Origin of the sequence: Sphingosinicella sp. (genome assembly GCF_041916975.1) — a bacterium.
GTDB lineage: Bacteria > Pseudomonadota > Alphaproteobacteria > Sphingomonadales > Sphingomonadaceae > Sphingosinicella.
In genome coordinates, this window is sequence record NZ_JAYRYK010000001.1 from 280,564 (window position 1) to 337,355 (window position 56,792).

The following is a 56,792-nucleotide window of genomic DNA, read 5'->3' on the forward strand; positions in this document are numbered from 1 at the left end:
TGAAAGACACTGCCAAGAAGCTGATGAAGACCGCGGGCGTGCCCGTCACCCCCGGCTATCAGGGCGACGACCAGAGCCTCGCGCGGCTGGAAGCAGCCTCGAAGGCGGTCGGCTATCCGCTGCTGATCAAGGCGGTTGCGGGCGGCGGCGGCAAGGGGATGCGGCGCGTGGACGACGCGTCCGAATTCGCGGACGCGCTTATCGCAGCGAAGCGCGAGGGCGAGAAGTCGTTCGGCAACGACGGTGTGATGATCGAGAAGCTGATCCTGCGCCCCCGCCACGTCGAGGTGCAGGTGTTCGCGGACCGGCACGGCAATGCCGTACACCTGTTCGAGCGCGACTGTTCGCTGCAGCGCCGCCATCAGAAGGTGATCGAGGAGGCCCCTGCCCCCGGGCTTTCCGCCGCGCTCCGCAAGGCGCTCGGCGCGGCAGCGGTGAAGGCCGCGACCGCGATCGGCTACGAGGGCGCAGGCACGATCGAGTTCATTCTCGATTGCGACGACGTCGACACCACCGGTGATCCGAAGTTCTACTTCATGGAGATGAACACCCGGCTGCAGGTCGAGCACCCGGTGACGGAGTTCATCACCGGCACCGATCTCGTCGAGTGGCAGATCCGGGTGGCGCGCGGCGAGAATCTGCCGCTGACGCAGGATCAGCTGCGTATCGAGGGCCATGCGGTCGAGGCACGGCTTTACGCTGAAGACCCCGAGAGCGGCTTCCTGCCTTCCACGGGGCGGCTGCGCCAGCTCGTCTATCCCGAAGGCCGTCCGGGCGTGCGCATCGACAGCGGCGTCGTGGAAGGCGGCGAGATCAGCATCCACTACGACCCGATGATCGCCAAGGTGATTGCTCACGGGGCCGACCGCCAGAGCGCCATCGACCGGCTGGTCGGCGCGCTCGACGCCACGATCGTGGAGGGTGTGCGAACGAACCGCGCCTTCCTTGCGCGGCTCGTCGATCATCCGTCGTTCCGCGACGGCGATGTGGACACCGGTTTCATCGCGCGCCACGCGGAGAGTCTGAAACCGCCGACAGACATTCCGGACCGTGTGCTGGCGCTGGCGGCGCTGAGCCGTGTCGGCGGTTATAATCCGCCGTCGGCACAGACGATGTTCGAGCGCGCGGGCGCGTGGCGGATGAACCTGCCGAGTCGTCGCCATGTCGATCTGTTCCCCGAGGGCGGCGAGAAGCGCACGCTGACGCTGACCCCGGAGGGTGCCGGATACCGTATCGAAGGCCTCGATGCGCCGGTGAGCGGCGCCGCGGCGTGGACCGGGCCGCAGAGCATCGAGGGCGATCTTGGCGGTGAGCTGCTGCGCGCGACGATCGTGGAACGCGAGCACGGCTTCGAGCTTCGCGTCGGCGGCCGCGTTTTCACGGTGCGCACAGCGGCGCCGGATGCCGACGCGCCCGAGGGCGGCAGCGGACGCATCACTGCGCCGATGCCGGGCCGTGTGCTCGCCGTGTTCGTGAAGCCGGGCGACAAGGTGGAAGCCGGTGCGCGTCTGCTCGTGCTGGAAGCGATGAAAATGGAAAACCGCATGACCGCACCGGTTTCGGGCACGGTCGCGAAGGTCGGCGTGGCGGAGGGCGACCAGGTCGCCGAAGGCACGCTGCTGGTTGAAATCGAAAGCGAGGACCAATGAGCCTGTCCCTTCTCAATTTCGCCCACGGCGAAACCATCGACATGCTGCGTGAAACCGTGCGTGCGTTCGCGCAGGACAAAATCGCGCCGCGCGCCGCGCAGATCGACGCGGAGAACAAGTTCCCGCGCGATCTTTGGCCGGAGCTTGGCGCGCTCGGCCTTCACGGCATCACCGTTTCGGAGGAGGACGGCGGCTCTGGGCTCGGCTACCTCGCGCACGTGGTGGCGATGGAAGAGATCAGCCGCGCTTCGGCCTCGGTGGGCCTCAGCTATGGCGCGCATTCCAACCTCTGCATCAACCAGCTGAAGCGCTGGGGCACGGCCGAGCAGAAGGCGAAGTATCTGCCGAAGCTGATTTCCGGCGAGCATGTGGGCAGCCTTGCCATGTCAGAGCCCGGTTCCGGGTCGGACGTCGTCTCGATGCGCCTCAAGGCCGAGCGCAAGAACGACTGCTATGTGCTCAACGGCAACAAGATGTGGATCACCAACGGGCCGGAGGCGGACACGCTGATCGTCTACGCCAAGACTGACCCCGAGGCCGGCCCGCGCGGCATCACCGCGTTTCTCATCGAGCGCGGCTTCAAGGGCTTCTCGACGGCGCAGAAGCTCGACAAGCTCGGGATGCGTGGTTCGGACACGTGCGAGCTGGTGTTCGAGGATTGCGAAGTGCCTTACGAGAACATCGTCGGCGAAGAGGGCAAGGGCGTGAACGTGCTCATGTCCGGGCTCGACTACGAGCGTGTGGTGCTTTCGGGCGGCCCGCTCGGCATCATGGCCGCGGCGCTCGACGTCGTCGTGCCCTATGTCCACGAGCGCAAGCAGTTCGGAAAGGCCATCGGCACCTTCCAGCTCATGCAGGGCAAGATCGCCGACATGTACGTGACCTTCTCCACGGCGCGCTCCTACGTTTACGCCGTGGCGCAGGCGTGCGACCGGGGCGAGACGACGCGCAAGGACGCGGCGGGCTGCATCCTCTATTCCGCCGAGAAGGCGACATGGATGGCACTCGAAGCGATTCAGACACTTGGCGGCAACGGCTACATCAACGAGTATCCGACCGGACGCCTGCTGCGCGACGCCAAGCTCTACGAGATCGGCGCGGGCACGAGCGAAATTCGCCGCTACCTCATCGGCCGCGAGCTGTTCGAGGAAACTGCCTGACCTGAAAGGACCGCCCATGCGCCGACTGCTGCCGTTTCTCCTGATGATGATCGCGGCACCGGCGCTGGCGGCGACGCCTGAGGAACGGCTTGCGGCAGCGGGGCACACCCTGCCGCCTGCGCCGAAGCCTGCGGCGACCTATGTGACATCGGTCGAAACCGGGAACCTGCTGTTTCTCTCCGGCCATATCGACTGCATCGGTGGGGGCAAGCGCGGCAAGGTGGGTGCCGACGTCACGCTCGATGAGGGCAAGGCCGAAGCGCAGCGCGTCGGTCTCTGTATGCTGGCGACGATCAAGGACGCGCTCGGCGGCGACCTTTCGCGCGTGAAGCGCTTTGTGCGCATCCTCGGCATGGTGAACAGCGCGCCGGATTTCGTCCAGCACCCACAGGTCATCAACGGCTTTTCGGAATTGATGAAAACGGCGTTCGGCGACGCTGGGCTCGCCGCGCGCTCGGCCGTGGGTGTGGCTTCGCTACCCGCGGGCTATGCGGTCGAGATCGAGGCGACGATCGAAATCGCGCGCTGATGCGCATTCTCGGTGCCGTGCTCGCAGGTGGGGAAAGCCGCCGCTTCGGGAGCGACAAGGCTGAGGCCCTGCTGGATGGCAAACGCCTGATCGACCACGCCGCCGCCAGCATCGCGGCCTTCTGTGAAACCGTGGTGATCGTGGGGCGTACCGGGGGTGTCCCGGATCGCCCTGCCCCCGGCCTTGGTCCGCTCGGAGGCTTGTGCGGTGCGCTCACTTACGGGGCGGAAGCGGGCTTCGAGGCCGTGTTGACGACAGCCTGTGATGTGCCGGACCTGTCCGAGCTGCTGCTGTCGGCACTGGCGGCGTCGCCGCCCGCCGTGGTCGCTAGCCTGCCGGTCGTCGGCGTGTGGCCCACATCGTTCGCGGGCCCGCTCGCGGATTATCTCGAAAGCGGATCGCCGCGCGCCATGCGGGCGTGGTGCGAGACGGCGAGCGCAACGATGGTGGCGTGGCCGGAGCCGATCCGGAACATCAATCGGCCAGAGGACCTACGCTGAGGGCGGGTCCGCGATCATTGCGGTGAAACTGCATTCCGCCGCGACCTTGCCGCCAACGATGCTGGCCACGCCGTTGAACTTGCAGACCCGCGAGCGGCGCTGCGCGAATTCGACGTCGAGGTTCAGGAGAACGCCCGGCTCGACTGGCTGGCGGAATTTGGCGTTTTCGATCGCCATGAACAGCACCAGCTTGCCGAGCGCCTCGTCGCCGAGCGACTTCATCGCGAGCACGCCCGCGGTCTGCGCGAGCGCCTCGACGATCAGCACGCCCGGCATGATCGGGCGCTGGGGGAAGTGGCCCTGGAAGAACGGCTCATTGATCGTCACCGCCTTGATGCCGCGCGCGCGCTCGTTCGGCACGAAATCGACCACGCGGTCGACGAGCAGCATGGGATAGCGGTGCGGGAGCAGTGCCATCACTGCTCCCACCTCGATCGCGTCGAAGCTTTCCGACAAGGCCCTGGCCGTTACTTCTGCGCCGGGGCGGCCGGCGGGTTCACGTTGACGCGCGGCAGCGCCGAGTTGAGGCGCGTCATCACCTCGTTCGTCACGTCGAGCGACTGCGCGGTGGCGAGCGTCACGTCACGGTCGAGCGCGAGGCTCGCGCCCTTCTCACGCATCACGGCGGTGATGATCGGGTTCACGGCTTCGAGAATCTGCTGGCGCACGTACTGCACGGAACGGGCATAATCCTGCTCCTTGCCGCGCACTTCGTTCTCGGCGGTCACCTGGCGCTGCTGAAGCTCCTTGGCCTTCGCCTGGAACGCTTCCTTCGCCATCGACGGCTGCGCCTTCTGCAGGCTCTCGTACTCGCCGCGGAACTGGTCGCCGAGCGTCTTGGCGCGCGCCTGCACGCTTTCGAATTTCGCCTTCAGCTGCGGCTCGGCGCTCTTCGAAGCCGCCGACTCCGCCGCGATGCGGCCCATGTCGACGACGACGATCGGCGGTGCTGCCTGTGCCAGCGCAACAGTCGGAAGCGCCGTGAACGCGAGAGCGCCGGCAATGACGGCGCGAGTAAGCATTTTCATCAGAATTGGGTCCCTACGTTGAATTGGAACAATTTGGTATCATCGCCGTCCTGTTTGACGAGCGCCTTGGCGACGTCAATACGGAACGGGCCGAATGGAGAGTTCCAGTTGACGCCGAAGCCGACGGCGACACGCGGCTTCCAAGTGTCGCCCAGGTAGAACTCCTTGAAGCCGGCTTGATATGTCGGATCGCCGTTGGCGTCGACGCCGGTCTGAATTTGCCGGATATCCTGCAGGTCCGTGGACGGATCGAAATCCGTGTTCCACAGCGCACCGACATCGACGAATACCGACGGCCGGAGGCCCATCTCGGCGGCGCCTGCGCTCAGCGGAATCTGCACCTCGGCGCGCACCTGATAATAGGTCTCGCCGCCGATCGAGTCGTCCTGCGCCCCGCTGTTGTCGGTCAGCAGCGTGTAGTCCGCCGGATCGGAAGCGCTTGCGCTGTCATAGTAGCGGCGGATCACGCGCGGGCCGATGCCGCGGATGTCGAAGCCGCGCATACGCGGTTCGCCGAGGAAGAAGCGGTCGGTGAGGCGAATGTTGTCGCCGCCCCAGCCGAATATATAGCCCGCTTCAAGCCCGAGGTTCAGGATGAAGCCGCTGCCGAACAGGTTCCAGTACTTGTCGGCGTTGAGGCGCGAGCGCACGTACTGCACACTGCCCCCGACACCCGCGATGTCCTGGCTGACCATGAAGCGATGGCCTGCGCTCGGACGGATCGCATTGTTGCGCGTGTCGTAGGCGATCGAATAGCCGAGCGAGGAGGTCGTGCGCTTGCCGACCGCATCGCAAAGGAAGCGGCCCGCGAGCAGCGGATTGCAGACGCCGTTCGTGTAGAAGGTGCTCTGGTCGAGCGACACATCGTCGTAGCTGAGGCCGTAGCGGAAGGATGCCGACCAGAATTCAGTGATCGGGAAGCCCGTGCGAATCTGGAAACCGGTGGTCGACTGCTCGTAAGTGGTATCGCGGTCGCCGTTCCCGAGGAAGCGGAAGCTATTGTAATCGCGCCGGAAGATGTCGCCCCCGAGCGCGAGGTTGCGCCCGAATAGATACGGCTCGGTGAAGCCCAGCTCGACCGACTGCGAATATTTCGACCAGTTGACCGAGGCCCGGAGTTCCTGGCCCATGCCGCGGAAGTTGCGCTGCCGGATCGACAGGTTGACGAGGAAGTTCTCGAGGCTGGAATAGCCTGCCGAGACCTGAAGCTCGCCGGTCGCCTGCTCCTCGAGGTTGGCTTCGAGGATCACCTTGTCCGGCCCCGAGCCCTGCTTTTGCTGGATTTCGAGGTTTTCCTGGAAGTAGCCGAGGCTCTGGATGCGGTCGCGCGAGCGCTTGACGCGGAAGCTGTTGAAGGCGTCGCCCTCCGCGAGGCGGAACTCGCGGCGGATCACATGATCCTTGGTGATCGTGTTGCCGTTGATCTCGACACGCTCCACGTAAACGCGCGGCGTTTCGTTGATGACGAACGTCACCCCCATCTCGCGCTTTTCCTTGTCGCGGTTGAAGCGGGGGTTGATGTCGGCAAATGCGTAGCCGAGGAGACCGACCGATTCCGACAGGCTCGTCACCGTGTCCTCGATCTCCTTGGCATTGTACCAGTCGCCCTGCTTCATCGGAAGCATGCGCTTGAAGTTCTCTTCCTTGATGTCGCGGATCTGGCTTTCGAGATCGACCTCGCCGAACTTGTAGCGCTCGCCTTCCTCCACCACGTAGGTGATGATGAAGTCCTTGCGGTCCGGCGTCAGCTCGGCGACCGACGACACCACGCGGAAGTCCGCATAGCCCTGCGTCAGGTAATATTGGCGCAGCTTCTGCTGGTCATAGGCCGAGCGATCGGGATCGTACGTGTCGTTCGAGGTGAAGAACTTGTACCACTTGGCTTCCTTGGTGGCCATTTCGCCGCGCAGGTCGCCATCCGAGAACTTGGTGTTGCCGACGATGTTGATGCGGCGGACCTTGGACTTGGGCCCCTCGTCGATCTCGAACACCACATCGACGCGGTTCTGGTCGAGCTGGACGATCTTGGGCTCGACGGCAGCGGCGAAGCGGCCCTGGCGCCGATACAGCTCCAGGATGCGGGCGACGTCCGCGCGCGCCTTGGAGCGCGTGAAGATCTGGCGCGGCGCGAGCTTGATCTCGTCCTTGAACTTCTCGTCCTTCACGCGCTTGTTGCCTTCAAGCACGATGCGGTTGACGACGGGGTTCTCGCGCACGTCGACGATCAGCTCGCCGTCTCGGTCGCGGATCGTCACGTCCGCGAAGAGCTCGGTCGCGTAGAGGTCCTTCAGCGCGCGGTCGAGTCGGTTGCGATCGTAGCTGTCGCCGGCCGACAGACCCACGTACGAGCGCACCGTCTCCGGCTCCAGACGCTCCGCACCGCGGATCGTGATCGAACGCACAACACCAGACTGCTGGGCGGCGGCAGTGGGCGCGGGCGTGGCTTCCGGGGCCGCTGGCGCAGGCTGCGCGTCTTGCGCCAGCGCGGGCTGCGACAGGCCGAGCGCACTGCCGAGGAGCAGTGCAGAGACCCAGTTACGATGCATGGCGGCCGGCATCAGCGTCTGTTGGCCCACAGGTTCCCCACTCTCGTTCAAATCTTATGGCCGCATCTCAGCCGATTAGCCCGGCGACATGCTTGAACACGCCAAAAGATGCAAGGTCGTTCCAGGTTACGATCAGCATGAAGGAGATGAGAAGTGCAAAGCCGGTCATGAAAGCCCACTCCTGCACCTGCGGCGGAATCGGCTTCCGGCGCACAGCCTCCGCTGCGTAGATCGCGAGGTGCCCCCCATCCAGCATCGGGATGGGAAGCAGGTTGATGAAGCCAAGGTTGATCGAGACGAGCGCCATCAGGTTCACGAAGGCCTCGATGCCCATCGTACCCGCCTGCCCCGAGACCTCCGCGATCTTGAGCGGTCCGCCGAGTTCCTTCACGGAACGCCTGCCGGTGACGATCTGAACGAGGCCTTCCACCATCATGCCCGTGGTGTCGAACACCGCCTCGGTTCCGTACCAGAGCGATTCCACGGGGCCGCGCTCGATAACGCCGCGCTCTTCACCGATGAGGCCGATGCGCGGGATCTTGAAGGTCTTGCCGAAGCGATCCTTCTCCTCGATGAGGTCGGGTGTCAGCACGATGTTGCGCACCGAGCCCCCACGCTCGAAATCGACCGAAACGGGCGTACCGGGGTTGATCATCACGATGCCGATGATGTCCTCGAACCGCTCGATCGCCTTGCCATCCACCTTGAGGATACGGTCGCCGGGGGCGAGCCCTGCCCTGTCCGCCGCCGATTCCGTCACGATGTTGGAAACGACGGGCGAAGTGTAGCTCTGGCCGTAAATCGCGATGAACGTCGCGAAGATCAGGATCGCCGCCGCGAAGTTTACGAACGGCCCCGCCGCGACGATGATCGCGCGCTGCCACAGCGGCTTGAAGGCGAACAGGAATGGCTTTTCGGCCGGATTCACGCGCGCAGCCTCCTGCGGCAGGCTCGCAGCGTTGGCATCGCCGGTAAACTTCACATAGCCGCCGAGCGGCAACCAGCCGACCTTCCAGCGCTCGCCGCGCCGATTCGTCCAGCCGAAGATCTCCCGGCCGAAACCGATCGAGAAGCTGTCCACCGCCGTGTTGAACATGCGCCCGGCGAGGTAATGGCCCATCTCGTGGATGAACACGAGCGGGCTGATCATCGCCACGAACATCAGGATCGTGAACAGGATCCCCGGAGACGGCAGGATTTCCATCAGTGTGCGCGACCTCTTATGTGCGTCTCGCCGACACGCCGCGCCTCGCTGTCGCAGACCAGCACGTCATCGAGCGATTCGACGGCGTGACCGCCGACGACTTCCATCGTTTGCTCCACAATCGCGGCAATATCGAGGAAGCCGATTCTCCCTTCCAAAAATGCCGCGACCGCCACTTCGTTGGCGGCGTTTAACACTGTGGGAGATGAACCCCCGCTGACGAGCGCCTCTCGGGCGAGGCGGAGCGCAGGAAAACGTGCGGGATCGGGCGCCTCGAAATCGAGCCGCGCGACCTGCGCGAGATCGAGCCGCGCGCAGGGTGTCGCCATCCGGTCCGGCCACGAAAGCGCATAGGCGATGGGAATCCGCATATCGGGCGACCCCAGCTGCGCGAGCATCGAGCCGTCGATATACTCGACAAAGCTGTGAACCACCGATTGCGGGTGCACAATGACGTCCAGCTGCCTCTCCTCCACCGGGAACAGGTGATACGCCTCGATAAGCTCCAATCCCTTGTTCATCAGCGTGGCGGAATCGACGGAAATCTTGGCGCCCATCGACCAGACCGGGTGCGCGACCGCCTCGGATGGCGTCACCGCCGCCATTTCAGGGAGGCTGCGCGTGCGGAACGGGCCGCCGCTCGCCGTGAGGATGATGCGGGAAACGCGCTCCGGGTTCTCGAAATCGAAGACCTGGTGGATGGCATTGTGCTCGGAATCGACCGGGAGCAGATGCGCTCCGCTGCGCTTTGCCCGCGCATTCACGAGCTCGCCCGCGCAGACGAGCGTTTCCTTGTTGGCGAACGCCACGCGCGCGCCGCGCTCGACGGCGCGGAGCGTCGGCGGCAGGCCCGCGGCGCCAACGATGGCCGCCATAACGATGTCGCTCGGCACGTCGGCGGCGTCACTGAGCGCCTGCACGCCTGCCGCCGCTTCGATGCCGGACCCTGCGAGAGCGTCCTTCAGGTCGCCGTAAGCGCTGTCGTCCGCGACGACTGCCATGCGGGCGCCGAGGCGGCGCGCTTCGGCGGCAAGGCTGCGCACATCGCGGTTCGCGGTGAGCACGTCGACGGACCAGCGTTCGGGCTCGCGCGCGACGAGGTCGATCGTCGAGCGGCCGACCGAGCCGGTGGCGCCGAAGATGCTGATCGTGCGCGCCGTCATCGGGCAAGGCCGATCGCGACGGCGACGAGGACGCTGACGGGTACTACACCGTCCAGCCTGTCCATCATGCCACCGTGCCCCGGAAGGAGGCTGCCGGAATCCTTTACGCCCGCGCGGCGCTTCAGGTGGCTTTCGAAGAAGTCGCCTACCTGCGCCGCGACCGCGAGGCTAGCGCCGAGCGCCGCCGCGAAGGCAGGTTCGAGGCCGAGACCGAACTGGCGGGAGAGCAGCCACGCTGTCAGCGCCGCCGCGACCATGCCGCCGCCGAGACCCGCCCACGTCTTCGAAGGGCTGATGCGCGGCGCGATCTTGGGACCGCCGATGGTGCGGCCGGAGAAATAGGCGGCGATGTCGGTCGCCCAGACGATCGCGAGCGCCCAGATCACAAGCTGCGCGCCGAGCGGTTCCGCACGCAGCCAGACGAGTGCGATCCCCGGAAACGCGGCATATAGCACGCCCCATGCCGCGATGCGGGCGAGGAAGAACAGGCTCGCTGCGGTCACACCAACCAGCACCAGTGCATAGGCGAGGTATCCGAGATGCGTGAACAGCACCGCCCCGGCGAGCGCGAACATGCCGGCCAGCCGCACCGAGCGGCCGACGCGGTGCATCGCGCACCACTCTCCGTAGATGAGCAGGATGACGACGGCGACGAGGAGCGCGAAGGCGATGCCGCCAAGCCATACCGCGCCGAGCGCGAGCGCGATCAGTGCGATACCGACAACGATGCGCGGCAAGAGGTCGCCGTAGCGCGACCCCGGCTTCACGGCAGGCTCAGAGCCCGCCATAGCGCCGTTCGCGCACACCGAACGCTTCGACGGCGCGGCGCAGCGACTCGCCGTCGAAATCCGGCCAGTATTGCTCGGTGAACACCAGCTCCGCGTAAGCCGCCTGCCACATCAGAAAGTTCGACAGGCGCTGCTCGCCCGAAGTGCGGATCACGAGATCGAGCTGCGGCAACTCGGCGGTGTCGAGGCGCGCCGTGATGTCCGCGGGGGTCACGGCATCGGGCGCCATGCGTCCGGCCGCGACATCCCTTGCGATGCTGCGCACGGCGCGCGTGATCTCGTCCTGCGAGCCGTAGTTGAGCGCGATGACAAGACGCAGGCGCGTGTTGCCTGCCGTGCGCGCTTTCGCGCCTTCAAGCAGTGCGAGAATATCCGGCGACAAGCGGCTGTAATCACCGATGAAGCTGAGGCGTACGCCGTTCCGGTCCAGCTCCGCGATCTCGCTAAGGAGATACTGCTTGAGCAGACCCATCAGATAGCCGACCTCGTCCTCCGGGCGTTTCCAGTTTTCGGAGGAAAAGGCATAAAGCGTCAGCACCTCGATGCCGAGATCGGGCGCGGCCTCGACGACCTTGCGCACGGCCTCGACGCCGGATTTGTGCCCTGCGATGCGCGGCAGACGGCGCGCCTTCGCCCAGCGACCGTTGCCGTCCATGATGATGCCGACATGGCGCGGCCCGGCGGACTCCTGCCCGCTACCGGTGCGCGCGGCTGGCGGAACGGCAGGCGACGTCACTGGCCGAGGATTTCCTTTTCCTTGGCGGCGCAGACCGCGTCGACATCGGCGATCGCCTTGTCGGTGAGCTTCTGCACTTCGGTTTCGAGGCGCTTTTCCTCGTCCTTGCCGATCTCGCCCTTCTTCTCGGACGCCTTCAGCGCGTCCATGCCGTCGCGGCGGACGTTGCGAACGGCGATCTTCGCCTTTTCGCCATACTGCGAGGCGAGCTTGGCGAGTTCCTTGCGGCGCTCCTCGGTAAGGTCGGGGATGGGCAAGCGCAGCGTCTGGCCGTCGACGATCGGGTTGAGGCCGAGCCCGGCCGCGCGGATCGCCTTTTCGACCGGCTGCACGTTGCTGCGGTCCCACACCTGCACGGAGAGCATACGCGGTTCCGGCGCCGTGACCGTCGCGACCTGGTTCAGCGGCATGTGCGCGCCATAAACCTCGACATTGACCGGATCGAGCAGCGACGTGGAAGCGCGGCCCGTGCGCAGGCCGCCAAGGTCGTGCTTTAGCGCGTCGAGCGCGCCGGTCATGCGGCGTTCGATATCAGCCTTGTTGTAGCTCATGCTCGGTCCCTTCGGGTTCTATTGGTTGCGCACGATCGTGGAGACGCCTTCGCCCGCAAGAACCCGCGCAAGGTTGCCGTGTTCCCGGATATTGAAGACGACGATCGGAATGGAATTTTCGCGGCAGATCGCGACGGCGGACGCGTCCATCACCTTGAGATTGTCGGCGAGCACCTTGTCGTAGCCGAGGGACTCGTAGCGCGTCGCGCTTTTGTCCTTCTTCGGATCGGCGTTGTAGACGCCGTCGACGCTGGTGCCCTTGAAGAGCGCGTCGCACTGCATTTCCGCCGCGCGCAGCGCAGCGGCGGTGTCGGTCGTGAAATAGGGATTGCCGGTGCCCGCCGCGAAGATAACGATCCGGCCCTTTTCCATGTGCCGCACGGCTTTGCGGCGGATGTAGGGCTCGCAGACGCTCGACATCGGGATCGCGGACTGGACGCGTGTGTCGACGCCCATGCGCTCGAGGCTGTTCTGCACGGCGAGCGCGTTCATCACGGTCGCCAGCATCCCCATGTAATCGGCGCTCGCGCGGTCGAAACCCTGCTCTGCCGCCGCGAGGCCGCGGAAGATGTTGCCACCGCCAACGACGAGGCAAAGCTCGAAGCCTGCTTCCTTGGCGATGCGGACTTCATCGGCGACGCGGTTGACGGTGGAGGTATCGATGCCGAACGACTGGTCGCCCATCAGCGCCTCGCCCGACAGTTTCAGAAGAATGCGCTTGAACGGCTTAGATGACATACTTTTTGTCGCGCCTCCCAATACGCGGGGCGCACCTTAGTTGGCCGGCGGGGGGCGGACAAGCGCCGCCACCCCGCTTTCGGCTGAATTTTAACGACCGACGGCGGCGGCGACTTCAGCCGCGAAATCGGTCTCTTCCTTCTCGATGCCCTCGCCGAGCTGGAAGCGCACGAACTCGGCAATTTTCACCGGCGTGCCAAGGTCTTTCGCGGCCTTGGCGACCACGTCCGACACCTTGCTCTTGCCGTCGATCACGAAGATCTGGCCGAGCAGCGTCGATTCGCCGAGGAACTTGCGGACGCCGCCTTCCACCATCTTCTCGACGATGTCGGCGGGCTTGCCCGACTGCGCGGCCTTCTCACGCGCGATCGAGCGCTCACGCTCGACAACGGCCGGGTCGACACCCGTCTCGTCGAGCGCCAGCGGGTTCGCGGCAGCAATGTGCATGGCGAGCTGCTTGCCGAGCGCTTCGAGCTGGGCGGTATCGCCCGTCGATTCGATCGCCACGAGCACGCCGATCTTGCCGAGGCCCGGCGCAGCGGCGTTGTGCACGTAGGACGATACGACGCCCGCCGAGACCGAAACCTGCGCGATGCGGCGCAGTGACTGGTTCTCGCCGATCTTCGCGATGTTGTCGGTCAGCGCTTCCGAGACCGGCTTGCCGGCCGCAGTGGTCTGCGCGCCGAGCGCGGCGACGTCCGTGGTGCCGCTCGCGAGCGCGAGGTCGGTCACTTCGCGCACGAAGCCCTGGAAGATGTCGTTCTTCGCCACGAAGTCGGTTTCCGAGTTCACCTCGACCGCCGTGCCCTTCGTGCCGCTGGTGGCGACGCCGACGAGGCCTTCGGCTGCCGTACGGCCCGCCTTCTTGGCGGCGGTGGCGAGGCCCTTGGCGCGCAGCCAGTCGACCGCGGCCTCGAAGTCGCCGCCGGTTTCGATGAGCGCCTTCTTGCTGTCCATCATGCCGGCGCCAGTGCTCTCGCGCAGATCCTTCACAAGCTGTGCCGTGATCTCGGCCATGTGCTTAATCCCTTCTGTCTTTGAATGAGGCGGGGCGGCTGCCCGTTACGGCGCCGCCCCTTCCGTTTTGTGACACACCGCTCGAAAAGCGGCGCGTGGGGCGTCAGGCGGCGACTTCGGCCTGCGGCTCGGCCGCTGCACCGAGGTCCGCACCCAGATCGCGCTGACGGTTCTGGTTGCCGCCGAGAACCGCGTCCGCGATCGCATCGCAGTAAAGGCGGATCGCGCGCGAGGCGTCGTCGTTGCCCGGGATCGGGAACGCGATGCCGCTCGGGTCGCTGTTCGTGTCGAGGATCGCGATCACCGGGATGCCGAGCACGTTGGCTTCCTTGACGGCGAGGTCTTCCTTGTTCGTGTCGATGACGAACATGACGTCGGGCAGGCCGCCCATGTCGCGGATACCGCCGAGCGAGGCTTCGAACTTGTCGCGCTCGCGCGTCATCTTCAGCACTTCCTTCTTGGTGAGGCCGTGCGTGTCGCCGGCAAGCTGCTCTTCGAGCTGCTTGAACTTGCGGATCGACTGCGAGATCGTCTTCCAGTTGGTGAGCATACCGCCCAGCCAGCGGTGGTTCACGAAGTGCTGACGCGAACGGCGCGCGGCCTCCGCGATCGGCTCCTGCGCCTGGCGCTTGGTGCCGACGAACAGCACCTTGCCGCCGGCAGCAACCGTGGCGCGGACGAATTCGAGCGCGCGCGCGAACTGCGGCACGGACTGCGACAGATCAATGATGTGCACGCCATTGCGATCGCCGAAGATGTAAGGCTTCATCTTCGGGTTCCAACGGTGCGTCTGGTGACCAAAGTGGGCGCCGGCTTCCAAAAGCTGCGCCATCGTGACGACGGGTGCCGCCATAATCGTTTCTCCTTCCGGTTTTACCTCGATGCAGGAGGAAGGCAGCGGACCGCCCACCGGATATGTTCCCGCATCTGTGGAATGCGGCGGCCTTTAGCCCCGCGCGGCGGTAAATGCAAGGGGTGAGCGCGGCCTGCCGATTGTCCCGGCGATTGTCCGGGGGACGAAAGCCGTGTACTGCGTATCAAGCGCAAAGATCGTCTTGGGAGGACGACATGCTCAAATCCGCGCTTATTCTCGGCATGGCCGCTACGGCGGCGGGGTCGGCTGCTCCCGATACTGGGCGGGCCGACCGAAACAGTGTGTTCGTTCTGTTTAGCGGCGGCGCACCTACGATCCAGATCAACACCGGCACGCGCGCCTGCCCCTTTGAAGCGCCGAAAGCATCCTCCGCACGCCGCAGCAAACCGGTGTTCACTATCTACTGAGCCGTCGGAAGCCCGTGCACGGCGAGCGCCGCGTTGTAATAGCGCGGATCGCTCGTCACTTCGCGGCCCAGCCACGCCGGCCGGATCACGGCTTCATCCTCGCGCTCCAGCTCGCATTCCGCGATGACGAGGCCCGCGAACTCCCCTTCGAAAACATCGACTTCCCAAAGCCTTCCGTCCTCGATGACGTCATATCGCCGCTTGGCGAGCAGCCGCCCGCTCCGCAGCGCGATCAGCGCGCGCGCATCTTCGAGCGGCACATCGTATTCGAACTCGTCGCGGGAAAGGCCGGAGACGCGGCCCTTGATGGTGAGCCTGCCGGCGTTGTCGTCGATGACCCGAACGCGCACCGAGGCGTGCTCGCCGCGCGCGATATAGGCCTGCGCCATCGCCCGGCTGCGCACGACGCTCGCGCGCCAGCCGTCACCCGCCACCAGGAACTTGCGTTCGATTTCCTTTCCCATCACGCAGCGTCGCGCCAGCGATCCCATGCGCGTTCCCAGCGGCGCAGGCGCGCCTTGCAGGGCTCCTCGAAAAGCACGGCGCCAAGCTTCAGCGCCTCTTTTTCAAGCGCGTGCCGCCGTTCGGCCGCCGCCTTTTCAAGACGCCTGAGCGCCTTCTCCTTGCGATCGTGGAGCCGCGCCTCGAGCGCGCAGAGGTCGTGCTGCTCGCCGAGAAGATTGCCGAGCCGCCCCAGCATCTCGCCGCGCGCACCAAGCCCGGGATCGATGTCGTGGAGCAGGCGCACCTGAAAGCCGTGGTCCTTGATGTGCTTGCGCCACTCGTGGAAGGCCTCGATATCGCCGCCCCCCGCCTCGTCCATCAGCGCTGTTGCCTTGCGGCAGGTCCGTCGCAGCCCCTTGCGAAGCGCTCCGAACCCGTCGCGTTCGAGCCGCCACTCTCCGGCCGCAGCCCGCAGCGCGAGAAGCCGTGCGCGTGTCTCATCAAGCACAGCGCCGCGCACGCGCAGAGCCGCCGCCTGCTCGTCAGCCTCCAGTTCTGTGCGGAAGGTCGCGAGCGTCTTGCCGGCGCTTTCGCCCGCAACGCTGTCGAACGTCGCGAGCAGCACCTGCGCCTCACGCACGTCGGCAAGCCTTGCCGCGAGCGTGCGCAGCGCCGCGTTCGCCTCGGAATAGCCCGGAAAGACCGCACGCAGCAGCCGCAACAGCGCGCGTATCCGCTTGGTTGCCGTGCGGACGCCGTGGACGCTGCGTTCAAGATCGGCGTCCGCGCTCGCCAGCGCCGCAAGCGCGCCGTCAAGCTGCTCGGTCGCGATCCGGCGCAGCGCGGCCTCGATGCCAGCGTCGCCCGGCGCGAAACGATAGGCCATAGGTCGATGTCGCTCCGCCTTGTTTCAGCAAGCCGCTATAGGCGCTTGGCGCACAAAAAAAAACGGCGGACGCAAACTCAATGCGTTCCGCCGTCAGTTTCTCGGTGTGGGTCAGCTCAGGCAATCGACCCAGACCGAAAGCTGCGGGGCCTGTCCATACAGACATCCTCGCGCTGCCAGCCTTGCTTCAGCAAGGGCAGTGCCAGAACATCAATTGTTTTAAATCAATGGCTTGTGAATGACGTCATTTTGGCGATTCTGTGCCGCCCGCCCCGTTTCGGGACAGTCAGCGCAGTCTGCCCGCTGCCGTCCACCAGTCAGGATACGCGGCCGCGATGGCGGCGCGGGCCGCTTCGGCATCCGTATCCGTATCAAACAGCGCGAAGCATGTGGCGCCCGAGCCCGACATGCGCGCGAGCGTCGCGCCCGGCCGAGCCGCGAGCGCGGCGATCACCGTGCCGATCACGGGGCAGAGCGAAATCGCAGGCGCTTCCAGATCATTTCGCCCCTCGTGCGCGGCGGCAAGCGACGGGCCGCTTGCAAGCGCGCCCCGGTCGATGCCGTCCCATGCCGCGAACACGCGGCCAGTCGCAAGCGGTACGCCTGGATTGACGAGCAGTACGGCTTTGTCGCGCACATCGTCGTCGGCGAGCGTGCGAAGCTGCTCTCCCACCCCGTCGCCGCGCTGTGTGCGGCTGCCGACACAGGCGGGCACGTCCGCGCCAAGCGACGCGGCGATTCCGCACAGCGCCGCTTCATCGGTGTCGATTCCCCAGAAGCAGTTCAGGAGACGCAGCGCTGCTGCCGCGTCCGCTGAACCGCCGCCGATGCCCGAGGCGACCGGCAGGCGCTTGTCGAGCGTGAGCGCCGCACCAGCTCTGACCCCGTGAGCGCCGGCAAGCGCGCGTGCCGCACGCATCACGAGATTGCTCTCGTCCGCGGGCAAGCCATCGCCGAACGGGCCGCGGATGGTCAGCGTGACGTCATCGGCCGCACGCACGGATAGACGATCGCCGAAATCCGCGAATGCGAAGATCGTTTCGATGTCGTGGTAACCGTCCGCGCGGCGGCGGCGCACGTGGAGCGCGAGGTTGATCTTCGCCCAGCCGGTTTCGGCGGCGGCTTCGCCGGTCACTTCTTCGCCGTATCCCTCAGCGCGAGATCGAGGCCGTAGTCGTACTTGGCCTCGAGCGTCCCCTTGCGCTCGGGCGTCGGCCCGGCGTCGAGTGCGGCCTTCCAGCGGTGGCGCGCCTCGATACGGCGGCCGATCATCCAGTAGGCATCGCCGAGGTGCTCGGTGATGACGGGATCGTCGGCAACTGCCGCGACTGCCTGCTCCAGCGTTGCGGCGGCGGCCGCATATTCGCCCGCCTGATACTGAGCCCAGCCGAGCGAATCGGTGATGTAGCCGTCCTCCGGCGCGAGCCCGTGCGCCTTCTCGATCAGGAGGCGTGCCTCCGGTTTCGAAAGCCCGCGATCGAGGAGGGCGTATCCGAGATAATTGAGCAGCGTCGCGTCGCCCGGCTGCTGCCGGATCGCCTCGCGCAGCGACGCTTCCGCCTCGGGCCACTTGCCGGCCTGCTCGAGCGCAGAGCCTTTCAGGAAATGCAGCCGCCAGACGATCGACGCGTCTGCCGGGCCGAGCGCAAGCGCCTTGTCGTAGGCAGCGGCGGCATCGAGGAAGCGCTTCGCCGATTGCAGCGCATCGCCGTAGCGCGCCAGATCCTCGGCGCGGGCACCTGGTGCGTTTGCGGCATTTTCCAGAAGCTGCATCGCTTCGGGTTCGCGGTCGAGGCGCGCGAGGATCGCCGCCTCCTGCCCCAGCGCCATCGCCTTCTCGTCGTCGCTGCCGCGCACCTTGCGAACCGCATCGAGTGCCGCCTCGTAACGCTCTGAAGATGCAAGAAGTTCGGTCGTCAGCAGCCAGCCCGAAGCCTGATCGGGCGCGAGCATCGTCGCGATGCGCGCCAGCGTGAGTGCAACCGGGATCGGCCGTTCGCGTGAGAGATCGGCCGCCATGCGCAGCGCGAGCAGCGCGACGCCCTCGCTGGCGTTCGCGGGAATGCCGACGATCGGCGTGCCCGCGGCAAGCGCGGCCTTCGCCGTCTCCACATCGGTGTGCCCTGCCGACTCCGTCAGCCGCTTCAGCGCTTCTTCGGGCTGCTTTTCCGCTTGCAACGCGCGTGCAGCAGCGATGCGCATACGCACATTGCGGCCGCCGTCGTCCTTGGTCAGCTCGTCATAGATTTCAGCTGCTTCCGCATAGCGCTTCGCACGGAACAGCAGGTGCGCACGGTGCTCCAGCACATAGGTGCGCGCGAAGCCATCGAGCTTTTCAGCGTCGAGCTTGCGGATACCCTCGGCAGTTTTGCCGCGCGCCTCGGCGATCCAGGCGTCGATGATCGGCACGATGAAGCTGCCGAAGCCCGCATCGGTGAGCCGCGCCGTCGCCTCGCGCGCCTCGGTCCATTTCCGCGTCTTGATGGCGTTCGCGACGAGCAGCAGCGTGACGCCACTGTCGAAGCGGTCCTGCCGCGCCAGCCGCTCGCCGACACCCACGGCAAGCGCCTCGTCGCCCGCCGCGATGGCAAGGTCGAAGGTCTGCCGCAGCAGTTGCGGATCGTCGGGCGCATAGGTGAGCGCGCCCGCGAAATAGTCCGCCGCGCGCCCGAGTTCGCCGTTCGCGAGCGCAAGGTGCCCCTGCACGTAGCTGCCGTAGTCCGCTTCTTTCACCGGCATCATGGTCGCCTTCGCCGCCGGCGCCGCAAGCGCGGATGCGAGTAGGAAGGCTACGGCTGCACGCATGGGACTCTCGCTACATGTTGGGATAGTTCGGACCGCCGCCGCCTTCGGGCGTGACCCAGTTGATATTCTGCGTCGGATCCTTGATGTCGCACGTCTTGCAGTGGACGCAGTTCTGCGCATTGATCTGGAAGCGCGGATTGCCTTCCTCCTCGCCGATCACCTCGTAGACACCGGCCGGGCAATAGCGCTGGGCAGGCTCGTCGTAGAGCGGCAGGTTGTACGAAATCGGGATCGACGGGTCTTTCAGCTGCAGGTGGACCGGCTGGTCCTCCTCGTGGTTCGTGTTCGACAAGAATACCGAGGAGAGGCGATCGAACGTCAGCACGCCGTCGGGCTTCGGATAGTCCGGCTTCTTGCAGTGCTCCTTGCGCCACAGCTGTTCGTTGTCCGGGTGATGCTTCATCGTGAATGGCAGACGAATGCCGTACTGTTCGAGCCACATGCTCGCCCCGGCAAGCAGCGTCCCGACGAAATTGCCGAATTTTTCGACAAGCGGGAGCGTGTTACGGACGATGAAGAGTTCCTTCTTCACCCAGCTTTCATCGTAAGCGGTGGTGTAAGCGGAAAGTTCATCCTGCGCGCGTCCGGCGGTCACCGCTTCAAACGCCGCGTCCGCCGCCATGATTCCGGTCTTGATCGCGGTGTGGGAGCCCTTGATGCGCGGCACGTTGACGAAACCCGCCGCGCAGCCGACGAGCGCGCCGCCGGGGAACACCAGCTTCGGCACGGCCTGATAACCGCCATCGTTGATCGCGCGCGCGCCGTAAGAGACGCGGCGGGCGCCTTTCAGCATTTTCGCGATCGCCGGATGCGTCTTCCAGCGCTGCATTTCGTGGAACGGCGAGAGATGCGGGTTGCGGTAATTGAGCCACGTGACGAAGCCGAGAGCGATCTGGTTGTTCGCCTGATGATAGATGAAACCGCCGCCGTTGGCATCGTCGAGCGGCCAGCCCTGCGTATGGATGACAGCGCCCTCGTCGTGATTGTCGGGATCGACATCCCACAGCTCTTTAATCCCGATTCCATAGACTTGCGGCTCACTGTTCGCATCAAGTGAGAACCGCTTCTTGAGCTGCTTGGTCAGATGGCCGCGCACCCCTTCGGCAAAGAACGTATATTTCGCATGAAGTTCGAGGCCCGGCTGATACGATGGCTTGCGGCTTCCGTCGCGCGCGATCCCGAAGTCACCGGTGGCCACCCCGCGCACGGCGCCATTCTCGTCGAACAGAACCTCGGAGGCCGGAAAGCCGGGGAAGATTTCGACGCCGAGCGCTTCCGCCTGGGAACCCAGCCAGCGGCAGAGGTTGCCGAGGCTGCCCGTGTAGCAGCCGTCATTGTCCATGAACGGCGGCAGCAGGATATGCGGGAAGTCGAACTTCCGGTTCTTCGTCAGAATCCAGTGGTGGTTTGACGACACCTCGACCGTCATCGGGTGACCGTCCATCTCGCGCCAGTCCGGCAGCAGTTCATCGAGCCCGCGCGGATCGAACACCGCGCCCGAAAGGATATGCGCGCCGATCTCCGAGCCCTTTTCGAGCACGCAGACCGAAATCTCCTGCCCTGCCTTCTGTGCGCGCTGCTTCAGCCGGATCGCCGACGCGAGACCCGCCGGTCCGCCGCCGACAATGACGACGTCATAGGCCATCGATTCGCGTTCGCTCATGGCTTCCTTTCCTTTCCCCCGTTTGCAACTCTAGCCGCGCGCCTTATGGCATACGACACAATAATGGTTTTGGCGGGTTTGATAGGTCGCAAGGCCGGGCTTGGCCAGAGCGGATTGAAGAGTTGAGGGACATGCGAGTGTTGGAGGGGAGCGAGCGCGACGAACTGCTGGCCACGCTCGGCTGGTGGGTCGAGGCGGGCGTCGATACGCTCGTCGAAGCGACCCCGCGCGACTGGCGCACGCCTCCAATGCGCGTCGAGACGCGGGAGATCCCGGAAGCCGCGCCCGAGCCGGAGCTTGTGCTGCGGGCCAGCACTGCCACCCTGCCGGCCGCCGCCGCCGCGACCACGATCGCCGAGCTGCGCCACGCCGTCGAGGTGTTCGAAGGCTGTCCGCTTCGCGCCGGCAACGTCAGTACCGTGTTCGCGGACGGCAACCCTGAGGCCGACCTCATGCTGATCGGCGAAGCCCCCGGCGCGCAGGAGGACCGCATGGGCCTGCCGTTCGTCGGCCCCGCGGGCCAGCTTCTCGACCGTATGCTCGCGGCGATCGGCCGCAACCGCACCAGCACCTACATCACCAACGTCACCTTCTGGCGTCCGCCCGGCAACCGCACGCCGACCCCGGCGGAGGTGGAGACGACGATGCCGTTCGTCCGCCGCCACATTGCTCTGGTGCGCCCAAAGGCGATCGTCGCGCTCGGCGCCTGCGCCGCGCGCGCGCTGACAGGTGACGTCACCGGCATCATGCGGCTGCGCGGCCAGTGGCGTACGCTTGCCGTGGAAGGCGCGGATTACCCCCTTATGCCGACGTTACACCCGGCGTTCCTGCTCCGCCAGCCCGACGCGAAGCGCCTCGCGTGGGCCGATCTTCTCGCCGTGAAAGCGAAACTCGATGCCGATTGACGAAAGCCTGCCGTTCATTCCCGTCCGCATCGCCGTGCTCGCTGTTTCCGACACGCGCACCCTCGCCGACGACCGCTCGGGGAACACGCTTGTCGAGCGGCTGGAGGGTGCAGGGCATATGCTTGCAGCACGGGAGATCGTGAAGGACGACGTTGGCACCATCGTCGAGCAGCTCGCGGCGTGGATCGACGACCCGGAGATCGACTGTGTGATCACCACCGGCGGCACCGGCGTCACAGGCCGTGACGTCACGCCCGAAGCGCTTGCCGAGGTCTGCGAGAAGGAAATTCCGGGCTTCGGCGAACTTTTTCGCTGGCTGAGCTTCCAGTCGATCGGCACGTCCACCGTGCAGTCCCGCGCCACGGCGGGAGTGGCGCGCGGCACCTACATTTTCGCCCTGCCCGGCTCCACGGGCGCAGTGAAGGACGGCTGGGACGGCATTCTCGCTACCCAGCTCGACAGCCGCCACCGCCCCTGCAACTTCGTAGAACTGATGCCGAGGCTGCAGGAGCGCTAGGGCGTATCGCCATTCAGCTCTGACGGCCTGCAAATGGTGGCTCTCCGCGCTTCCGGTGCTCACGTACCTTTAGTACGCTCCGCTCCGGGTCACAGAAATCCACCATTTTCGGCACCTCATCTTCTGAATGGCGATCCGCCCTAGTCGCTCTTCACGGCCGCAAGCTCGTGCCCTTCGAGATCCAAGAAGTGGAAGCGACGGCCTCCCGGAAACGGGAAGATGTCCAGGCTGATCGTACCGCCTGCCGCGATCACTGCCTTCCGCACGGCCTCAAGGTCATCGACCTCGATCACCGGCAGCAGATGCGCGGTCACGTGCTCGCCCGTGGCGTTGAAGCCGATGTCCGTATCGCCCGTCACCGTCGCGGCATAATCCGGTCCGAAGTCGTTGATCTTGAACCCGAATGCGTCCGCATAGAAGCGTTTGGCCTTCGCGATATCGCGCGTCGGCAGTTCCACATAGTTGAAGCGCGCCATCGTCGTTCCCCTAATTGTTCTTGATTTGTTCTTAAACGACGCGCATGATTTGTCAATGTCGAGACGCGTCAACGCCGCGCGCGGCGCAACCCTGAACACGATCAGCACCCGCTTCGACGATATGGCGCGCGAGGCGGACGGCGACTGGCTGGACTCCGTAGCCGAGGACGACTTGCCGCCGTTCCGCACGGAGATCAGCTACGAAACGCCTCGCACCGCGATCACGCGCAACACCTCGCCCGACCTTCCCTTCGACCGTTCCATAAATGCCTATCGCGGCTGCGAGCACGGCTGCGTCTATTGTTTCGCCAGGCCCTCACACGCGTACCTCGGCCTCTCGCCGGGCCTCGACTTCGAGCGCAGGCTGACGGTGAAGAAAAACATACCCGAGCTGCTGAGGAAGGAACTGGAGAATCCGCGCTACCAATGCCGCCCCATGGCGCTCGGCACCAACACTGACCCCTACCAGCCCGTAGAAGGAAAATACAGCACCACACGGAAAATCCTCGAAATTCTGTCCGAGACCAATCACCCGGTAATGATCACCACCAAATCCGCGCGGGTGATGCGCGACATCGATATCCTCGCCCCGATGGCGGAGCGCGGTCTTGCCGCCGTGATGGTGTCCGTCACCACGCTCGATCCCGAAACCGCGAAGACGCTGGAGCCGCGCGCGACTGCCCCGCACCGACGCATCGCGGCGGTGAAGGCGCTCGCCGAAGTGCGCGTGCCCGTTTCCGTATCGCTCGCCCCGCTGATCCCGGCGATCAACGACCACGAGATCGAGGCGATCCTCGAAGCCGCGGCGAAGGCGGGCGCGGACATGGCCTCGATGATCCTCATCCGCTTGCCGCACGAGGTCTCGCCGATCTTCCGTGCCTGGCTCGATGCCCACATGCCGGACCGCGCCGCACGCGTGCTGGCGCACATCCGCGAGATGCGCGGCGGCAAGGACAACGAGGGCGACTTCCACGCGCGCTTCAGGCCGCAGGGCGCCTATGCCGCGATGATCCGCGCTCGGTTTCAAGCCGGACTCCGCCGATTCGGCCTCACCCGCCGCGACGTCCCGCTCCGCACCGACCTGTTCAGCCCGCGCGGCAAGCAGTTCTCGCTATTCTAGGCTGCGTCCGGGAAGCGGTAGTCCTTGAACTGCTGGCGCAGTGTCAGCTTCTGGATCTTGCCCGTTGCCGTGTGGGGAATTTCCTCCACGAAGACGACGTCGTTCGGCATCCACCACTTGGCGACGCGGCCTTCGAGGTGATCGAGAAGCTCCTGCTTGCTCGGGTTTGTTCCCGCCTTTGGCACGATGATGAGCAGCGGCCGCTCGTCCCACTTCGGGTGCGGCAGGCCGATCACCGCCGCTTCCGCCACTGCGGCATGGCCGACAGCCTCGTTTTCGAGCTCGATGGAGCTGATCCACTCGCCACCGGACTTGATCACGTCCTTCGCGCGGTCGGTGATCTGCATGTAGCCGGAAGCATCGATTGTGGCGACGTCGCCTGTATCGAACCAGCCGTCGGCGTCGAGCACGTGACCGCCATCGCCCGCATAATATTCGCGCACGATCCAGGGCCCGCGCACCATCAGGTGGCCGAACGCCTTGCCGTCGCGCAGCATCTCGTTGCCGTTGTCGTCCACGATCTTCATCTCGACGCCGAAGATCGAGCGGCCCTGCTTGGTCTGGATATCGAACTGCTCTTCCTGCGGCTTTTCAAGCGCCTCGGCGGAAAGCGAGCCGAGCGTGCCGAGCGGCGACATCTCTGTCATGCCCCAGGCGTGGCAGACGGTGACGTCGTACTTCTGCTTGAAATCGACGATCATCGAGCGCGGCACGGCCGAGCCGCCGATGACCACGCGCTTAAGTTCGCCGAGTCCTTCGCCGGTCTTTTCGAGGTGCTGGAGCATCGCGAGCCACACCGTGGGCACCGCGGCGGTGAGCGTCACCTTCTCGCGCAGGATGAGGCCATGCAGCGTCGGCGCATCAAAATGCGCGCCGCCCATCACCAGCTTGGCGCCTGCGGCGGCGGCGGCATAGGGCACGCCCCACGCGTTCGCATGATACATCGGCACCACCGGCAGGATCGATGTCGAAGACGTGAGGCCGAGGGCATCCGCCGAATTGGCGCCGAGCGTGTGGAGCACGTTCGAACGGTGCGTGTAGAGAACGCCCTTGGGATTGCCGGTCGTCCCCGAGGTGTAGCAGAGCCCGGCGGGCGTCTGTTCGTCGATATTCGCCCATTCGAAATCGCCGTCGCTCGCCGCGATCAGGTCCTCATAGACGAGAAGATTCGGGATGCTCGTTTCGGGCAGATGCGCACGCCCCGTCATCAGCACATAGTGCTCGACCGTGTTCAGCTTCGGCGCGATGCGCTCGACGAGCGGCGCGAAGGTGAGATCGAAGAACAGCACGCGGTCGCCCGCGTGGTTGATGATGTAAACGATCTGCTCTTCGAACAGGCGCGGGTTCACGGTGTGCGCGACCGCGCCCATGCCCGAGATGCCGTACCAGCACTCCACGTGGCGCTGCGTGTTCCACGCGAGCGTCGCCGCGCGGTCGCCGAGCCGGATGCCGAGACGGCTTAGGGACTGCGCGACCTTGAGCGCGCGTTCGCGCACCTCGCGCCAGTTCGAACGGGCTTCGCCGCCTTCCACAAGCGCGGTGACAATCTCGCGCGAGCCGTGATTGAGCGCCGCATGATCAATGAGTTTCCAGACCAGCAGCGGCCAGTCCTGCATTCCGCCTAACATGATGACTCCTCCCAAAGAGCGGCGGGAGGCTAGCCGGAGCCCTGCCGCCGATCAATCCAGCGCTGACAAGAGGCCCTCTTGACAACGAGAGAACAAATATGGAACAAGCGAACATGAGAAGAACAAAAGGGGTTCAAACATGGCCTTCATGCTCTCTGCCACGCTTTCAAGCCTGTTGCTTTTCGTAAGCCTCGCCGTGGTTGCTCACATGTTCGCGGATGCACGCGTCGCCATTGCGCGTGCGCTTCGCGGCGAAATCGATGTCGTGATTACGGAACGTCTGGTGACGGCGGTTGAGCCGACGCCGCGTCCGTGCTCGGCTCCGCGGTATCGGGAATGGCAGCCGCTGCCGCTTGCCGCCTGACCTTGCGGTACGACAGGATCGCCATCGGGATCGTGGCGGCGTAGACCACGGAGATCAGCGAGAGCGTCATGTACGGCGCGGAAAGCAGCGCACCTGCGAACAATGCCACGCCAACGAGTGCCATGATCCGGTATTCGGGGCGGATGCGCACCGATTTCCACGAATAGGTCGGCAGGTTCGAGACCATCAGGAACGCGACCGTGCCGACGACGACGGCGGTCACGGCAGTGCCGACCTCCGAATAATGCGCGAAACGGGTCGGCTCCAGCCAGTAGTAGAGGAACATCGGGCTCAGAGTCAGCCCCGCACCTACCGGCGCGGGAATACCGGTGAGGAAGCCGTGCTTCTTGTGCGGCTGGTCGCTGACGTCGAGGTTGGCGTTGAAACGCGCGAGCCGCAGCGCACAGCAGACGGCATGGGCGAGCGCGACGATCCAGCCCGCGCCTGGAAGCTGCTCCAGCGTCCACAAATAGATGACGAGCGCAGGCGCGACGCCGAAGGCGGTGACGTCGGACAGCGAATCAAGTTCGGCGCCGAAGCGGCTCGCGCCCTTCAGCAAGCGCGCGACGCGCCCGTCGATACCGTCGAGCACACCCGCTACGACGATCGCGAGGATCGCGCGGTCGAAATCCCCGGCGATGGCAAGACGAACGGAGGTGAGCCCCGCGCAGAGCGCGGCAATGGTGATGGCGTTCGGGATCAGCACCCGAATCGGGATCACCCGCTTCAGCCTGCGCGGCGGCTCGTGATCGACCTTCACTGGCTGACGCCGCGTAGCCGCTCACCTGGGGCGCCGGGACGGCCGATCACGGTTTCGCCGGCAACGGCGCGCTGGCCGACCGCGACAGTGGGGACGGTGCCTGCGGGCAGGAACACGTCGACACGGCTGCCGAAGCGGATGAGACCGACGCGCTGGCCTGCACCGACGCTCTCGCCCGTGTTCACGAACTTAATGATCCGCCGCGCGACGAGGCCGGCGATCTGCGTGAAGCCGATGCGGCGCCCATCGGCGCCCTCAACGACGAAATACTGACGTTCGTTGTGCTCGCTCGCCTTGTCGAGCTCGGCGTTCAGGAACTTGCCGGGCACGTAGACGATGTCGCGGAGCGTACCCGCGATCGGAGAGCGGTTCACATGGACATCGAACACGCTCATAAAAATCGAAACGCGCGTGAAGGTTCCCTCGCCGATGCCGCGTTCGCTACCGGAAATCTCGCGCGGCGCCGGAACCTCCATGATCTGCGACACAAGTCCGTCGGCAGGCGAAACAACGAGCCCCGCCCCCTCGGGCGTGACACGCGCGGGATCACGGAAGAAAGCAAACGTCCAGACGGTGAGCCCCGCCGAGAGCCAGCCGAGGATGTTCCAGTCCGCGATAAACCAGAAGAATCCGGTGAGCACCGCCGCGAGCACCACGAACTTGTTGCCGTCCGGGTGAATCGAGGGCGGAAACTTGTAGGTCGCCGCCGGTTCAGCGGGCGCAGGCGCGGGCGCCGCAGCGGCGGGCGCAGGCTGCGTTACGGGTGGCGTCACTGGCGGCTCGGGGGGTGTCGTGTCGTTCATGCACCTATCTTTAGCCCCTGCGCGCGGGCGATGACAACGCGCAGGTTGAGAGAAAGCGGGCGGAGAGCGCCTTTGCCGCCCCCGCGCCTGTTGATCTTGGCCTTCGTTTCCGCCAAGAGCGTGCGCGAGTAAAAAACCCATACACGAACCAAGAGGTATCGATGGCGAAGATCAAGGTGCAGAACCCCATCGTCGAGATCGACGGCGATGAGATGACGCGGATCATCTGGCAGTGGATTCGCGAGCGCCTGATCCTCCCCTACCTCGACGTCGACCTGAAGTATTACGATCTCAGCATCGAAAACCGCGACGCCACCGACGACAAGGTGACCGTGCAGTCCGCGAACGCCATCAAGGAGTTTGGCGTCGGCGTGAAGTGCGCGACGATCACACCCGACGAGGCGCGTGTCGAAGAGTTCAACCTCAAGAAGATGTGGAAGTCGCCGAACGGCACGATCCGCAACATTCTGGGCGGCGTCGTGTTCCGCGAGCCGATCGTCATCAAGTCCGTGCCGCGACTCGTGCCGGGCTGGACGGACCCCATCGTCATCGGTCGCCACGCATTCGGCGATCAGTACAAGGCCACCGACTTCCTGGTGCCGGGTGCCGGCAAACTCACCATGAAGTGGACGGGCGAGAACGGCGAGACGATCGAGCACGAAGTGTTCGAGTTCCCCACCGCGGGCGTCGCCATGGGCATGTACAACCTCGACGATTCGATCCGCGATTTCGCGCGTGCGTCACTCAACTATGGCCTCGCGCGCCAATGGCCGGTGTACCTTTCCACCAAGAACACGATCCTCAAGGCCTATGACGGCCGCTTCAAGGACCTGTTCCAGGAGGTTTTTGACAAGGAATTCAAGGCACAGTTCGACAAGCTTGGCATTGTCTACGAACACCGCCTGATCGACGACATGGTCGCCTCGGCGCTGAAGTGGAGCGGCAAGTTCGTCTGGGCCTGCAAGAACTACGACGGCGACGTGCAGTCCGACACCGTCGCGCAGGGCTTCGGTTCGCTCGGCCTGATGACCTCGGTGCTGATGACGCCGGACGGCAAGACCGTGGAAGCGGAGGCTGCGCACGGCACCGTGACGCGCCACTACCGTATGCACCAGCAGGGCAAGGCGACCTCGACGAACCCGATCGCATCGATCTTCGCCTGGACGGGCGGCCTCAAGCACCGCGGCAAGCTCGACAACACGCCGGATGTCACCAAATTCGGCGAACTGCTCGAGCGCGTCTGCGTCGAGACGGTCGAAGAGGGCCACATGACGAAGGATCTCGCGCTCCTCATCGGCCCCGATCAGGCGTGGATGACGACCGAACAGTTCTTCGAGAAGATCGTGGAGAACCTCGACGCCGCGATGAGCAAGGAATTCTAGCGCCTTACGCGCTTTTCTGCTGACGCCGTGGCGGCGGCCCCATTAGGATGCCGCCGTGGCCACAGATCCGCTCTTTTCGCCCGCGTTCCGTGATGCGCTCGTCATCCTCGGCGCGACCGGGCTCGTTATACCCGCATTCCACCGGCTGCGGGTCAATCCAGTCATCGGTTTTATCATCGTAGGCTTGCTGCTCGGGCCGTCCGGCCTCGGGCGGTTCGCGGGCATTGCGCCGTGGATCAATTACGTTTCGATCAGCAGCCGCGATATCATCGAGCCCTTCGCCGAATTCGGCATCATCCTGTTGCTGTTCTCCATCGGCCTCGAACTGTCTTTCCGAAGACTCTGGGATTTGCGGCGGCTGGTGTTCCTGCTCGGTCCCGCCGAGCTCGTGATCTCCGGCATGGTGATCGGCCTGTTGCTTTTCGAGTTCACGCCGATGGGCATGAGCGTGGCGCTGACGCTCGGCTTCGCACTTGCGCTATCATCGACTGCGCTTGTGCTGCCGATGACAGGCACACGCAGCGCGATCGGCAAACCCGCGTTCTCGATGCTGCTGTTCGAAGATCTGGCAATCGTACCGATCATCTTCATGCTTGGCGTCATCAGCCCGCTTCCCGGCAGCGATAATCCCGGCAACCTATTGAAAACCGTGGCACTCGGCGGCTTTGTGGTGGCCGTCATCCTCGTCCTCGGCAAGTTCCTGCTGCCGCGCCTGCTGCGGCAAGCGGCGCGCACCAAGAGTCCGGAGCTGTTCCTCGCTGTCGCGCTCGTCGTGGTGATGGCCGCCAGCCTTGCCACGAGCGCTGCAGGGCTGTCTCCTATCGTTGGTGCGCTCGTCGCCGGCCTTGCCATCGCCGAGACGGAATACCGAATGCAGGTGGACGTCACGATCGAGCCGTTCAAGAACCTCGCACTCGGCATCTTCCTGATGACGATCGGCATGAGCATCGATTTCGAGATCATCGTTCAGTACTGGATGCTGCTTATCATAGCCATCGTTGGCGTGGTTCTGGTCAAGTCACTGGTAACGGGCGGCCTGCTCCGTCTTTGGGGTGCGCCGCGCGGCCTCGCCGCGAACATCGGCCTGCTCATGGCCTCACCGTCCGAAACGACATTGATCGTGCTTGCGGCCGCCCTTCAGGCCCGTGTTATCGACGCTGATACGGCTGCATTTTGGCAGATCGTTACCGCTGTCGGCCTCACCGCGACCCCGCTCCTTGCCCGGATCGGCAGCGATACCGCGCGGCGCGTGGAAGCGCCCCCGCCCGAAATCACACGTGAAGCTTCAGGGAGCGGCGGGCGCACGATCATCGCTGGCTACGGGCGCGTCGGACAGATGGTCGCCGACATGCTGACCCGCCATGAGCAGCCTTTCGTCATTGTCGATGCGGACATCGACATGGTCGAAATCGGTCGCGAACGCGGACACGAGATCGTTTTCGGCGACGTTGCGCGCCCCGGCCTTCTCGATCACCTCGGCCTCGCGCAGGCCCGATCGATCGTGCTCACGATGGACGACCCCGTCCAGCTTGTGGCTACAACCCGCAGCGTACGCGCCGCACATCCCGATCTCTGTATCATTGCACGCGCCAAGGACGCGGAGCACGCGGCTCAGCTCTACAAGGCCGGTGCAACCGATGCTGTGCCGGAAACGCTTGAGTCCTCCTTGCAGCTTGCCGAAGCGGTGCTGGTCGATATCGGCCGCCCGATGGGTCTCGTGATCGCCTCTATCCACGAAATGCGCGAGATCAAACGCAACAAGATCAAGGCGATGGTACCGGACCTTATGCGCGAACCGCTGAAGGCCGCATCACGATTGCGCCGGGGCGAGGAAACGGCTGAGTAGCCGGTAGACACACAACCGGAAGTCGGCGTTACGCCGCGAGCGCACCCTTCACCGCCGCGATGGCATCCGCCGCCTTGTCGCCATCAGGGCCACCGCCCTGCGCCATGTCCGGGCGCCCGCCGCCGCCCTTGCCGCCGAGCGCCGCGACGCCCGCCTGCACGAGCGAGACCGCGTTGAAGCGTGCAATCAGATCATCCGTGACGCCGACGGCGATGCTCGCACGGCCCTCGTTCACCGCCACGATCGCGGCAACGCCCGAGCCGACCTGCTTCTTCGCCTCATCGACAGCGCCGCGCAGATCCTTCGGGTCCAGCCCATCGGCGACGCGCGCCACAAACTTCGTGCCCGCCACGTCTTCGGCTTCCGCGGCGGGAGCGGCACCCGCGCCACCACCAAGCGCCAACGCCTTCTTGGCGTCGGCGAGCTCACGCTCGAGCCGGCGGCGTTCCTCGACGAGCGCCTGCACACGTGTCGGAAGCTCGGCGGGCGCCACTTTCAACATCGCGGCGGCCTCGCGCAGCCGGTCTTCCTGCCCTTGCAGATAAAGCCGAGCAGCCTCGCCAGTCAGTGCCTCGACACGGCGCACGCCGGAAGACACCGCGCTTTCGCTGATGATCTTGACGAGGCCGATGTCGCCGAGCGCGCGCACATGCGTGCCGCCACACAGCTCCACCGAATAATCCGCTTCCACATTGCGGCCCATCGAAAGCACGCGCACCTCGTCGCCGTACTTCTCGCCGAACAGCGCCATCGCGCCGGCTTCGATCGCGTCGGCATGGCTCATCAGGCGCGTGTTCACCGCCGCATTGCCGCGCACCTGCGCGTTGACGTCCGCCTCGACGAGCGCGATTTCTTCGGGCGTCAGCGCCTTCGGGTGACTGAAATCGAAACGGAAGCGATCTTCCGCGACGAGCGACCCCTTCTGCGTGACATGCGCGCCGAGCCGATTGCGAAGCGCCGCGTGCAGCAGGTGCGTCGCCGAATGGTTGGCGCGGATACGGTCGCGGCGTGCGGCATCGACATCGAGCTGGACGACATCGCCGACGCGCACGTTGCCCTCGGCAATGCGTGCCTGATGCGCGTGAAGCTTGCCGAGCGGCTTCGACGTCGTTTCGACAACGGCCTTGAGGCCGCCCGCCGTGATCGTTCCCGCGTCGCCGGTCTGGCCGCCGGATTCTCCATAAAACGGCGTCTGGTTGGTGAGGATGACGACCGTGTCACCGGCGGCGGCTGCATCCACGCGCGCGCCGTCCTTGACGATGGCGATTACCTCGCCCTGCGCAGTGTCGGACGTGTATCCGGTGAACTCGGTCGCGCCGAATTCCTCGGCGATGTCGAACCACACGCCCTCGTCAGCCTGTGCGCCGGAACCGGCCCAGGCGGCGCGCGCCGCGGCCTTCTGCGCGGCCATCGCCGTGTCGAACCCGGCCTTGTCGACCGACTGGCCCTGACGGCGCAACGCATCCTCGGTGAGATCGAGCGGGAAGCCGTAGGTGTCGTAGAGCTTGAACGCCGTCTCGCCGGGCAGCACGGCGCCCTCGCCCATCCCCGCCGTCGCCTCGTCGAGCAGACGGAGACCCGTCTCCAGCGTCTGCCGGAAGCGCGTTTCCTCGAGCTTCAGCGTCTCCTCGATCAGCGGCTGCGCGCGCGTCAATTCGGGGAAGGCCGCACCCATCTGGCTGACGAGCGACGGCACGAGCCGGTACATCAACGGATCCTTGGCGCCGAGCAGATGCGCGTGCCGCATGGCGCGGCGCATGATACGGCGCAGCACATAGCCCCTGCCCTCGTTCGACGGCAGCACGCCGTCCGCCACCAGGAAACCGCTGGCGCGCAGGTGATCGGCGATGACACGGTGCGAGGCCGACATCGGGCCCTTCGCATCGGTCTTCGTCATCTCGGCGGTTTCGCCGATCAGCGCCTGGAACAGGTCGATCTCGTAATTGTCGTGCGTGCCCTGCAGCACGGCGGCGACGCGCTCCAGCCCCATGCCGGTGTCGATCGACGGGCGCGGCAGGTCGCGCACGATTTCACCCGCCTCCTGCTCGTACTGCATGAACACGAGGTTCCAGATCTCGACGAAGCGATCGCCGTCCTCGTCCGGGCTGCCGGGAGGACCGCCGGGGATGTGATCGCCGTGATCGAAGAAAATCTCCGAACACGGCCCGCACGGGCCGTTATCGCCCATTGCCCAGAAATTGTCCTTGGTGGCGATGCGGATGATGCGGCTGTCGGGCAGCCCGGCGATCTTCTTCCACAGCGCAAAGGCATCGTCGTCGGTATGGTAGACGGTCACCGTCAGCCGGTCCGGCGAGATGCCCCATTCCTTGGTAATGAGGGTCCACGCGAGGGTGATCGCGCGTTCCTTGAAATAATCGCCGAAAGAAAAATTCCCCAGCATTTCGAAGAACGTATGGTGCCGCGCCGTATAGCCGACATTGTCGAGATCGTTGTGCTTGCCGCCCGCGCGCACGCACTTCTGGCTGGACACCGCGGTGCTGTAGGGGCGCGTCTCAAGGCCGGTGAACACGTTCTTGAACGGCACCATGCCCGCGTTCACGAACATCAGCGTCGGGTCGTTCTGCGGCACCAGCGGCGCGGAAGGCACGCGCATGTGCCCCTCGCCCCCGAAAAAGTCGAGAAATGAGCGGCGTATGTCGTTCGTGGAGGTCATGGCGAGCATGTAGTCGAGGACCGCGCTCTACTCAAGGCGACAGAATGACGGGCATGCGCGACCATTCCCCCTTGCGCTCACGGCGCAACAGGCAGACGCTGGCGATGTTGTGCCGCACGCGTTGCCGGCCCAATGCACGAGGCCGAAACCGGGCGGCGATCAACCAGTATGGGCAACCAGCATGGGGAGATCGTGACATGACGGCTTTGACCTTGGAGACCAGCAAACCTGTCAGGGTGGTGGCGCTCGTCGGCCCGGCGGGCGCGGGCAAGACGAGCCTTGCAGAAGCGATGTTGTTCACGGCGGGCGCGATCCCGCGGCAAGGCAGCGTGGAGGCCGGAACGAGCGTCGGCGATGCCTCGCCGGAAGCGCGCGCGCGTCGCGGCTCCACCGAACTCAATCTCGCCCGCTTCGATTATCTCGGCGATGCGTTCGCGCTGCTCGATGCGCCCGGTGCGCCCGGCTTCGCGCCCGACGCGCTGCTGGCGGTGGCAGCCGCGGACCTCGCGGTGGTGGTGATCGATCCCGATCCGGCACGCGCAGCGCTCGCCGAACCCGCGCTTCGTCAGCTTGAAGCGCTGGGCGTGCCGCACGCGATTTTCGTCAACAAGATCGAGTCCGCGCGTGGGCGCATCCGCGACCTTCTCGAAGCGCTGCAGCCGATGAGCGCGAAGCCCATCTTAGCGCGGCAGATCCCCATACGAGAGGGCGAGACGATCACCGGCTTCGTCGATCTCGCGCTCGAACGCGCCTTCCACTATCGGCCCGGCAAAGCATCGGAGCGCATCGAAATGCCCGCCGCACTCGCCGAGCGCGAGTCAGCGGAGCGCTTTCATATGCTCGAGCAGCTTGCAGACCACGACGACGCGCTTCTGGAAAAGCTGCTGATGGACGAAGCGCCGGACGCGGCGATGGTGTTCGGCGACCTATCGCGCGAAACGGGCGAAAACTTCGTTGTGCCGCTGTTGTTCGGATCAGCGCAGGGTGATCACGGCGTGCGACGGCTTCTGAAGATGCTGCGCCATGAAACACCCTCACCCGCCGCTGCCGCCAAGCGGCTTGGTGCGGACGGCGGCACCTTTGCCTTCAAGGTCGCGCACGGCAACGCCGCGGGACGGCTCGTCTATGCACGCGCGTTCGGCGGGCTTGCCGAAGGCGGCGAGCTTCGCGACCGGGACGGCAACCCGGTGCGCGCGGGGGCACTGTTCGGCGTGCTCGGCGACAAGCTCGGGAAGACAGCGAGCGTGCCGCCCGGTGCCGTGGCGGCCATCGCGAAGGTCGACACGATCGCGGCGGGCGATGTCGTCTCTCCAGCAGGCCGCGGACACAACGCGGATATCGCGCGGCCGGTGCCCGGCCATGCGCTCGCGATCGCGACGCGCGACCGGAAGGACGACGTGCGGCTTTCCACCGCGCTCCACAAACTCGTTGAGGAAGACGTGGGCCTTGCCTGGGACCAGGACGCGGCAACACACGAGATGCTGCTGCGCGGACTCAGCGACGAGCACCTGAACATGGTGCTCGCACGCCTCAAGCGGCGCTATTCTGTGGCCGTGGACGCGCAGCAGCCGCGCATTCCTTACCGCGAATCGATCCGGCGCAGCGCAACGCAGCGCGGGCGTCACAAGAAGCAGTCGGGTGGACACGGCCAGTTCGGCGACGTGGTGATCGAGGTTGCCCCGCGCGGACGCGGCGAAGGCTTTGCGTTCAACGACCGCATCACCGGCGGCGCGATCCCGAAACAATGGATCCCCGCGGTCGAGGCTGGAATCCGCGATGCGATAGAGCGTGGGCCGCTTGGCTTCCCTGTCGTGGACATTGCGGTGACACTGACCGACGGCTCCTACCACTCGGTCGACAGCTCGGAACTGGCATTTCGTACGGCGGGGCGCATCGCGATGGGCGAAGCGCTCGCGGCGTGCGCGCCGCACCTGCTCGAACCCGTGGCGCGTGTGACCATCGAAGCGCCGGGCAGCGCAACCTCGCGTATCACGTCGAGCATCGCCAGCCATCGCGGGCAGATGCTGGGCATCAACCCGCGCGAGGGCTGGTCGCGCTGGGACGTGATCGAAGCGCTGATGCCGGAAGCCGAACTCCACGGCTTCGGCGCTGAACTCCGCGCGATGAGCCAGGGTCTTGCCACATTCACGGCGACGTTCGACCATCTCGCCGAACTCAACGGGACGCTTGCGGACGCGGTCGTCAAGCAGGCGCTGGCGGCCTGATGGAGCTTTGGAGTGAAGATAAGATTTGATATTGCGAATTAAACGCAATAAAGAATGAAAGACCGGTGATTTTCCCTCCCGGTTTCGTCCGTTTCGGCCTCCCACCCTCCCTCGGCCGTCGGATCGTCCCTGGCCGGAGCATGAGATTTCGTGCTCCGGTCCCTTTTCCCTCCCATCGCAGACGGTGCCTCGCGGCAAGATCATCGGCAAGTAGCTTCTGTACCGGAAACGAAAGAGGCCGCCCTGGGGGCGGCCTCGGCGGGGACGCTGGGAAGGGCCGCCTATTCGTCGCTGTCTACATCGGGGCCTGCGGTGAGCAGGGCTTCGGAAATGCCGGCGGCATTGTCGCGGATCGCCTTTTCGATCTTCTCGCGCATCTCGGGATTGTCGCGCAGGAACTGCTTGGCGTTCTCGCGGCCTTGCCCAATGCGGGTCGAATCGTGGCTGAACCACGCGCCCGACTTCTCGACGATGCCGATCTTGACGCCGAGATCGAGGATTTCACCGACCTTGGAGACGCCTTCGCCGTACATGATGTCGAACTCGACCTGCTTGAACGGCGGCGCCACCTTGTTCTTCACCACCTTCACGCGTGTCGCGTTGCCGACGATTTCGTCGCGGTCCTTGATCTGGCCGGTGCGGCGAATGTCGAGACGAACGCTCGCGTAGAACTTGAGCGCATTGCCGCCCGTCGTCGTTTCCGGGTTGCCGTACATGACGCCGATCTTCATGCGCACCTGGTTGATGAAGATGACGATGCAGCGCGAGCGGCTGATCGATCCCGTGAGCTTGCGCAGTGCTTGGCTCATCAGGCGCGCCTGCAGGCCGACATGGCTGTCGCCCATCTCGCCTTCGATTTCCGCCCGCGGCACAAGCGCGGCAACCGAGTCGACAACGAGGATGTCGATGGCGTTCGAACGCACCAGCGTGTCGGTGATCTCCAGCGCCTGCTCACCCGTGTCGGGCTGCGAGACGATGAGGTTGTCGACGTCGACGCCGAGCTTCTTCGCATAAACCGGATCGAGCGCATGTTCGGCATCGATGAACGCTGCCGTGCCGCCGCCCTTCTGCGCCTCGGCGATGGCATGGAGCGCAAGCGTCGTCTTGCCCGAGCTTTCCGGGCCGTAGATCTCGATGACGCGACCGCGCGGGAAACCCCCGACGCCAAGCGCGAGGTCAAGCCCCAGCGAACCCGACGAAATCGCTTCGATCTCAAGCGCGTCGCGCTGACCGAGCTTCATTGCCGAGCCTTTGCCGAATGCCCGGTCGATCTGCGCCAGAGCCGCGTCGAGAGCCTTTTGCTTATCCATGCCTGATTCCACCACCCGAAGCGCTGATGCCATTGTCCGGTCCCTCCTAGTGGGCTGACGAAGCCGTTTCAATGAAGGATCGTGTACGTGGTTTGTTCCGCACGCGCAAGCATTTTTGTTCTATTTTCGTTCTTTACTTGGCTGTAGCTGCTTCGGGTGTCGTGCGCGCCTTGCCGCGGGCGATCTCGTGCCGCACCTTGTCGGAAAGCTCCTGCACAGAGAACGGCTTGGCAAGGAACGCGACATCGGGAACGTCGATCGACTTCCGAAGCTGTTCCTCGGCGTAGCCCGACATGAAGATGATCTTGAGATCGGGGAACGTCTTTCGCGCGTGCTGGACGAGCGTCGGCCCGTCCATCGTGGGCATTACCACGTCGGAAATCAGCAGGTCGACGCCCTCTGGCATACGTTCCAGAATCTCCAGCGCCTCCTCACCGTGCCCGGCGGTCAGTACCTCGTAGCCCTTGCGCGTCAATGCGCGCTCGGCGACGGCGCGGACCATCGCCTCGTCCTCCACGAGCAGAATCTTGCCCTGCCCCCAAGGATCACCGCCGTCCTCGCCCGCTGCGGCCGTCGCAGCCTCCGGCAGCGCTTCCTGCGCGGGCAGGTAGATCGTGAAGGTGGTGCCGCCGTCAACGACGCTGTCGGCAAAGATGTAGCCGCCCGACTGCTTGACGATGCCGTACACCGTGGAAAGCCCAAGGCCGGTGCCGCGCCCGACCTCTTTGGTGGTGAAGAACGGTTCGAAGATCTTGCCGAGAATCTCGGGCGAAATGCCGGTGCCCGTGTCCTTCACGGCGATCGCGACATATTCTCCCGAAGGCATACCCTCGCGGTCGAGCTTCTTCGCCTCGCGGGCCGAAACCGCAAAGGTCGAGATCGTGAGTTCGCCGCCGTCGGGCATCGCGTCGCGCGCGTTCACCGCGAGGTTGACGATCACCTGCTCCATCTGGCCGGGATCGGCGCGCACCGGCGCGAGACTGCGGCCATGCTTCACGGTGAGCGTCACCGTCTCGCCGAGCAGGCGCTTCAAAAGATGGCTGAGTTCGCCGACGATGTCCGATACGTGGATAAGCTGCGGTCGCAGCGTCTGCTGGCGCGAGAAGGCGAGGAGCTGGCGCACGAGGTTCGCGGCACGGTTCGCGTTCTGGCGAATCTGGTTGATGTCGTCGAAGTCGCTGTCGCCCGGCGTGTGGCGGAGCAACATGAGGTCGCAGTAACCGATCACGGCTGTGAGGATGTTGTTGAAGTCGTGCGCGACGCCGCCGGCGAGCTGGCCCACCGCCTGCATCTTGGTCGCCTGCGCGATCTGCTTTTCGAGCTTCAATTGCTCCTGATTGTCCTTCAGCGACAGCACGACGGCAGGGCCGCCGGCGCCCGGCGCCTTGCCGACGGTGAACGCAACGGGCTCCTCGGGCTTGTGCTTCAGCCGCACGCGAAGGTCGCGCGCGCGCTCGATGGAGGCGGCGGCGCGGCGCACCGCATCCGACACCATCGTCTTGTCCTCATCGACGACGAGATCGCTCGGGTAGCGCAGTTCGCTCCCCTCCTCGACGCCTGCGATGGCCGCGAAGCTCTCGTTCATGAACGTGAAGCGGCCGTCGCGATCGGCGAGCGCAAGCCCGATCGGCAGCACCGAAAGCAGCGCGGGCAGGCTGTCGGGCACAGGCGTCACGGCCTCTGCCGCCGCACTGCCTTCGCGCAGGATCAGGAATACGTAGGCGCTTGTGCCCGCCTCTTTCTGGTTGCCGAGTGGAAGTTCGATGAGGCGCACGGGAATGTTCGCGCCGCCGCCGGTCTTCATGCGCCGCGCGCCGTCCTCCCCCGCCTCCAGAATATCGACGAGGTTGGTCGGCACGCGCCCTGCGGTGCCGGTGATGGCGTTCTTGAAGGCGCCGTTCGCGGCGATGATCTCACCGGAGGGGTCGGCCATCACGACCATCAGCCCGGCGCTGCCGAGCCAGATGCCCGCCGGGCCTTCGAGCAGCGCGACCGTGTCGTCCATCGCCTTCTCGGCGGTGCCGCGCCGGAGCGTCCACAAGAGATAGTTCCGCGCCGTATCCGCGGGCCGCACCGACACGCGCAGTTTGCGCCGTGCGCCGCTGACGGTCTGTTCGATCTCGGCAAAGCCGTTGCCGTCGCGCCTCGCCTGCTCGGCAATGTTGGCAAGGCGGCCGCGGCTCGCTTCGTCCTCGCCCGCGAGATCGAAGGGCGAAGGATAGCCGTCGCAGCGTGTGCCATAGGCGGCGTTCGCACAGACGAGCTTGCCCTCCGCGTCGGTAACGGCGAGCGCGTCGCTGCGCGAATCGAGCGCGGTGCGCATCATCGTCCAGTCGACGCCGCCGACACCGCGCCGCGCCCTGCCGAGCGCCGAAAAATAAGCGACCACCGCTGACGCGAGGATCATCGCGCCGTAAAGCGAGGCGATCTCCCACGAATCCATCGCCCAGCCGACGAGCACGGTGGAAACGAGGCCGAGCAGCACCGCGCCCGCGATCACCAGCGCCATATGGCGCTGCGCACCGGGCAGGCGCGGCCACTCGATCGGATCAGGAAGATCCTCTGTGCTGGCCGGAAACCGGGAGTCGGTGCTTATCGTCATCGTGTGGTGGTCATCCGCGCAAGGCTGCTCCCGGTCAAGCCCGCTCGCGCGGAACGGATGCTGCGCCGGGTCGGCCACCCGATCGGCATCTCAGGCAGGCATCCGCAGCAGGTCGCGGTAGGCCGCAATCAGCCTGTCGTCGGCGTCACAGGGCGCAACTGCAGGCATGGAACGCAAGGCACGCGGAGCGGGCTGCGCGAGAACGGGCGGCAATGCCCTATGGTGCGGACGGGCGCGAAACAGGCCCGCCAGCTTCACGCCGATGATTTCCGCCAGAGACGGTCCACGCTCGATCATGCCCTACCCTCGACGATTCATGGATAATTTCGGGTTAACCCCTGAATGAAGTTTTTCCCGTGCTGACATGAGTTTCTCTGCTTTGCACAAAGCCCTGCAGCCGTCTAAGCGCATCGCCATGAACGCCGCCGAAGCCGAAGATAGAACGTCCGTCTTCGCGATACCCGACTATCGCTACTTCTGGATCACCAAGCTCGCCTCGACGACGTCTCAGATGATCCTCGTCATCGTGATCGGCTGGATGGTCTACGACATCGCGCGTGAGACGATGCCGGAGCGCGAGGCTGCGTTCCTGCTCGGCATGGTCGGCCTTGCGCAGTTCCTGCCGCTGTTCGTGCTGTCGCTCGTCGTCGGCTACATCGCGGACCGTGTGGACCGCCGCTACATCGTGCGCGGGGCGCTCGCGCTTGAAATGCTGTGTGCGGCGGGCCTCGGCGCGCTGGAACTGACGGGCGGCATCAGCATCCCCGCGCTGTTCGTCGTGGCGGCATTGCTCGGCGTCGGGCGCGCGTTCGCTTCGCCGGCGCTTTCGGCGCTGGCACCCAACCTCGTGCCGGTGCGGATGCTGCCGACCGCGATCGCCTGGAACTCGATCGGCTGGCAGGTCGGCGCGATCGGCGGCCCGGCGATGGGTGGCTATCTCTATGCGGCGAACCCCGCCGCACCGCTTGTCGTCTCGGCCGCGATGCTCACCATCAGCCTCATCGCCATGTTCCTCATCTCGCGCGTGCCGCTGCCCGAAACCGAAGCCACGGCGAACCCGCTCGAATCGGTGATGAACGGGCTGCGCTATGTGCGCGACAACAAGATCGTGCTGGGCGCGATCTCGCTCGATCTCTTCGCCGTGCTGCTCGGCGGCGTGACAGCGCTGCTGCCCGTCTACGCACGCGACATTCTCGCGGTCGGCCCGGAAGGCCTCGGCCACCTGCGTGCCGCGCCCGCAGTAGGTGCAGCGATCGTGGCGCTCTGGCTCTCGCGGCGGCCACTCGTCCGGCATGTCGGCATCAAGATGTTCGTGTGTGTCGCGATCTTCGGCATCGCCATTGTCGTCTTCGGCCTGTCGCGCGACCTCTGGCTCTCGCTCGGCGCGCTCGGCGTGCTCGGCGCGGCGGACATGGTGAGCGTCTACGTGCGCACCTCGCTTATCCAGATCTACACGCCGGACGCGATGCGCGGCCGTGTGTCTTCGGTCTCGATGCTGTTCGTCTCGGCCTCCAACGAGCTCGGCGAGGCGCGATCCGGCCTCACCGCCGCGTGGTTCGGCCCTATCGAGGCCGTGGTGATCGGCGGCATCGGCACGATTGTAATTACCGCACTCTGGGCTTGGCGCTTTCCAGAGCTTCGCCGAGCCGATAGTTTTGATGTTCCGGGCGCATTCAAGGAGAGATCGACATGAAGGCAGCAAGCATACTGGAAACGATCGGCGGCACGCCGCACATCCGGGTGAATCGCCTGTTCGGGCCGGACGCTTCGGTCTGGGTGAAATCGGAGCGGGCTAACCCCGGCGGCTCGATCAAGGACCGCATCGCACTCGCGATGATCGAAGACGCGGAGGCTTCCGGCGCGCTGAAGCCGGGCGGCACGATCGTGGAGCCGACCTCGGGCAACACGGGTATCGGCCTTGCGATGGTCGCCGCCGTCAAAGGCTACCGCCTTGTCCTCGTGATGCCGGAATCGATGTCGCTGGAGCGCCGCCGGCTCATGCTCGCCTACGGCGCGACCTTCGACCTGACGCCGCGCGAAAAAGGCATGAAGGGCGCCATCGAGCGTGCCGTGGAGATCGTCGGCTCGACCCCCGGCGCATGGATGCCGCAGCAGTTCGAGAACCCCGCGAACGTCACCGCGCACGTGAAGACGACGACGCAGGAAATCCTCGCCGATTTCCCGGACGGGCTCGACGCCATCATCACCGGCGTCGGTACCGGCGGTCACATCACCGCCTGCGCCAAGGTGCTGAAGCCCAAGATGCCCGGCCTCAAGGTCTATGCCGTGGAGCCTACGCTTTCGCCCGTGCTCTCGGGCGGTCAGCCGGGCCCGCACCCGATCCAGGGTATCGGCGCGGGCTTCGTGCCGGGCGTGATGGATACGGCGCTGCTCGACGGCATCATCCAGGTCGCGCCGGACGACGCCAAGGAAATGGCCCGCCGCTCCGCGCGCGAAGAAGGGACGCTTGTGGGAATTTCGTCGGGTGCGACGCTCGCCGCGATCCGCCAGCACCTCGAAAAGAACCCGAAGCACCGCGTGCTCGGCTTCAACTACGACACCGGCGAGCGTTACTTGTCGGTGCCGGATTTCTTGCCGGAGTGAGCCGCGGCCTGTGGTGACGCCGGCGGTGTCGGCGTCTGGTCGCTGCGGATCGCGCTGCGCCAGACGCTGACGTCATCGGACGATCCCTGCTCCATCACCGCCTGCTGGAAGTCCAGCATCTGCGGCACTTCGTTCATCGACATGGCGACCGTCAGGTGCTCGCCCTGCCGACGCTTCTTCATCACATCGAAACCGGAAGCCAGCAGCGCCTCGATATTGGCGTTGCGCGCGGCAGACGTCGGCGCGCCGAGCACCACCGCGATCAGCCGGCGCCCATCCCGCACCGCCGACGCGGCGAGCGTGAAGCCGGAGGCATTGGTGTAGCCGGTCTTGATCCCGTCGAGGCCCACGAACTTGCCGAGCAGCTTGTTATGGTTGGGCATCACCGTGCCCTGGAAGTTGAACTGCTGCTCCGAGAAATACGGATAATACTGGGGAAAATCGCGGATCAGCGCCTTTGAAAGCGTGGCGAGATCACGCGCGGTCGTGTGGTGCGCGGCGTTCGGCAGGCCCGAGGCGTTGAAGAACGCGCTGCTGTTCATCCCGAGCGCCTTTGCCTTCTCGGTCATGGCGCGCGCGAAGACGACCTCCGAACCGTCGAGCCGTTCGGCGAGCGCAACGGCGACGTCGTTAGCGGACTTGGTAGTGAGCGCGCGGATCGCCTGCTCCACGGTGATCCAGCCGCCGCGCGGCACACCGAGCTTGGAGGGCGGCTGCGCCGCAGCATTGGCCGAAAAATAGACCTGATCGGTCAGCTTCAGCTGTTTGCGCTCGAGCGCGTCGAACGTCAGGTAGAGCGTCATCACCTTGGTAATCGAAGCGGGATGGCGCGCTTCGTCGGGATTGCGCGCATAAAGCACCTCGCCGCTGTCCGCATCGACGAGGATCGCCGCATATTTGGGAACCGCAACGAGGCTGGCGGCCGTGGCTGGCTGGGGCGCGAGCGGCGCACCCACAAGAATGGAAACAACAAACGCTACGATCAAATGCAAACGCATGATCGCTAGTCTCCCACCCGCCGCCAGCGCCCCCGCGCCGGCCACTCAAACTCCACTACCGTGCCAGAATGACGCAAATGCGCCATTCTGAAAAGCCCTTTAGACGACCGGAGCCGAAACGTGCGACGACCTGAGTCAATTCTGCGCCGTTCCGAATCCCGCGAAGTGCCTTTGACGTCAAACATGCGGATGCAAACTTAAAAAGCGCTGAATACGAAAAGGGCCGCCGTTTCCGGCGACCCCCCGCATCCCTGAAGGCCTCGATTCAGGCCGCCTGCTTCAGCTTCGCATTGCCGTAGAAGGTCTCGCCTTTCGCCGCCATGTCGCGCAGCAGCTGCGGCGGCGCAAAGCGTTCACCGTATTGCTGCGTGAGGCGGTCGAGCGTGCGGACGACCTCGTCGAGGCCGATCGTGTCCATCATGCTGAACGGTCCGCCGGTGTGCGGCATGAAGCCCCAGCCGAAGATCGCACCGAGATCGCCGTCTTCCGGCGTTTCCAGCACGCCTTCCGCGAAGCAGCGCGCGGTTTCCACGAGCTGGCGGTAGACAAGCCGCGTCTTGACCTCTTCGGGCGCCGGCTGCTCCGCATCCGCCTTCTGGCCGAAGGTCTTGCCGAGATCGGCCCAAAGCGCCTTCTTGCCGTCTTCTGGATAATCGTAATAGCCCTTGCCCGCCTTGCGTCCGAGACGGCCGAGCGCGACCATCTTCTCGATGACGTCATCCGCCGCGGTGCCCTTGTAGGCGTCCCCAAGGTCTTTCTTCGTCTGCAGCATGACCTTGTGGCCAAGCTCGATCGAAACCTCGTCGAACACCGCGAGCGGCCCCACCGGCATCCCCATCTGCCTGCCGATATTCTCGACGAGCGCCGGGTTTACGCCCTCACCCACCATCACCGAACCTTCGGCCGTGTAGGTGCCGAAGCAGCGCGAGGTGTAGAAGCCGCGGCTGTCGTTGACGACGATCGGCGTCTTCTTGATCTGCGCGACGTAATCCAGCGCCTTTGCAATGGCTTCCGGACCGGTCTTCTCACCAACGATGATCTCGACGAGCGGCATCTTGTCGACCGGCGAGAAGAAGTGCACGCCGATGAAGTTCTCCGGCTTCGTCCACGCCTTCGCGAGGCCGGTGATCGGCAGGGTCGAGGTGTTGGAGCCGAAGATCGTGTCGGCGCCGACGACCGCTTCGGTCTTCTGCGTCGTTTCCGCCTTGATGGCGCGATCCTCGAACACCGCCTCGATGATGAAGTCACAGCCCTTGAGGTCCGCGAAATCCGTCGTCGGGTGGATGCGGGCGAGGATCTCGTCCAGCTTCTCCTTCGGCAGACGCTTCAGCTTGTCGGCGGTGTAGGCCTTGCCCTTCTCCGCCGCCTCGATAGTGCGGTCGAGTAGCACCACCTCGATGCCAGCGCGCGCGGAAACGAGCGCCACGCCCGCACCCATCATGCCCGCGCCAAGCATACCGAGCTTCTTCGTCGGCATCTTCGCCACGCCCGTGGGACGCCGCGCGCCCTTCTCTGCCGCCTGCTTGTTCACGAACAGGCTGCGGACCATGTTCATCGCCTGCGGATCGGCGGCGACCTTGGTGAAATATTTGCTCTCGATGCGGATCGCGAGATCCATCGGCACCTGCGATCCTTCATAGACCGCCGACATGATCGCGCGCGGCGCGTTCATGTTGCCGTTCGTCATCTTGAGCACCATGCCGTTTCCGCCGACGAACGTCTGAATGAACGCCGGGTTGAACTGGCCGACGCCGCCCGGGAACTTGAAACCCTTCTGGTCCCACGGCTGCACACCCTTGGTGGGGTTCGCCTTCACCCACACCTTGGCCTTGGCCACGACCTCGTCCGCGGGCGCGAGTTCGTTCGCGACACCGAAGCCGAGCGCTTCCTGCGGAGACATCGACTTGCCTTGCAGCAGGTACATCGAAGCCGCCTGAATCCCCATCAGGCGCGGCAGGCGCTGCGTGCCGCCGGCACCGGGGAACAGGCCGACGAGCACTTCCGGAAGGCCAAGCTGCAACTTCGGATTGTCCGCGACGACGCGGTAGTGGCAGGCGAGGCAAAGCTCGAGCCCGCCGCCCAGCGCGATACCGTTGATCGCCGCTGCAACCGGCTTGCCGCTCGTTTCCAGACGGCGGAAAAGCCGATTCAGCGTGAACACGCCGTCGAACAGCTTCGCCATTTTCGACGCACCGCCCGCACCGTCTCCGCTGGATATGGCGCCGCCGATGCCCTTGAGGTCGGCGCCGGCCATGAAGCCGCTCGCCTTGCCGCTGGTGATGACGGCGCCTTTGATGGCTTCGTCCTTCTCGATCTTCGATATCATCGTGTCGAAGTCGCGCGTCAGTTCGGCGGTGATGACGTTCATCGACTGGCCGGGCACGTCGATCGTGAACAGCGCGATACCGTCGGCGTCGAGGTCGTACTTGATGGTTTCCATGGTCATTCGTTCTCTCCGCTCGCTCAGACGCGTTCGATGATCGCCGCGGTGCCCATGCCGGCACCAACGCACAGGTTCACAAGCGCTGTGCCCTTGCCCGTGCGCTCAAGCTCGTCGAGCACGGTTCCCACGATCATGGCGCCCGTCGCGCCGAGCGGATGCCCCATGGCGATGGCGCCGCCGTTCACGTTCAGCTTGTCGTGCGAAATGTTCAGAGCCTGCATGTAGCGCAGCACAACGCTGGCGAAGGCCTCGTTCAGCTCGAACAGGTCGATGTCCGACACATCCATCCCCGCGCGCTTTAACACCTTGCGGGTCACAAACTCAGGGCCGGTCAGCATGATCGTCGGCTCGGAACCGATGGAAGCCATGGCGCGAATGCGCGCGCGGGGCTTCATGCCGTACTTCGCGCCAATCTCCTTGTTGCCGAGCAGCACGGCAGCAGCGCCGTCCACGATGCCGGAGCTGTTGCCCGCATGGTGCACATGGTTGATGCGCTCCACCTCCGGATATTTGAGCAGAGCGACCGCATCGAAACCGGGCATGGTTTCGCCCATGTCGATAAAGCTCGGCTTCAGGCTGCCCAGCGACTGCATGTCCGCGTCGGGGCGCATGTGCTCGTCGTGGTCGAGCACAACCTCGCCGATCACGTCCTTCACCGGCACGATCGACTTCTTGAAGCGACCTTCGGCCCAGGACCGCGCAGCGCGCTTCTGACTTTCCACCGCATAGGCGTCCACGTCGTCGCGCGAGAAGCCATACTTGGTGGCGATGAGGTCGGCGCCAATGCCCTGCGGCGCGAAGTAAAGCTTGTGCGCCACGGCCGGGTCCATCGCCCACGCGCCGCCGTCCGCGCCCATCGGGATGCGCGACATGGATTCGACGCCCCCGCCGATCGCAAATTCCGCCTCGCCCGCCATCACCTTGGCGGCGGCCATGTTGGTCGCTTCAAGGCCGGAGGCGCAGAAGCGGTTGATCTGCACGCCCGCCGTCGTCTGCGCGTAGTCGGCGTTCAGCACGGCAACGCGCGCGATGTCCGATCCCTGCTCGCCGATCGGCGCCACGCAGCCGAGCACGACATCGTCGACATCGGCCGTATCGATCGGGTTGCGGTCGCGCACAGCCTGCAGCACCTGCGTTGCAAGCTGGATCGGGGTGATCTCGTGCAGGCTGCCGTTCGCCTTGCCGCGTCCGCGCGGTGTCCTGACGGCATCATAGATATAGGCTTCAGCCATTGGGTCTTGCTCCTTGAATGTCAGGCGCGCGCGAATGCGTCCGCCGGAAGTGCCATCAGTGTCTCTGCGCCGGTTTCGATCTTACGGCGCAATGCGCCCGCATCCGGCAGGTAGCGGGCAGTATAGTATCGGGCGGTCGCCAGCTTCGCCTCGTAGAATGAAGAGTCGGACGCGCCCGCCGCAAGCGCGGCCTGCGATGCGCGCGCCATCTTCAGCCACATCCAGCCGGTGACGACGATGCCCATCAGGTGCAGGAACGGCGTCGCGCCGGCACCCGCATTGTTCGGGTTGGCCATGCCGTTCTGCATCAGCCACATCGTCGCCGTCTGGAGTTCGTTGCCGGCCTTTTCGAGTGCTTCGGCCATCGGCTTCAACGTCTCGTCGGCCTTCGCCGCGGCAATTTCCTCGCCGATTGCGGAGGCGAGCAGCATCAGCCCCTTGCCGCCATGACGCCCGAGCTTGCGCCCCACGAGATCCATCGCCTGCACGCCGTTGGTGCCCTCGTAAATCTGCGCGATGCGGGCGTCGCGAACGAACTGCTCGACGCCCCATTCGCCGACATAGCCGTGGCCACCGTAAACCTGCTGCGCGCCCACCGCGGTCTCGAAGCCCTTGTCGGTCATGTAGCCCTTGATGACGGGGGTCAGCAGACTGATGAGTTCGTCGGCGTTGGTGCGCTCCTCCTCGGTCTGCGCCTTCTTCGAAAGGTCGACCTGCAGCGCGCCCCACAGCATCAGCGCGCGGGCGCCCTCGGTGAACGCCTTGCCGTCCATCAGCATCCGCCGCACGTCCGGGTGGACGATGATCGTGTCCGCCTTCTCGGCCGGATCCGCCGCGCCAGTGAGCGCGCGGCCCTGCCGCCGCTCGGTCGCGTAGGTCACGGCGTTCTGATAGGCGACCTCGCCCTGCGCGAGCCCCTGCAGGCCCACGCCGAGGCGCGCGACGTTCATCATGATGAACATGGCCTCGAGCCCACGCTCGGGCTCACCGACGAGATAGCCGGTGGCTTCGTCGTAGTTGAGCACGCAGGTCGCGTTGCCGTGGATGCCCATCTTGTGTTCGATGGCGCCGCAGGAAACGCCGTTCCGCGCGCCGAGGCTGCCATCCTCGTTCACCAGGAACTTCGGCACGATGAACAGCGAGATGCCCTTCACAGTGTCCGGCGCGCCCTCGCGCTTCGCGAGCACGAGGTGGATGATATTCTCGGAAAGATCGTGCTCGCCTGCCGAGATGAAGATCTTGGTGCCGCTGATCCGGTAGCTGCCGTCACCGGCGTCCATCGCCTTGGTGCGGATGAGGCCGAGGTCGGTGCCGCAGTGCGGCTCGGTGAGGTTCATGGTGCCGGTCCATTTCCCGGAGACCATGTTCGGCAGATACTTCTGTTTCTGCTCTTCGGAGCCCTTCACCTCGATGGAGGCGATCGCGCCCGCCGTCAGCCCCGGATACATGGCAAACGCCATGCCCGCCGAACTCAGAAACTCCTCGAAAGCCACGCTCACCGTATAGGGAAGCCCCTGCCCGCCGAACTCCGGGCTCATGTGGAGCGTGCCCCAGCCGCCCTCGCAGAACGCCTGATAGGCTTCCTTGTAACCCTTGGGCGTCATCACCGAGCCGTCGTCGCGACGCTTGCAGCCTTCGCGGTCGCCGGAAAAGTTGATCGGCTGCACGACGCCTTCAACGAACTTCGCGCCCTCTTCCAGAATGGCGGAGATCATCTCGGGCGTCGCTTCGGAGAAGGTCGGCAGGTTCGAATAGCGATCGAGGCCGATGACCTCGTCGAGGATGAACTTGGTGTCGCGAACGGGCGCGCGGTAGGTGGGCATATCAGGACTCCCCGGATTTGGCATTCGAGGGCAACAGGCCCTCCACAACGGCTACAAACTCCTGAAGTTCGGCGAGCGTAGCATCGATATCGTTACGCTGATTGGTCAAAACACCGATCTGGCGGCGGCAAAGCTCAAGCGTGCGCTCGCGCTGGCGGACGCGCCCGTCCCCCGCATGGTAGAGGTCGAGGATTTCCTTGATCTCGGCGAGGCTGAAGCCGACATTCTTGCCACGCAGGATCCACGCCAGCCGGGCACGGTCGCGCCGCGAGTAGACACGGTTCTGCCCCTGGCGGGCAGGCTCGATCAGCCCTTCGCCCTCGTAGAATCGAATCGCGCGCGGCGTTACGCCGAACTCGGCGGCAAGATCGGTGATGGTGAAAGTTTCGTCCTCGCGAACGGCTTCCATCGGGCGCTGTGGCATGAGCGCTTCTTTAGTTGACGTTTACGTAAACGTCAACCTACGCGCGTGAAGAAACAGCTGCGTGCGCCGGTATGGCAAGCGGGCCCAGCAGGCTCCACCTTCAGCCACACGGCGTCCTTGTCACAGTCGACGAGCACTTCCTTCACCAGCATCGTGTTTCCGCTGGTCGCGCCCTTGTGCCAAAGCTCCTGCCGCGAGCGGGACCAGAAGTGCGCCTCGCGCGTCTCCAGCGTCTTCGCATACGCTTCGGCGTTCATGTGCGCGACCATGAGCAGCTCGCCGGTGCCGCTGTCGGTCACAATGGCTGTCACCAGCCCCTTTTCGTCGAATTTCAGATCGGTCATGCCCTGCATCTAGCGGCTTCCCGGTCCCGGAGGAACCATGCTTTCAGGGTTCAGCAGCCATGCGTTTGTGACAACCCCGCGACAAACCGGGCAAGGCATCCTATATGAGCCGACGAATCGCCCGCCCGCCACGGAGCGCCCAATGTTTGATATGATTTCGCACCCCTTCGACGACGACAAGCTGAAGGAGGAATGCGGTATTTTCGGTGTCTGGGGCGCCGAAGGTTCCGCCGCGCTCGCCGCACTCGGCCTGCACGCTCTGCAGCACCGGGGCCAGGAGGCTGCCGGCATCACCAGCTACGACGGCAAGACCTTCCACAGCCACCGCGCCATGGGCCACGTCGCCGGCAATTTCGACCGCGACGAGGTGATCCGCGAGCTTCCGGGCGAGGCCGCCATCGGCCACGTCCGCTACTCCACCACCGGCGCCTCGGCGCTCAGGAACGTACAGCCGCTGTTCGCCGAGCTTTCGTCCGGCGGCTTCGCGGTGGCGCACAACGGCAACATCTCGAACGCAACGCATGTGCGCCGCGAGCTCAACCGCCGCGGCTCGATCTTCCAGTCGACGAGCGATACCGAAGTTATCATCCACCTCGTCGCCACCTCGACCTACCGCCCCCTGCTCGACCGCGTCATCGACGCGCTGAAACAGGTGGAAGGCGCTTACAGCCTCGTGATGCTGACGAACGAGGGCCTCATCGCCTGCCGCGATCCGCTCGGCATCCGCCCGCTCGTCCTCGGCCGCCGCGATGATGCGTATATCCTCGCCTCCGAAACCGTCGCGCTCGATGTCGTCGGCGCCACGTACCTGCGCCAGATCGAGCCCGGCGAGATGGTCGTCATCAACGAAAAGGGCCTGCGCTCGCTGCGCCCCTTCCAGGCGCAGCGCCCGCGCCCCTGCATTTTCGAGCACGTCTATTTCTCGCGCCCCGATTCGCTGCTGGACGGCCTTTCGGTCTATCAGGTCCGCAAGAACATCGGCGCGCAGCTCGCCATGGAGAGCCCCGTCGATGCCGACGTGGTGATCCCGGTGCCGGACAGCGGCAACCCCGCCGCCATCGGCTACGCCCAGCAATCGGGGCTCCCGTTTGAGCTTGGCATCATCCGCTCGCACTACGTGGGCCGTACCTTCATTCAGCCGGGCGACGCCATCCGCAACCTCGGCGTCAAGCTGAAGCACAACGCCAACCGCCCGGTCATTCAGGGCAAGCGCGTCGTGCTCATCGACGATTCGATCGTACGCGGCACCACTTCGGTGAAGATCGTGCAGATGATGCGCGAGGCGGGCGCGGCAGAGGTGCACATGCGCATCGCCTCCCCGCCCACGCGGCACAGCTGCTTTTACGGCGTCGACACGCCGGAGCGCGCGAAGCTCCTCGCCGCGCAGATGGATGTCCAGCGGATGCGCGACTACATCAAGGTCGACAGCCTCGCCTTCCTCTCGATCGACGGCCTCTACAAGGCGCTCGGGGAGGACATGCGCGTCGAGGAAACCCCGCAGTATTGCGACGCCTGCTTCACCGGCGAGTACCCGACACGCCTCACCGATTACGAGGAATCCGCCGCCGACGACCAACTCGTCCTGCTGGCAGAGCGCGCAGGCTAATATGAGCGACATGGAAAAACCCGTCGCGCTCGTCACGGGCGCCAGCCGCGGCATCGGCGCAGCGACAGCGAAGGCGCTTGCCGCCGACGGTTATCACGTGCTTCTGACCGCACGCACCGAAGGCGGACTGGAAGCGACCGAAACCGCGATTCACGACGCGGGCGGCACCGCCACCATCGCGCCGTTCGACGTCACCGACAGCGATGCTGTCGACCGGCTCGCGCAGGCGGTCGGCGGACGCTGGGCGCGGCTCGACGCGCTGGTACTGAACGCCGGCATCCTCGGCGATCTCATGCCCATCAGCCACATGGAGCCGAAGGACTTCGAGAAGCTCTTCAAGACGAACGTCACGGCGAACTACCGCTTGATCCGCGCCTTCGATCCGCTGCTGCGCGCAAGCAAAGATGCCCACGTGGTGGCGGTGACCTCCACCGTCGCGGAAACGCCTCGCGCCTATTGGGGCGCCTATGCCGCCACGAAGGCCGCGCTTGCGAACCTTGTGGAAACCTACGGGCTCGAGGTTGCCACGATCAGCAAGGTCAGGACGCACATCTACAACCCCGGCGGCACGGCCACGGCGATGCGTGCGAAGGCCTACCCTGGCGAAAATCCGGCCACGCTGAAGACTCCGGAAACCGCAGCAGCGGAGATCGCAGCCCTGCTCAAGGCTTGAAGCCGCCGGCAGCGTTTCCGGCATATCGGCTGATGAAGGTCTCGCCAAAGGCATCGGCGGGGATCGGCCGCCCCATCAGGAAGCCCTGAATCTCGTTGCAACCGGCAACGCGCAGCAATTCGCACTGCGTTTCCGTCTCGACGCCTTCGGCGATCACGTCGAGCGCAAAGCCGCGCGCAAGGTCCATGATCGCGGCGACAATGGCGCGGTCGCTGCCGGAATCGACCATGCCCTGCACGAAGCTCTTGTCGATCTTGATGTGCGTCAGCGGATAGGTCTTGAGCAGGCTCAGTGACGCATAGCCGGTGCCGTAATCGTCGAACGCAAGCCGCACGCCCATCTCGCGGAGCACGCGCAGCGGCGGCAGTGTCTTTTCCTCGCGGTCGAGGACGATGTTTTCGGTGATCTCCAGCTCCAGCGCCTCGGGCGGCAGCAGATGCCGCGCGAGCGTGGCGCGCACGATGTCGACAAGATCGCCGTCGCGGAACTGCGCCGCGAACAGGTTCACCGCGATGCGGAAGTCCGCCACGCCTTGGCTCCGCCACAGCGCCGCCTGACAGCAGGCCGCATCGAGAATCCGCGTACCCACCGCCGCGCCGAGCGATCCCGCTTCGAGTGCGGGCAGAAACGCGCCGGGTTGCAGCAGGCCAAGCTCGGGGTGCTGCCAGCGGAGCAACGCCTCCGCGCCGGTGAGCGTGCCATCCGAAAGCCTGAACTGCGGCTGATAGTGCAGCACGAACTCATCGCGCTCCTCGGCGCGGTGCAGCGCGGCGTCGCTGTCCCGTCGGGCGGCGGCGGCCATGCGCAGCGAGGGGATAAACACGAAAGCGCGGCCACCGCCTTCGCTTTTGGCCTGAAACAGCGCCAGGTCCGCGTTTGCAGCCAGCGCGCGCACGTCGCCGGCGTGGAGCGGGCTCATCGCGATCCCGGCGCTGCATCCGATGCGGACATCCTGCCCGGCAACACGGATCGGCACGCCGAGATCGGCGATCGCGCCTTCCACGACCTCCTGCACCGCCTCGCGGTCCTCGACGCCGACGAGCAGCATTGCGAACTCATCGCCGCCGATACGTGCCACTACATCCTGCGGCCCTGCCCGGTCGGCAAGCCGGGTCGCCACCTCTCGCAGAAGCGCGTCACCGGCTTCATGGCCGAGCGTGTTGTTGACGTCGTTGAAACCGTCGAGATCGATGATCGCCATCGCCGCGGCCTTGCCCGCGCGGATCGCCTCGTCGGCACGGCGGTAGATGAGGTTGCGGTTGGCAAGACCGGTCAGCGTGTCGAAATTGGCGAGGCGGTTCAGCGCCTCCTCCTGCGCGCGGCGTTCGGTCACGTCGCGCACGATGGCGCCAAAGTGACGATTGCCGCCTTCGGTCCAACTCGACCAGGCGAACTCCACCGGGAAGCGTGAGCCGTCCTTGCGGATGCCGGTATATTCCCGGCAGTCCGCGCCGCTCGCCGCCACCACGCCCGCAAGCACGCCGCGTGCCGTTTCGCGGATCGGCGCCCACTCCTCTTCGGGGATCAGCATATCGAGCGAACGGCCGATCGCCTCGTCCGCGCGGTAGCCGAGCATCACCTCGGCAGCCGCATTCCACGCCGTGATGTCGAGATCGCGGTCGAAGCAGATGATGGCATTGGGCGATGTCGCCGCGCTATTTTCAAACGGCGTACGTCCACCGCTTTCGGCCACTTCCAGCCGCCTCAGCTCCAGCCGCTCGGTGGCGACACGCGCCAGCTCCTTCAGCCGCATCCGGTCGCCGGGCGTGAACACGCGGTGGGGCTTCGTATCGATCACGCACAGCGCGCCCAGCGCATGGCCGGAGGGCGCACGAATGGGCACGCCCGCGTAAAACCGTACCGGGTCTTCGCCGGTGGCCAGCGGATTGTCGAAAAAACGCGGGTCCTGCAGCGTATCGGGCACGACAAGCACTTCGTCCTGCGTGATGACGTGCGCGCAGAATGAAACCTCGCGACGCATGTCCGTATCGCCGATACCGTGGCTTGCCGCGAAGAATACATGGTCGCTGCCGATAAGATTCACAGCGGCGACGGGCATATCGAACAGCCGCGTCGCGATCTCGACAACAGGATCGAGGCTGGGCAGCCCGCCTTTTCCTTCGAGATCATACGCGTTGAGCGCCGCGAGACGCTCTTCTTCATCCGCCATGGCAGATGGACACCGCACCGTCTTCCCCCCTGCTTTCACACCTTCATTATCTACATCAGTATGACAAATGATGAATGCACGGGCCAGAGCATTGATTAGGCGCATATTTTCCAAATAGAGAATAACTTGCCCAAACAGGAATCGGGGTTATGGTCACGGCAGGATCATAGGGGAATTCACATGCTCGTACGCCGCTGTCTCGCCGCTCTCCTCGCCTCCACGCTCGCCGCAGCAGCGCTGCCTGCAGCCGCAGAAACCCTGCCGACGAGCGACATTCCCGCCGATTTCAAGCCCTCTGACGACGTCAAGGACTTCACGATCCGCGAGGTGCAGATCCCGATGCGCGACGGCGTGAAGCTGCACGTCAATCTCGTCATCCCCAAGGGCGCGAAGAACGCTCCGATCATCTTCTCGCGCACGCCCTATTCGGCGGACAGGGCGATCACCGGCCTTCCCTCCAACACCTACAAGCTGGCGCTTCCCGTCACCTATGCCGAGCTTGCCGACGCGGGCTACATCATCGCGGTGCAGGACGTACGGGGCCGTTTTCGCTCCGAAGGGGATTATGTCGTCGCCCGCCCGCTCGTCGGCCCGCTCAACCCCGCCAACACCGATCATTCGACGGACACGTGGGACAGCATCGACTGGCTCGTGAAGAACGTGCAGGAGACGAACGGCAAGGTCGGCACCATCGGCGTCAGCTACGGCGGCTTCACGACGCTTATGAGCCTCGTGAACCCGCACCCGGCGCTCGGCGCTGCGGTACCGATCAATCCGCTCGTCGACGGCTGGATTGGCGACGATTGGTTCCACAACGGCGCCTATCGCCAAAGCTTCCTCGACTGGGTCTACCGGATGACCGCCGACAAGTCCTCGAAGTACGCGCTGCAGTTCGACCGCTACGACACCTATGAAAGCTGGCTCAGTGCCGGCTCCGCAAGCGGCATGGCGAAGGTGCTCGGCATCGAAGAGTTCCCCATCTTCAAGAAGGCCGCCGCACACCCGGCCTACGATGAATACTGGAAAGGCCAGGCGCTCGACAAAATCCTCGCCAAGGAACCGCTGAAGGTGCCGACGCTCCACGTCCACAGCCTCTGGGATCAGGAAGACATTTACGGCGCCCCCGCCGTCTACAAGGCGATGGAGGCGAAGGACGCCGGCAACGGCGGCAACTACATGATTATCGGCCCGTGGCAGCACGGCCAGAGCAACATGGCGAGCGGCACCAAGCTCGGCGCCATCGATTTCGGCAGCAACACCTCGGCCTGGTATCGCAGCGAAGTGCTGATCCCCTTCTTCGACGCGCACCTAAAGAACGACGCGCCAAAGGCCGATCTCGCGCCCGTCACGGCGTTCGAAACCGGCGCCAACGTCTGGCACCGCTACGACCGCTGGCCGATCTCCTGCGCGAGCGGCTGCCCCTCGCAGTCGAAGCCGATCTACCTGCAGGCGAACGGCGCGCTCGGCTGGAAGACGCCCACGGTGCGCGTCGCCTTCTCCGAATATGTGTCCGATCCTGCGCGCCCGGTGACGTACCGCGAGCGCCCGATCCTCTCCACATACAATCCCAACACGTCATGGGGCCGCTGGCTGGTGGACGATCAGCGCTTCGCCGAAGCGCGGCCCGACGTCGTCACCTTCGTCAGCGAGGTACTCACTGAAGACGTGCGCCTCGCGGGCCAGCCGATCGCGAAGTTTTTCGCCTCCACGAGCGGTACGGACAGCGACTGGGTGGTGAAGCTGATCGACGTCTACCCGGCGGAGTATGCCCCCGCTCCGGAAATGGCGGGCTACGAACTTGCGGTCTCGATGGACATCCTCCGCGGCCGCTACCGCGACGACCCGTCGAAGCCCACCGCCATCCCCGCGAACAAGGTCGTCCCCTACGAGATCAAGCTGCCGGACGTGAGCCACAGGTTCCTGAAGGGCCACCGCATCATGGTGCAGATCCAGTCCAGCTGGTTCCCCCTCTACGACCGCAACCCGCAGACCTTCGTGCCCAACATCTTCTTCGCGAAGCCGGAGGACTACAAGAAGGCCACGCAGCGCATCTACACCTCGGCGCAGTACCCGAGCCGAATCGAACTGCCGATCGTCGAGTAAACCGCCGGGACGGGAGACCGCCGTGCGCGCTAGTCGCGAACGGCAGCTGTGGCCCCGGTAATCACGCGCCCGCCGGTGATGAGACCGAAGGATCCGGCCATCTCTTCCCCGTTCGGCCCGAAGAAGCGCATGTAAATATCGCCCACGGAGCTCCCGGACTTCGTCAGCCCGGTCAGAAAGGCGCTGTCCGCCAACCCCGTACCCGCCACCAGATCGAACTGGCCGAAATCGACGGTCGAGCCGCCTGCACGGTCAGCGCCCTGAAGTCTCAGCCAGCCGCCGTACGCCTGCGAGGCGAAATCGATCTGGAATTGCGACGTGCCGGTCACGGCGAGTTGCTGCTGCGCACCCGCACTGCCCGCCGCACCGATGACGATGCCGTTATAGGTCGCGGTTCCCGTCCGCCCGAGAAGAACCCCCGGCGCCGTCTCCAGTCCATAGCTGAGGAACGTCCGGGTGATGTCGTTCGCGTCCGCGGTTTCCTTGAAGCGGGCATATTCGCCGAAGCTGGCGTAGGTCAGTTCGATCTCGCCGGGGCCATCGGGCTTGTAGAGCGACATCTCGATCGTCTCGCCGCCCACCGTTTTCCGGTAAACCGTGTATGCGTCGGCGCTGCCGTCCACACGGTCCGTTGCGGCGAATTCCACTTCGGAGCCATCTGCACCGGAAATCGCGTAACGGCCGTCGGTGTAATAAAACAGGCCCTTCGTCAGCAGCCTGGCTTCGGACGTGCCGTCGTCGGTTCCATCCTTGAGCTGGAGCCCGCTGTATTCGCCGCCCAGCGCGTAGAGGCCCATGTTGTGATCGAGGTCCGTCAGCGTGATATTCCGGTCGGGCGCGGTGGGATTGGCGGCCGTGAAGCCGCCCACGACCGTACCGCCGCTGCCGTTGTCACCGGTGAACACGCCGCCGGCCTCTTGCGCTTCGGGGCCATAAAAGCGTCCATTCAGCTGGCCCGCGACGGGATCGAGCGACCCCTCATAGCGGAATGTGCCTGAAAACCGGCCATCGCCGGAATCGAGCGTGCCTGCCGCGCGGAAGGACAAGGCGCCCGTCACCCCGGCGCCGGTCA

General features: G+C 65.2%; 48 protein-coding genes (2 of these 48 only partly in view). 16 read left to right on the forward strand and 32 right to left on the reverse strand.

Annotated features, from left to right (window positions below):
- The 4 genes in view from ACE3TJ_RS01390 to ACE3TJ_RS01405 are tightly spaced (at most 16 nt apart) and all read left to right on the forward strand, a layout consistent with a single transcriptional unit that may run on beyond the window.
- Positions 1–1,649, forward strand: partial view of a biotin carboxylase N-terminal domain-containing protein gene (locus ACE3TJ_RS01390; protein WP_374593132.1) — the 3' portion only. 340 nt of this gene lie to the left of the window's left edge; only the last 1,649 of its 1,989 coding nucleotides appear in the window; its start codon lies beyond the left edge, outside the window; the stop codon is at positions 1,647–1,649.
- Positions 1,646–2,809: an isovaleryl-CoA dehydrogenase gene (locus ACE3TJ_RS01395; RefSeq protein WP_374593134.1), complete on the forward strand. Its 1,164-nt coding sequence runs from the start codon at positions 1,646–1,648 to the stop codon at positions 2,807–2,809. The genes ACE3TJ_RS01390 and ACE3TJ_RS01395 overlap by 4 nt, the downstream gene beginning before the upstream one ends.
- A 16-nt stretch (positions 2,810–2,825) precedes the next feature.
- Entirely contained in the window at positions 2,826–3,338 is a 513-nt protein-coding gene (locus ACE3TJ_RS01400; RefSeq protein WP_374593136.1) for a RidA family protein, read from the forward strand.
- Positions 3,338–3,838, forward strand: a complete 501-nt coding sequence (locus ACE3TJ_RS01405; protein WP_374593138.1) for a molybdenum cofactor guanylyltransferase — start codon at positions 3,338–3,340, stop codon at positions 3,836–3,838. The genes ACE3TJ_RS01400 and ACE3TJ_RS01405 overlap by 1 nt, the downstream gene beginning before the upstream one ends.
- Here ACE3TJ_RS01405 and fabZ read toward each other — a convergent pair.
- The 11 genes from fabZ to rpsB form a co-directional block, all read right to left on the reverse strand.
- Positions 3,830–4,273 (reverse strand): 3-hydroxyacyl-ACP dehydratase FabZ, encoded by a 444-nt coding sequence (gene fabZ / locus ACE3TJ_RS01410; protein ID WP_374599257.1) that lies wholly within the window; start codon positions 4,271–4,273, stop codon positions 3,830–3,832. The genes ACE3TJ_RS01405 and fabZ overlap by 9 nt on opposite strands.
- 32 nt (positions 4,274–4,305) lie before the next feature.
- Entirely contained in the window at positions 4,306–4,866 is a 561-nt protein-coding gene (locus ACE3TJ_RS01415) for an OmpH family outer membrane protein (protein ID WP_374593140.1), read from the reverse strand.
- Positions 4,866–7,424 carry an outer membrane protein assembly factor BamA gene (bamA, locus tag ACE3TJ_RS01420; RefSeq protein ID WP_374599259.1) on the reverse strand — a complete coding sequence of 853 codons (2,559 nt, stop codon included), beginning with the start codon at positions 7,422–7,424 and terminating at the stop codon, positions 4,866–4,868. The genes ACE3TJ_RS01415 and bamA overlap by 1 nt, the downstream gene beginning before the upstream one ends.
- 55 nt (positions 7,425–7,479) lie before the next feature.
- A complete protein-coding gene (rseP, locus tag ACE3TJ_RS01425) occupies positions 7,480–8,610 on the reverse strand; it encodes an RIP metalloprotease RseP (RefSeq protein WP_374599261.1) in 1,131 nt (376 codons plus the stop codon).
- A 5-nt stretch (positions 8,611–8,615) separates the two neighbouring features.
- Positions 8,616–9,779, reverse strand: coding sequence for a 1-deoxy-D-xylulose-5-phosphate reductoisomerase (gene dxr, locus ACE3TJ_RS01430; RefSeq protein ID WP_374593142.1), 1,164 nt, complete (start codon positions 9,777–9,779; stop codon positions 8,616–8,618).
- Positions 9,776–10,567: a phosphatidate cytidylyltransferase gene (locus ACE3TJ_RS01435; protein WP_374593144.1), complete on the reverse strand. Its 792-nt coding sequence runs from the start codon at positions 10,565–10,567 to the stop codon at positions 9,776–9,778. Before ACE3TJ_RS01435 ends, dxr begins: the two co-directional genes overlap by 4 nt.
- Positions 10,554–11,222 (reverse strand): isoprenyl transferase, encoded by a 669-nt coding sequence (locus ACE3TJ_RS01440; protein WP_374599263.1) that lies wholly within the window; start codon positions 11,220–11,222, stop codon positions 10,554–10,556. The genes ACE3TJ_RS01435 and ACE3TJ_RS01440 overlap by 14 nt, the downstream gene beginning before the upstream one ends.
- A gap of 77 nt (positions 11,223–11,299) precedes the next feature.
- Complete coding sequence (gene frr / locus ACE3TJ_RS01445; protein ID WP_374593146.1) at positions 11,300–11,854, reverse strand: ribosome recycling factor; 555 nt, start codon at positions 11,852–11,854, stop codon at positions 11,300–11,302.
- A gap of 18 nt (positions 11,855–11,872) precedes the next feature.
- Entirely contained in the window at positions 11,873–12,592 is a 720-nt protein-coding gene (pyrH, locus tag ACE3TJ_RS01450; protein WP_374593148.1) for a UMP kinase, read from the reverse strand.
- 90 nt (positions 12,593–12,682) lie between these two features.
- The gene (tsf, locus tag ACE3TJ_RS01455) at positions 12,683–13,609 is read right to left on the reverse strand and encodes a translation elongation factor Ts (RefSeq protein WP_374593150.1); all 927 of its coding nucleotides are present in this window, start codon (positions 13,607–13,609) and stop codon (positions 12,683–12,685) included.
- Positions 13,610–13,712: 103 nt separating this feature from the next.
- Complete coding sequence (gene rpsB, locus ACE3TJ_RS01460; RefSeq protein WP_121048966.1) at positions 13,713–14,462, reverse strand: 30S ribosomal protein S2; 750 nt, start codon at positions 14,460–14,462, stop codon at positions 13,713–13,715.
- Between the two features lie 215 nt (positions 14,463–14,677).
- Here rpsB and ACE3TJ_RS01465 point away from each other — a divergent pair, with 215 nt between their 5' ends.
- Positions 14,678–14,890 carry a hypothetical protein gene (locus ACE3TJ_RS01465; RefSeq protein WP_374593152.1) on the forward strand — a complete coding sequence of 71 codons (213 nt, stop codon included), beginning with the start codon at positions 14,678–14,680 and terminating at the stop codon, positions 14,888–14,890.
- Here ACE3TJ_RS01465 and ACE3TJ_RS01470 read toward each other — a convergent pair.
- The 5 genes from ACE3TJ_RS01470 to ACE3TJ_RS01490 all read right to left on the reverse strand — a co-directional run bounded on the left by ACE3TJ_RS01470 (position 14,884) and on the right by ACE3TJ_RS01490 (position 20,688).
- Complete coding sequence (locus ACE3TJ_RS01470; RefSeq protein ID WP_374593154.1) at positions 14,884–15,354, reverse strand: CYTH domain-containing protein; 471 nt, start codon at positions 15,352–15,354, stop codon at positions 14,884–14,886. The genes ACE3TJ_RS01465 and ACE3TJ_RS01470 overlap by 7 nt on opposite strands.
- Complete coding sequence (locus ACE3TJ_RS01475) at positions 15,354–16,220, reverse strand: CHAD domain-containing protein (RefSeq protein WP_374593156.1); 867 nt, start codon at positions 16,218–16,220, stop codon at positions 15,354–15,356. The genes ACE3TJ_RS01470 and ACE3TJ_RS01475 overlap by 1 nt, the downstream gene beginning before the upstream one ends.
- A 286-nt stretch (positions 16,221–16,506) precedes the next feature.
- Entirely contained in the window at positions 16,507–17,355 is an 849-nt protein-coding gene (locus tag ACE3TJ_RS01480; RefSeq protein ID WP_374593157.1) for a 4-(cytidine 5'-diphospho)-2-C-methyl-D-erythritol kinase, read from the reverse strand.
- A complete protein-coding gene (locus ACE3TJ_RS01485; protein ID WP_374593158.1) occupies positions 17,352–19,025 on the reverse strand; it encodes a tetratricopeptide repeat protein in 1,674 nt (557 codons plus the stop codon). Before ACE3TJ_RS01485 ends, ACE3TJ_RS01480 begins: the two co-directional genes overlap by 4 nt.
- A 10-nt stretch (positions 19,026–19,035) precedes the next feature.
- On the reverse strand, positions 19,036–20,688 hold the full coding sequence (locus tag ACE3TJ_RS01490; RefSeq protein ID WP_374593160.1) for an electron transfer flavoprotein-ubiquinone oxidoreductase: 1,653 nt from the start codon (positions 20,686–20,688) through the stop codon (positions 19,036–19,038).
- A gap of 131 nt (positions 20,689–20,819) precedes the next feature.
- On the opposite strand from ACE3TJ_RS01490, the gene ACE3TJ_RS01495 reads away from it, so the two are divergent.
- Both ACE3TJ_RS01495 and moaB read left to right on the forward strand, forming a co-directional pair.
- Positions 20,820–21,593, forward strand: coding sequence for a uracil-DNA glycosylase (locus tag ACE3TJ_RS01495; protein WP_374593162.1), 774 nt, complete (start codon positions 20,820–20,822; stop codon positions 21,591–21,593).
- Positions 21,583–22,110, forward strand: coding sequence for a molybdenum cofactor biosynthesis protein B (gene moaB, locus ACE3TJ_RS01500; protein ID WP_374593165.1), 528 nt, complete (start codon positions 21,583–21,585; stop codon positions 22,108–22,110). The genes ACE3TJ_RS01495 and moaB overlap by 11 nt, the downstream gene beginning before the upstream one ends.
- A 140-nt stretch (positions 22,111–22,250) precedes the next feature.
- On the opposite strand, the gene ACE3TJ_RS01505 is transcribed toward moaB, so the two are convergent.
- Entirely contained in the window at positions 22,251–22,586 is a 336-nt protein-coding gene (locus ACE3TJ_RS01505) for a VOC family protein (protein ID WP_374593167.1), read from the reverse strand.
- Between the two features lie 55 nt (positions 22,587–22,641).
- On the opposite strand from ACE3TJ_RS01505, the gene ACE3TJ_RS01510 reads away from it, so the two are divergent.
- The gene (locus tag ACE3TJ_RS01510; RefSeq protein ID WP_374593169.1) at positions 22,642–23,706 is read left to right on the forward strand and encodes a PA0069 family radical SAM protein; all 1,065 of its coding nucleotides are present in this window, start codon (positions 22,642–22,644) and stop codon (positions 23,704–23,706) included.
- Here ACE3TJ_RS01510 and ACE3TJ_RS01515 read toward each other — a convergent pair.
- From ACE3TJ_RS01515 to ACE3TJ_RS01525, 3 genes are all read right to left on the reverse strand, one after another.
- On the reverse strand, positions 23,703–25,334 hold the full coding sequence (locus ACE3TJ_RS01515) for a long-chain-fatty-acid--CoA ligase (RefSeq protein WP_374593171.1): 1,632 nt from the start codon (positions 25,332–25,334) through the stop codon (positions 23,703–23,705). The two genes, ACE3TJ_RS01510 and ACE3TJ_RS01515, sit on opposite strands and share 4 nt — an antisense overlap.
- Positions 25,335–25,603: 269 nt before the next feature.
- Positions 25,604–26,458, reverse strand: coding sequence for a phosphatidylcholine/phosphatidylserine synthase (locus ACE3TJ_RS01520; protein ID WP_374593173.1), 855 nt, complete (start codon positions 26,456–26,458; stop codon positions 25,604–25,606).
- A complete protein-coding gene (locus ACE3TJ_RS01525) occupies positions 26,455–27,261 on the reverse strand; it encodes a phosphatidylserine decarboxylase (RefSeq protein ID WP_374593175.1) in 807 nt (268 codons plus the stop codon). Before ACE3TJ_RS01525 ends, ACE3TJ_RS01520 begins: the two co-directional genes overlap by 4 nt.
- A 161-nt stretch (positions 27,262–27,422) precedes the next feature.
- Between ACE3TJ_RS01525 and ACE3TJ_RS01530 the strand changes: the two genes are divergently transcribed.
- Together ACE3TJ_RS01530 and ACE3TJ_RS01535 are read left to right on the forward strand one after the other, a co-directional pair.
- Entirely contained in the window at positions 27,423–28,643 is a 1,221-nt protein-coding gene (locus ACE3TJ_RS01530; RefSeq protein ID WP_374593177.1) for an NADP-dependent isocitrate dehydrogenase, read from the forward strand.
- Between the two features lie 55 nt (positions 28,644–28,698).
- On the forward strand, positions 28,699–30,489 hold the full coding sequence (locus ACE3TJ_RS01535) for a cation:proton antiporter (protein WP_374593179.1): 1,791 nt from the start codon (positions 28,699–28,701) through the stop codon (positions 30,487–30,489).
- A gap of 28 nt (positions 30,490–30,517) precedes the next feature.
- Here the strand turns inward: ACE3TJ_RS01535 and alaS are convergent, their stop codons facing one another.
- Positions 30,518–33,163 carry an alanine--tRNA ligase gene (gene alaS / locus ACE3TJ_RS01540; RefSeq protein ID WP_374593181.1) on the reverse strand — a complete coding sequence of 882 codons (2,646 nt, stop codon included), beginning with the start codon at positions 33,161–33,163 and terminating at the stop codon, positions 30,518–30,520.
- A 197-nt stretch (positions 33,164–33,360) separates the two neighbouring features.
- Here alaS and ACE3TJ_RS01545 point away from each other — a divergent pair, with 197 nt between their 5' ends.
- Positions 33,361–35,388 carry an elongation factor G gene (locus ACE3TJ_RS01545; protein WP_374593183.1) on the forward strand — a complete coding sequence of 676 codons (2,028 nt, stop codon included), beginning with the start codon at positions 33,361–33,363 and terminating at the stop codon, positions 35,386–35,388.
- Positions 35,389–35,669: 281 nt separating this feature from the next.
- On the opposite strand, the gene recA is transcribed toward ACE3TJ_RS01545, so the two are convergent.
- The 3 genes from recA to ACE3TJ_RS01560 all read right to left on the reverse strand — a co-directional run bounded on the left by recA (position 35,670) and on the right by ACE3TJ_RS01560 (position 39,597).
- Complete coding sequence (recA, locus tag ACE3TJ_RS01550) at positions 35,670–36,731, reverse strand: recombinase RecA (protein WP_374593185.1); 1,062 nt, start codon at positions 36,729–36,731, stop codon at positions 35,670–35,672.
- Positions 36,732–36,831: 100 nt separating this feature from the next.
- Complete coding sequence (locus ACE3TJ_RS01555; protein ID WP_374593187.1) at positions 36,832–39,300, reverse strand: ATP-binding protein; 2,469 nt, start codon at positions 39,298–39,300, stop codon at positions 36,832–36,834.
- 90 nt (positions 39,301–39,390) lie between these two features.
- Positions 39,391–39,597, reverse strand: a complete 207-nt coding sequence (locus tag ACE3TJ_RS01560; RefSeq protein ID WP_374593189.1) for a hypothetical protein — start codon at positions 39,595–39,597, stop codon at positions 39,391–39,393.
- Between the two features lie 118 nt (positions 39,598–39,715).
- On the opposite strand from ACE3TJ_RS01560, the gene ACE3TJ_RS01565 reads away from it, so the two are divergent.
- Together ACE3TJ_RS01565 and cysK are read left to right on the forward strand one after the other, a co-directional pair.
- Complete coding sequence (locus ACE3TJ_RS01565) at positions 39,716–40,993, forward strand: MFS transporter (protein WP_374593191.1); 1,278 nt, start codon at positions 39,716–39,718, stop codon at positions 40,991–40,993.
- Positions 40,990–41,904: a cysteine synthase A gene (gene cysK / locus ACE3TJ_RS01570; protein WP_374593193.1), complete on the forward strand. Its 915-nt coding sequence runs from the start codon at positions 40,990–40,992 to the stop codon at positions 41,902–41,904. The genes ACE3TJ_RS01565 and cysK overlap by 4 nt, the downstream gene beginning before the upstream one ends.
- Here the strand turns inward: cysK and ACE3TJ_RS01575 are convergent.
- From ACE3TJ_RS01575 to hisI, 6 genes are all read right to left on the reverse strand, one after another.
- A complete protein-coding gene (locus ACE3TJ_RS01575; protein ID WP_374593195.1) occupies positions 41,871–42,902 on the reverse strand; it encodes a D-alanyl-D-alanine carboxypeptidase family protein in 1,032 nt (343 codons plus the stop codon). The genes cysK and ACE3TJ_RS01575 overlap by 34 nt on opposite strands.
- Before the next feature lie 265 nt (positions 42,903–43,167).
- Complete coding sequence (locus tag ACE3TJ_RS01580; RefSeq protein WP_374599265.1) at positions 43,168–45,342, reverse strand: 3-hydroxyacyl-CoA dehydrogenase NAD-binding domain-containing protein; 2,175 nt, start codon at positions 45,340–45,342, stop codon at positions 43,168–43,170.
- A gap of 23 nt (positions 45,343–45,365) precedes the next feature.
- A complete protein-coding gene (locus ACE3TJ_RS01585) occupies positions 45,366–46,577 on the reverse strand; it encodes an acetyl-CoA C-acetyltransferase (protein WP_374593197.1) in 1,212 nt (403 codons plus the stop codon).
- A gap of 20 nt (positions 46,578–46,597) precedes the next feature.
- A complete protein-coding gene (locus tag ACE3TJ_RS01590; RefSeq protein WP_374593199.1) occupies positions 46,598–48,400 on the reverse strand; it encodes an acyl-CoA dehydrogenase C-terminal domain-containing protein in 1,803 nt (600 codons plus the stop codon).
- A 1-nt stretch (position 48,401) separates the two neighbouring features.
- Positions 48,402–48,824, reverse strand: a complete 423-nt coding sequence (locus ACE3TJ_RS01595) for a MerR family DNA-binding transcriptional regulator (RefSeq protein ID WP_374593201.1) — start codon at positions 48,822–48,824, stop codon at positions 48,402–48,404.
- Between the two features lie 32 nt (positions 48,825–48,856).
- Positions 48,857–49,168: a phosphoribosyl-AMP cyclohydrolase gene (gene hisI / locus ACE3TJ_RS01600; protein ID WP_374593203.1), complete on the reverse strand. Its 312-nt coding sequence runs from the start codon at positions 49,166–49,168 to the stop codon at positions 48,857–48,859.
- Positions 49,169–49,310: 142 nt separating this feature from the next.
- Between hisI and purF the strand changes: the two genes are divergently transcribed.
- Both purF and ACE3TJ_RS01610 read left to right on the forward strand, forming a co-directional pair.
- Positions 49,311–50,774 carry an amidophosphoribosyltransferase gene (purF, locus tag ACE3TJ_RS01605; protein ID WP_374593205.1) on the forward strand — a complete coding sequence of 488 codons (1,464 nt, stop codon included), beginning with the start codon at positions 49,311–49,313 and terminating at the stop codon, positions 50,772–50,774.
- 1 nt (position 50,775) lies between these two features.
- Entirely contained in the window at positions 50,776–51,447 is a 672-nt protein-coding gene (locus ACE3TJ_RS01610; protein ID WP_374593207.1) for an SDR family NAD(P)-dependent oxidoreductase, read from the forward strand.
- On the opposite strand, the gene ACE3TJ_RS01615 is transcribed toward ACE3TJ_RS01610, so the two are convergent.
- Positions 51,437–53,617, reverse strand: a complete 2,181-nt coding sequence (locus ACE3TJ_RS01615) for a putative bifunctional diguanylate cyclase/phosphodiesterase (protein WP_374593209.1) — start codon at positions 53,615–53,617, stop codon at positions 51,437–51,439. The genes ACE3TJ_RS01610 and ACE3TJ_RS01615 overlap by 11 nt on opposite strands.
- Before the next feature lie 180 nt (positions 53,618–53,797).
- On the opposite strand from ACE3TJ_RS01615, the gene ACE3TJ_RS01620 reads away from it, so the two are divergent.
- Entirely contained in the window at positions 53,798–55,720 is a 1,923-nt protein-coding gene (locus ACE3TJ_RS01620) for a CocE/NonD family hydrolase (RefSeq protein ID WP_374593211.1), read from the forward strand.
- Between the two features lie 29 nt (positions 55,721–55,749).
- Here ACE3TJ_RS01620 and ACE3TJ_RS01625 read toward each other — a convergent pair whose 3' ends face one another.
- Positions 55,750–56,792: the 3' portion of a hypothetical protein gene (locus tag ACE3TJ_RS01625; protein WP_374593213.1), read on the reverse strand. 646 nt of this gene lie beyond the right edge of the window; only the last 1,043 of its 1,689 coding nucleotides appear in the window; its start codon lies off the right edge, out of view; it ends in the stop codon at positions 55,750–55,752.

Bases quoted from the DNA above. Each gene is read 5' to 3' on its own strand.
- ACE3TJ_RS01510 (WP_374593169.1), top strand. From the start codon at position 22,642: ATGTCGAGACGCGTCAACGCCGCGCGCGGCGCAACCCTGAACACGATC.
- dxr (WP_374593142.1), bottom strand. From the start codon at position 9,779: ATGACGGCGCGCACGATCAGCATCTTCGGCGCCACCGGCTCGGTCGGC.
- pyrH (WP_374593148.1), bottom strand. From the start codon at position 12,592: ATGTCATCTAAGCCGTTCAAGCGCATTCTTCTGAAACTGTCGGGCGAG.
- ACE3TJ_RS01585 (WP_374593197.1), bottom strand. From the start codon at position 46,577: ATGGCTGAAGCCTATATCTATGATGCCGTCAGGACACCGCGCGGACGC.
- alaS (WP_374593181.1), bottom strand. From the start codon at position 33,163: ATGACCTCCACGAACGACATACGCCGCTCATTTCTCGACTTTTTCGGG.
- ACE3TJ_RS01555 (WP_374593187.1), bottom strand. From the start codon at position 39,300: ATGACGATAAGCACCGACTCCCGGTTTCCGGCCAGCACAGAGGATCTT.
- ACE3TJ_RS01565 (WP_374593191.1), top strand. From the start codon at position 39,716: ATGAACGCCGCCGAAGCCGAAGATAGAACGTCCGTCTTCGCGATACCC.
- ACE3TJ_RS01575 (WP_374593195.1), bottom strand. From the start codon at position 42,902: ATGCGTTTGCATTTGATCGTAGCGTTTGTTGTTTCCATTCTTGTGGGT.
- ACE3TJ_RS01530 (WP_374593177.1), top strand. From the start codon at position 27,423: ATGGCGAAGATCAAGGTGCAGAACCCCATCGTCGAGATCGACGGCGAT.
- ACE3TJ_RS01465 (WP_374593152.1), top strand. From the start codon at position 14,678: ATGCTCAAATCCGCGCTTATTCTCGGCATGGCCGCTACGGCGGCGGGG.
- ACE3TJ_RS01435 (WP_374593144.1), bottom strand. From the start codon at position 10,567: ATGGCGGGCTCTGAGCCTGCCGTGAAGCCGGGGTCGCGCTACGGCGAC.
- ACE3TJ_RS01595 (WP_374593201.1), bottom strand. From the start codon at position 48,824: ATGCCACAGCGCCCGATGGAAGCCGTTCGCGAGGACGAAACTTTCACC.
- cysK (WP_374593193.1), top strand. From the start codon at position 40,990: ATGAAGGCAGCAAGCATACTGGAAACGATCGGCGGCACGCCGCACATC.
- ACE3TJ_RS01485 (WP_374593158.1), bottom strand. From the start codon at position 19,025: ATGCGTGCAGCCGTAGCCTTCCTACTCGCATCCGCGCTTGCGGCGCCG.
- ACE3TJ_RS01470 (WP_374593154.1), bottom strand. From the start codon at position 15,354: ATGGGAAAGGAAATCGAACGCAAGTTCCTGGTGGCGGGTGACGGCTGG.
- ACE3TJ_RS01505 (WP_374593167.1), bottom strand. From the start codon at position 22,586: ATGGCGCGCTTCAACTATGTGGAACTGCCGACGCGCGATATCGCGAAG.
- ACE3TJ_RS01615 (WP_374593209.1), bottom strand. From the start codon at position 53,617: ATGGCGGATGAAGAAGAGCGTCTCGCGGCGCTCAACGCGTATGATCTC.
- purF (WP_374593205.1), top strand. From the start codon at position 49,311: ATGTTTGATATGATTTCGCACCCCTTCGACGACGACAAGCTGAAGGAG.
- ACE3TJ_RS01440 (WP_374599263.1), bottom strand. From the start codon at position 11,222: ATGGACGGCAACGGTCGCTGGGCGAAGGCGCGCCGTCTGCCGCGCATC.
- ACE3TJ_RS01560 (WP_374593189.1), bottom strand. From the start codon at position 39,597: ATGATCGAGCGTGGACCGTCTCTGGCGGAAATCATCGGCGTGAAGCTG.
- moaB (WP_374593165.1), top strand. From the start codon at position 21,583: ATGCCGATTGACGAAAGCCTGCCGTTCATTCCCGTCCGCATCGCCGTG.
- ACE3TJ_RS01515 (WP_374593171.1), bottom strand. From the start codon at position 25,334: ATGTTAGGCGGAATGCAGGACTGGCCGCTGCTGGTCTGGAAACTCATT.
- frr (WP_374593146.1), bottom strand. From the start codon at position 11,854: ATGAGCTACAACAAGGCTGATATCGAACGCCGCATGACCGGCGCGCTC.
- ACE3TJ_RS01405 (WP_374593138.1), top strand. From the start codon at position 3,338: ATGCGCATTCTCGGTGCCGTGCTCGCAGGTGGGGAAAGCCGCCGCTTC.
- ACE3TJ_RS01495 (WP_374593162.1), top strand. From the start codon at position 20,820: ATGCGAGTGTTGGAGGGGAGCGAGCGCGACGAACTGCTGGCCACGCTC.
- ACE3TJ_RS01620 (WP_374593211.1), top strand. From the start codon at position 53,798: ATGCTCGTACGCCGCTGTCTCGCCGCTCTCCTCGCCTCCACGCTCGCC.
- ACE3TJ_RS01580 (WP_374599265.1), bottom strand. From the start codon at position 45,342: ATGGAAACCATCAAGTACGACCTCGACGCCGACGGTATCGCGCTGTTC.
- ACE3TJ_RS01545 (WP_374593183.1), top strand. From the start codon at position 33,361: ATGACGGCTTTGACCTTGGAGACCAGCAAACCTGTCAGGGTGGTGGCG.
- ACE3TJ_RS01400 (WP_374593136.1), top strand. From the start codon at position 2,826: ATGCGCCGACTGCTGCCGTTTCTCCTGATGATGATCGCGGCACCGGCG.
- recA (WP_374593185.1), bottom strand. From the start codon at position 36,731: ATGGCATCAGCGCTTCGGGTGGTGGAATCAGGCATGGATAAGCAAAAG.
- ACE3TJ_RS01395 (WP_374593134.1), top strand. From the start codon at position 1,646: ATGAGCCTGTCCCTTCTCAATTTCGCCCACGGCGAAACCATCGACATG.
- hisI (WP_374593203.1), bottom strand. From the start codon at position 49,168: ATGACCGATCTGAAATTCGACGAAAAGGGGCTGGTGACAGCCATTGTG.
- ACE3TJ_RS01475 (WP_374593156.1), bottom strand. From the start codon at position 16,220: ATGGCCTATCGTTTCGCGCCGGGCGACGCTGGCATCGAGGCCGCGCTG.
- ACE3TJ_RS01590 (WP_374593199.1), bottom strand. From the start codon at position 48,400: ATGCCCACCTACCGCGCGCCCGTTCGCGACACCAAGTTCATCCTCGAC.
- ACE3TJ_RS01415 (WP_374593140.1), bottom strand. From the start codon at position 4,866: ATGAAAATGCTTACTCGCGCCGTCATTGCCGGCGCTCTCGCGTTCACG.
- bamA (WP_374599259.1), bottom strand. From the start codon at position 7,424: ATGCCGGCCGCCATGCATCGTAACTGGGTCTCTGCACTGCTCCTCGGC.
- rpsB (WP_121048966.1), bottom strand. From the start codon at position 14,462: ATGGCGGCACCCGTCGTCACGATGGCGCAGCTTTTGGAAGCCGGCGCC.
- ACE3TJ_RS01490 (WP_374593160.1), bottom strand. From the start codon at position 20,688: ATGAGCGAACGCGAATCGATGGCCTATGACGTCGTCATTGTCGGCGGC.
- ACE3TJ_RS01610 (WP_374593207.1), top strand. From the start codon at position 50,776: ATGAGCGACATGGAAAAACCCGTCGCGCTCGTCACGGGCGCCAGCCGC.
- ACE3TJ_RS01525 (WP_374593175.1), bottom strand. From the start codon at position 27,261: ATGAACGACACGACACCCCCCGAGCCGCCAGTGACGCCACCCGTAACG.
- tsf (WP_374593150.1), bottom strand. From the start codon at position 13,609: ATGGCCGAGATCACGGCACAGCTTGTGAAGGATCTGCGCGAGAGCACT.